Annotated in this window: 56 protein-coding genes and 2 riboswitches (1 of these 58 running past the window's edge); of the genes, 37 read left to right on the top strand and 19 right to left on the bottom strand. The window is 41.1% G+C overall.

Features of this window, described 5'->3' with window-relative positions; translation table 11 throughout:
• Both KMHG_RS15885 and KMHG_RS15880 read left to right on the top strand, forming a co-directional pair.
• Window positions 1-688 carry the 3' portion of a FecCD family ABC transporter permease gene (locus tag KMHG_RS15885; protein ID WP_010291013.1) on the top strand. The gene continues 290 nt to the left of window position 1, outside the view, so 688 of the gene's 978 nt are visible here — the last part of the coding sequence; its start codon lies off the left edge, out of view; it ends in the stop codon at window positions 686-688.
• The gene (locus tag KMHG_RS15880; protein WP_010291012.1) at window positions 685-1,455 is read left to right on the top strand and encodes an ABC transporter ATP-binding protein; all 771 of its coding nucleotides are present in this window, start codon (window positions 685-687) and stop codon (window positions 1,453-1,455) included. The genes KMHG_RS15885 and KMHG_RS15880 overlap by 4 nt, the downstream gene beginning before the upstream one ends.
• Window positions 1,456-1,472: 17 nt before the next feature.
• Here the strand turns inward: KMHG_RS15880 and KMHG_RS15875 are convergent, their stop codons facing one another.
• Both KMHG_RS15875 and KMHG_RS15870 read right to left on the bottom strand, forming a co-directional pair.
• The gene (locus KMHG_RS15875; protein ID WP_010291010.1) at window positions 1,473-1,739 is read right to left on the bottom strand and encodes a hypothetical protein; all 267 of its coding nucleotides are present in this window, start codon (window positions 1,737-1,739) and stop codon (window positions 1,473-1,475) included.
• Window positions 1,740-1,794: 55 nt separating this feature from the next.
• A complete protein-coding gene (locus tag KMHG_RS15870) occupies window positions 1,795-2,691 on the bottom strand; it encodes an EamA family transporter (RefSeq protein ID WP_010291009.1) in 897 nt (298 codons plus the stop codon).
• 90 nt (window positions 2,692-2,781) lie between these two features.
• Here KMHG_RS15870 and KMHG_RS15865 point away from each other — a divergent pair, with 90 nt between their 5' ends.
• Window positions 2,782-3,471 carry a Crp/Fnr family transcriptional regulator gene (locus tag KMHG_RS15865; protein WP_010291008.1) on the top strand — a complete coding sequence of 230 codons (690 nt, stop codon included), beginning with the start codon at window positions 2,782-2,784 and terminating at the stop codon, window positions 3,469-3,471.
• Between the two features lie 31 nt (window positions 3,472-3,502).
• Here KMHG_RS15865 and KMHG_RS15860 read toward each other — a convergent pair whose 3' ends face one another.
• On the bottom strand, window positions 3,503-4,066 hold the full coding sequence (locus KMHG_RS15860; RefSeq protein ID WP_010291007.1) for a GNAT family N-acetyltransferase: 564 nt from the start codon (window positions 4,064-4,066) through the stop codon (window positions 3,503-3,505).
• 179 nt (window positions 4,067-4,245) lie between these two features.
• On the opposite strand from KMHG_RS15860, the gene KMHG_RS15855 reads away from it, so the two are divergent.
• Complete coding sequence (locus tag KMHG_RS15855; RefSeq protein ID WP_010291004.1) at window positions 4,246-5,199, top strand: carbohydrate kinase family protein; 954 nt, start codon at window positions 4,246-4,248, stop codon at window positions 5,197-5,199.
• A gap of 36 nt (window positions 5,200-5,235) precedes the next feature.
• Here the strand turns inward: KMHG_RS15855 and KMHG_RS15850 are convergent, their stop codons facing one another.
• The 3 genes from KMHG_RS15850 to KMHG_RS15840 form a co-directional block, all read right to left on the bottom strand.
• On the bottom strand, window positions 5,236-5,865 hold the full coding sequence (locus KMHG_RS15850; RefSeq protein ID WP_010291002.1) for a hypothetical protein: 630 nt from the start codon (window positions 5,863-5,865) through the stop codon (window positions 5,236-5,238).
• Window positions 5,866-5,879: 14 nt separating this feature from the next.
• A complete protein-coding gene (locus tag KMHG_RS15845) occupies window positions 5,880-7,262 on the bottom strand; it encodes an alkaline phosphatase (protein WP_010291001.1) in 1,383 nt (460 codons plus the stop codon).
• A gap of 336 nt (window positions 7,263-7,598) precedes the next feature.
• The gene (locus KMHG_RS15840; RefSeq protein ID WP_026022149.1) at window positions 7,599-8,279 is read right to left on the bottom strand and encodes a universal stress protein; all 681 of its coding nucleotides are present in this window, start codon (window positions 8,277-8,279) and stop codon (window positions 7,599-7,601) included.
• Window positions 8,280-8,462: 183 nt separating this feature from the next.
• On the opposite strand from KMHG_RS15840, the gene KMHG_RS15835 reads away from it, so the two are divergent.
• The 11 genes from KMHG_RS15835 to KMHG_RS15785 all read left to right on the top strand — a co-directional run bounded on the left by KMHG_RS15835 (window position 8,463) and on the right by KMHG_RS15785 (window position 17,545).
• Complete coding sequence (locus KMHG_RS15835) at window positions 8,463-10,862, top strand: Na+/H+ antiporter subunit A (RefSeq protein WP_010290999.1); 2,400 nt, start codon at window positions 8,463-8,465, stop codon at window positions 10,860-10,862.
• Window positions 10,862-11,302: a Na(+)/H(+) antiporter subunit B gene (locus KMHG_RS15830; RefSeq protein ID WP_026022148.1), complete on the top strand. Its 441-nt coding sequence runs from the start codon at window positions 10,862-10,864 to the stop codon at window positions 11,300-11,302. The genes KMHG_RS15835 and KMHG_RS15830 overlap by 1 nt, the downstream gene beginning before the upstream one ends.
• Entirely contained in the window at window positions 11,290-11,634 is a 345-nt protein-coding gene (locus tag KMHG_RS15825; RefSeq protein ID WP_010290997.1) for a Na(+)/H(+) antiporter subunit C, read from the top strand. Before KMHG_RS15830 ends, KMHG_RS15825 begins: the two co-directional genes overlap by 13 nt.
• On the top strand, window positions 11,627-13,111 hold the full coding sequence (locus KMHG_RS15820) for a Na+/H+ antiporter subunit D (RefSeq protein ID WP_010290996.1): 1,485 nt from the start codon (window positions 11,627-11,629) through the stop codon (window positions 13,109-13,111). Before KMHG_RS15825 ends, KMHG_RS15820 begins: the two co-directional genes overlap by 8 nt.
• Window positions 13,112-13,115: 4 nt before the next feature.
• The gene (locus KMHG_RS15815) at window positions 13,116-13,604 is read left to right on the top strand and encodes a Na+/H+ antiporter subunit E (RefSeq protein WP_010290995.1); all 489 of its coding nucleotides are present in this window, start codon (window positions 13,116-13,118) and stop codon (window positions 13,602-13,604) included.
• Window positions 13,597-13,881 carry a Na(+)/H(+) antiporter subunit F1 gene (locus tag KMHG_RS15810; protein WP_010290994.1) on the top strand — a complete coding sequence of 95 codons (285 nt, stop codon included), beginning with the start codon at window positions 13,597-13,599 and terminating at the stop codon, window positions 13,879-13,881. Before KMHG_RS15815 ends, KMHG_RS15810 begins: the two co-directional genes overlap by 8 nt.
• Entirely contained in the window at window positions 13,859-14,257 is a 399-nt protein-coding gene (locus tag KMHG_RS15805) for a Na+/H+ antiporter subunit G (RefSeq protein ID WP_010290993.1), read from the top strand. The genes KMHG_RS15810 and KMHG_RS15805 overlap by 23 nt, the downstream gene beginning before the upstream one ends.
• A 103-nt stretch (window positions 14,258-14,360) precedes the next feature.
• Entirely contained in the window at window positions 14,361-14,978 is a 618-nt protein-coding gene (locus tag KMHG_RS15800; protein ID WP_010290991.1) for an NAD(P)-dependent oxidoreductase, read from the top strand.
• Window positions 14,979-15,003: 25 nt separating this feature from the next.
• Complete coding sequence (locus KMHG_RS15795) at window positions 15,004-15,675, top strand: ankyrin repeat domain-containing protein (protein WP_010290987.1); 672 nt, start codon at window positions 15,004-15,006, stop codon at window positions 15,673-15,675.
• Between the two features lie 246 nt (window positions 15,676-15,921).
• Complete coding sequence (locus tag KMHG_RS15790) at window positions 15,922-16,122, top strand: cold-shock protein (RefSeq protein ID WP_010290986.1); 201 nt, start codon at window positions 15,922-15,924, stop codon at window positions 16,120-16,122.
• A 166-nt stretch (window positions 16,123-16,288) separates the two neighbouring features.
• A complete protein-coding gene (locus tag KMHG_RS15785) occupies window positions 16,289-17,545 on the top strand; it encodes a hypothetical protein (protein WP_010290983.1) in 1,257 nt (418 codons plus the stop codon).
• 387 nt (window positions 17,546-17,932) lie between these two features.
• Here the strand turns inward: KMHG_RS15785 and KMHG_RS15780 are convergent, their stop codons facing one another.
• Entirely contained in the window at window positions 17,933-19,111 is a 1,179-nt protein-coding gene (locus tag KMHG_RS15780) for an alanyl-tRNA editing protein (RefSeq protein WP_010290982.1), read from the bottom strand.
• A gap of 132 nt (window positions 19,112-19,243) precedes the next feature.
• Here KMHG_RS15780 and KMHG_RS15775 point away from each other — a divergent pair, with 132 nt between their 5' ends.
• From KMHG_RS15775 to KMHG_RS15750, 6 genes are all read left to right on the top strand, one after another.
• On the top strand, window positions 19,244-19,531 hold the full coding sequence (locus KMHG_RS15775) for a DUF6509 family protein (RefSeq protein ID WP_010290981.1): 288 nt from the start codon (window positions 19,244-19,246) through the stop codon (window positions 19,529-19,531).
• 93 nt (window positions 19,532-19,624) lie between these two features.
• A complete protein-coding gene (locus tag KMHG_RS15770; protein ID WP_010290980.1) occupies window positions 19,625-20,773 on the top strand; it encodes a VanZ family protein in 1,149 nt (382 codons plus the stop codon).
• Window positions 20,774-20,901: 128 nt separating this feature from the next.
• The gene (locus tag KMHG_RS15765; protein ID WP_026022147.1) at window positions 20,902-21,669 is read left to right on the top strand and encodes an ABC transporter ATP-binding protein; all 768 of its coding nucleotides are present in this window, start codon (window positions 20,902-20,904) and stop codon (window positions 21,667-21,669) included.
• On the top strand, window positions 21,656-23,542 hold the full coding sequence (locus KMHG_RS15760) for an ABC transporter permease (RefSeq protein WP_010290978.1): 1,887 nt from the start codon (window positions 21,656-21,658) through the stop codon (window positions 23,540-23,542). The genes KMHG_RS15765 and KMHG_RS15760 overlap by 14 nt, the downstream gene beginning before the upstream one ends.
• Window positions 23,543-23,545: 3 nt before the next feature.
• Entirely contained in the window at window positions 23,546-23,902 is a 357-nt protein-coding gene (locus KMHG_RS15755; protein ID WP_010290976.1) for a YxeA family protein, read from the top strand.
• Window positions 23,903-24,016: 114 nt separating this feature from the next.
• Window positions 24,017-24,628, top strand: a complete 612-nt coding sequence (locus KMHG_RS15750) for a DedA family protein (RefSeq protein ID WP_026022146.1) — start codon at window positions 24,017-24,019, stop codon at window positions 24,626-24,628.
• Window positions 24,629-24,665: 37 nt separating this feature from the next.
• Here the strand turns inward: KMHG_RS15750 and KMHG_RS15745 are convergent, their stop codons facing one another.
• The 4 genes from KMHG_RS15745 to KMHG_RS15730 form a co-directional block, all read right to left on the bottom strand.
• On the bottom strand, window positions 24,666-25,991 hold the full coding sequence (locus KMHG_RS15745; RefSeq protein WP_010290974.1) for an ammonium transporter: 1,326 nt from the start codon (window positions 25,989-25,991) through the stop codon (window positions 24,666-24,668).
• A 2-nt stretch (window positions 25,992-25,993) separates the two neighbouring features.
• On the bottom strand, window positions 25,994-26,356 hold the full coding sequence (locus tag KMHG_RS15740; RefSeq protein ID WP_010290973.1) for a P-II family nitrogen regulator: 363 nt from the start codon (window positions 26,354-26,356) through the stop codon (window positions 25,994-25,996).
• Between the two features lie 208 nt (window positions 26,357-26,564).
• Window positions 26,565-27,980, bottom strand: coding sequence for a sensor histidine kinase (locus tag KMHG_RS15735; protein WP_010290972.1), 1,416 nt, complete (start codon window positions 27,978-27,980; stop codon window positions 26,565-26,567).
• A 4-nt stretch (window positions 27,981-27,984) separates the two neighbouring features.
• Window positions 27,985-28,686, bottom strand: coding sequence for a response regulator transcription factor (locus tag KMHG_RS15730; RefSeq protein WP_010290971.1), 702 nt, complete (start codon window positions 28,684-28,686; stop codon window positions 27,985-27,987).
• A gap of 106 nt (window positions 28,687-28,792) precedes the next feature.
• Here KMHG_RS15730 and KMHG_RS15725 point away from each other — a divergent pair, with 106 nt between their 5' ends.
• Complete coding sequence (locus KMHG_RS15725; RefSeq protein ID WP_010290970.1) at window positions 28,793-29,407, top strand: PH domain-containing protein; 615 nt, start codon at window positions 28,793-28,795, stop codon at window positions 29,405-29,407.
• Window positions 29,408-29,444: 37 nt separating this feature from the next.
• On the opposite strand, the gene KMHG_RS15720 is transcribed toward KMHG_RS15725, so the two are convergent.
• The gene (locus KMHG_RS15720; protein ID WP_010290969.1) at window positions 29,445-29,918 is read right to left on the bottom strand and encodes a hypothetical protein; all 474 of its coding nucleotides are present in this window, start codon (window positions 29,916-29,918) and stop codon (window positions 29,445-29,447) included.
• A 234-nt stretch (window positions 29,919-30,152) separates the two neighbouring features.
• Here KMHG_RS15720 and KMHG_RS15715 point away from each other — a divergent pair, with 234 nt between their 5' ends.
• Window positions 30,153-31,988, top strand: a complete 1,836-nt coding sequence (locus KMHG_RS15715; protein ID WP_010290968.1) for a S8 family serine peptidase — start codon at window positions 30,153-30,155, stop codon at window positions 31,986-31,988.
• A gap of 39 nt (window positions 31,989-32,027) precedes the next feature.
• Here KMHG_RS15715 and KMHG_RS15710 read toward each other — a convergent pair whose 3' ends face one another.
• On the bottom strand, window positions 32,028-33,227 hold the full coding sequence (locus KMHG_RS15710; protein WP_010290967.1) for a class I SAM-dependent rRNA methyltransferase: 1,200 nt from the start codon (window positions 33,225-33,227) through the stop codon (window positions 32,028-32,030).
• A gap of 221 nt (window positions 33,228-33,448) precedes the next feature.
• Between KMHG_RS15710 and KMHG_RS18530 the strand changes: the two genes are divergently transcribed.
• Window positions 33,449-34,327: a C40 family peptidase gene (locus tag KMHG_RS18530; RefSeq protein ID WP_010290965.1), complete on the top strand. Its 879-nt coding sequence runs from the start codon at window positions 33,449-33,451 to the stop codon at window positions 34,325-34,327.
• Window positions 34,328-34,471: 144 nt separating this feature from the next.
• On the opposite strand, the gene KMHG_RS15700 is transcribed toward KMHG_RS18530, so the two are convergent.
• Both KMHG_RS15700 and KMHG_RS15695 read right to left on the bottom strand, forming a co-directional pair.
• A complete protein-coding gene (locus tag KMHG_RS15700) occupies window positions 34,472-35,623 on the bottom strand; it encodes an acyl-CoA dehydrogenase family protein (RefSeq protein WP_010290964.1) in 1,152 nt (383 codons plus the stop codon).
• Between the two features lie 96 nt (window positions 35,624-35,719).
• Window positions 35,720-36,046, bottom strand: coding sequence for a heme oxygenase (locus KMHG_RS15695; RefSeq protein WP_010290962.1), 327 nt, complete (start codon window positions 36,044-36,046; stop codon window positions 35,720-35,722).
• Between the two features lie 605 nt (window positions 36,047-36,651).
• On the opposite strand from KMHG_RS15695, the gene KMHG_RS15690 reads away from it, so the two are divergent.
• The 3 genes from KMHG_RS15690 (at window position 36,652) to KMHG_RS19715 (ending at window position 38,331) form a co-directional block, all read left to right on the top strand.
• Entirely contained in the window at window positions 36,652-37,098 is a 447-nt protein-coding gene (locus KMHG_RS15690; RefSeq protein WP_026022144.1) for a helix-turn-helix transcriptional regulator, read from the top strand.
• Between the two features lie 113 nt (window positions 37,099-37,211).
• Window positions 37,212-38,144, top strand: a complete 933-nt coding sequence (locus tag KMHG_RS15685; RefSeq protein WP_010290960.1) for an AEC family transporter — start codon at window positions 37,212-37,214, stop codon at window positions 38,142-38,144.
• Between the two features lie 61 nt (window positions 38,145-38,205).
• Complete coding sequence (locus tag KMHG_RS19715; protein WP_261797386.1) at window positions 38,206-38,331, top strand: hypothetical protein; 126 nt, start codon at window positions 38,206-38,208, stop codon at window positions 38,329-38,331.
• A 113-nt stretch (window positions 38,332-38,444) separates the two neighbouring features.
• On the opposite strand, the gene KMHG_RS15675 is transcribed toward KMHG_RS19715, so the two are convergent.
• Entirely contained in the window at window positions 38,445-39,932 is a 1,488-nt protein-coding gene (locus tag KMHG_RS15675; protein WP_010290959.1) for a catalase, read from the bottom strand.
• 396 nt (window positions 39,933-40,328) lie between these two features.
• Between KMHG_RS15675 and KMHG_RS15670 the strand changes: the two genes are divergently transcribed.
• The 5 genes from KMHG_RS15670 (at window position 40,329) to KMHG_RS15650 (ending at window position 47,905) form a co-directional block, all read left to right on the top strand.
• A complete protein-coding gene (locus tag KMHG_RS15670) occupies window positions 40,329-41,396 on the top strand; it encodes a nitric oxide synthase oxygenase (protein ID WP_010290958.1) in 1,068 nt (355 codons plus the stop codon).
• A gap of 90 nt (window positions 41,397-41,486) precedes the next feature.
• Window positions 41,487-42,299 (top strand): response regulator, encoded by an 813-nt coding sequence (locus tag KMHG_RS15665; protein WP_010290957.1) that lies wholly within the window; start codon window positions 41,487-41,489, stop codon window positions 42,297-42,299.
• A gap of 1 nt (window position 42,300) precedes the next feature.
• Complete coding sequence (locus tag KMHG_RS15660) at window positions 42,301-43,347, top strand: HEAT repeat domain-containing protein (RefSeq protein ID WP_010290956.1); 1,047 nt, start codon at window positions 42,301-42,303, stop codon at window positions 43,345-43,347.
• Window positions 43,331-44,722 carry a glycosyltransferase family 2 protein gene (locus KMHG_RS15655; RefSeq protein ID WP_315969406.1) on the top strand — a complete coding sequence of 464 codons (1,392 nt, stop codon included), beginning with the start codon at window positions 43,331-43,333 and terminating at the stop codon, window positions 44,720-44,722. Before KMHG_RS15660 ends, KMHG_RS15655 begins: the two co-directional genes overlap by 17 nt.
• A 15-nt stretch (window positions 44,723-44,737) precedes the next feature.
• A complete protein-coding gene (locus KMHG_RS15650) occupies window positions 44,738-47,905 on the top strand; it encodes a glycoside hydrolase family 113 protein (protein WP_010290954.1) in 3,168 nt (1,055 codons plus the stop codon).
• A gap of 34 nt (window positions 47,906-47,939) precedes the next feature.
• Here KMHG_RS15650 and KMHG_RS15645 read toward each other — a convergent pair whose 3' ends face one another.
• A complete protein-coding gene (locus KMHG_RS15645; protein ID WP_010290952.1) occupies window positions 47,940-49,142 on the bottom strand; it encodes a CynX/NimT family MFS transporter in 1,203 nt (400 codons plus the stop codon).
• A gap of 182 nt (window positions 49,143-49,324) precedes the next feature.
• A riboswitch (Lysine riboswitch) is annotated at window positions 49,325-49,502 on the top strand.
• 124 nt (window positions 49,503-49,626) lie between these two features.
• Between KMHG_RS15645 and KMHG_RS15640 the strand changes: the two genes are divergently transcribed.
• From KMHG_RS15640 to KMHG_RS15625, 4 genes are all read left to right on the top strand, one after another.
• Complete coding sequence (locus tag KMHG_RS15640) at window positions 49,627-51,084, top strand: amino acid permease (protein ID WP_010290951.1); 1,458 nt, start codon at window positions 49,627-49,629, stop codon at window positions 51,082-51,084.
• Between the two features lie 293 nt (window positions 51,085-51,377).
• A riboswitch (purine riboswitch) is annotated at window positions 51,378-51,479 on the top strand.
• A 128-nt stretch (window positions 51,480-51,607) separates the two neighbouring features.
• Entirely contained in the window at window positions 51,608-52,177 is a 570-nt protein-coding gene (locus KMHG_RS15635; RefSeq protein WP_010290949.1) for a xanthine phosphoribosyltransferase, read from the top strand.
• A 15-nt stretch (window positions 52,178-52,192) separates the two neighbouring features.
• Complete coding sequence (locus KMHG_RS15630; protein ID WP_010290947.1) at window positions 52,193-53,560, top strand: nucleobase:cation symporter-2 family protein; 1,368 nt, start codon at window positions 52,193-52,195, stop codon at window positions 53,558-53,560.
• Between the two features lie 218 nt (window positions 53,561-53,778).
• Window positions 53,779-54,564 carry a glucose 1-dehydrogenase gene (locus tag KMHG_RS15625; RefSeq protein ID WP_010290945.1) on the top strand — a complete coding sequence of 262 codons (786 nt, stop codon included), beginning with the start codon at window positions 53,779-53,781 and terminating at the stop codon, window positions 54,562-54,564.
• Between the two features lie 34 nt (window positions 54,565-54,598).
• Here the strand turns inward: KMHG_RS15625 and KMHG_RS15620 are convergent, their stop codons facing one another.
• On the bottom strand, window positions 54,599-55,189 hold the full coding sequence (locus tag KMHG_RS15620) for an SLOG family protein (RefSeq protein ID WP_010290944.1): 591 nt from the start codon (window positions 55,187-55,189) through the stop codon (window positions 54,599-54,601).
• Window positions 55,190-55,358: 169 nt separating this feature from the next.
• Here KMHG_RS15620 and KMHG_RS15615 point away from each other — a divergent pair, with 169 nt between their 5' ends.
• Entirely contained in the window at window positions 55,359-56,408 is a 1,050-nt protein-coding gene (locus KMHG_RS15615; protein ID WP_010290942.1) for a 2,3-butanediol dehydrogenase, read from the top strand.
• A 13-nt stretch (window positions 56,409-56,421) separates the two neighbouring features.
• Here the strand turns inward: KMHG_RS15615 and KMHG_RS15610 are convergent, their stop codons facing one another.
• Complete coding sequence (locus tag KMHG_RS15610) at window positions 56,422-57,411, bottom strand: hypothetical protein (protein WP_154647383.1); 990 nt, start codon at window positions 57,409-57,411, stop codon at window positions 56,422-56,424.
• Window positions 57,412-57,671 lie beyond the last annotated feature (260 nt).

Here is a 57,671-nt window from a genome sequence, read left to right as displayed (position 1 = left end):
TACGTCGATGTTTATCGTCACGTTCGTACCGACATTATTTTTCTACACGCCGTTATTCGCATTTTTAGGTGGGGCACTCGCTTGTTTCCTCGTATTTATTTTATCGTGGAAATCGGGGCTCGAACCGATGCGTTTAATTCTTGTCGGTATTGCGATTAGCGCTGTTTTTACAGGGTTACGTGAAGCATTCATTATGATTTGCAGCTATATGAATGTAACAATTGATGGTTCGCTTACATCGAATATGACGATGAAGACGTGGAGCGAAGTAGAGATTATGGTGACGTACGGAACGATTGGCCTCGTTTTATCGCTACTACTCATTAAATGGAGTAATTTATTAACGCTTGATGATAAGACAGTCAAAAGTTTAGGGTTTCCACTGACGACTGCGCGCGTGTCCATCGCCGCGGTTGCAGTATTGTTATCAGCGATTGCAACGTCGGTTGCTGGTGTCATTTCATTCGTCGGTTTACTCGTGCCACATATTGCGAGAAGACTCGTCGGTAATGACTATAAATATGTCATTCCGTTTTCAATGTTAGGCGGTGCGTTACTTATTTTAGTAGCGGATACGTTAGGACGTACGCTCGTTGCACCGCAAGAAATTCCATCGTCTACATTGATGGCCATTATCGGTGGTCCATTCTTAATTTTCTTATTGCGAAGAGGTGACGCTAAACGATGAATATTCAAGACGTAACGTTATCGTATGACGGCACACGCAATCATTTAAACGACGTGTCTACGACGATTCCGAAAGGGAAGATTACGACGATTATCGGGCCGAATGGTAGCGGGAAATCGACGCTACTCGGTGTTATTTCGCGTAATTATCGACCGACGACAGGTCACGTAACGCTGGAGGCTAAAGATATTTTTGATTTTAAACCGAAAGCGTTCGCGAAAAAATTGGCCATCGTCTATCAACATAATACGACGCCGGAACAATTGACGGTTGAGAAGCTCGTGGCGTTCGGTCGCGTGCCACATCAACATTTTATGAAACGGGCGAGCGTCGAGGACGAAGAAGCGATTGATTGGGCGCTTAGTGTGACAAACTTATTAGAAAAGCGTGAACGACCGCTGACAGCACTTTCAGGGGGTGAACGTCAGCGTGTGTGGATTGCGATGGCACTAGCGCAACAATCGGATATTTTATGTTTAGACGAGCCGACAACGTATTTAGATATTTATTATCAGCTGGAATTACTCGATCTTGTAAAACAATTAAATGCGACGCACGGTTTAACGATTGTCATGGTATTGCATGATATGAATCAGGCGCTTCGTTATAGCGACAACATCATTATGATGAAATCTGGGGAGATTGTTGCTGAAGGTGCGCCACAAGACGTCGTAACGGTCGAAAGTGTGTACGATGTGTATCAAGTGCAATCGCGTATTTACAATGACGAGCAGTTCGGTATGATGATGATGCCGGTCAAAATTTAAATGAAAAGAGGATTTGCTTATCGCAAATCCTCTTTTTTCGTGCCTAGCACGCGAATAATCGAAATGATACCAAATAAAACGATTGGCACGCCTAAATATAAGATGAAGTTGACGCCGAGATCTAATGAGCCAAGCGCAATAAAAGCTACGCCTGCTAGTAGAAATGATAAATTGATAAAGAACGCACTTTTTTGTGGCACGTCTTGCGCTAAAAATTTACCGACGACCCAATATTCTGTGATGCCAAGCACAATTCCGGCTACGAGCATTAACGCTGTAATCATGATGTCATCTTCCTTTCTTTTGTATACATACCCAAATTAAAAAGCGTAGAATCATCTACGCTAATGGTTTTCTCCGCTGTTCTAAAATTGTCGGTAACGTCATACCGGCTAGTACGATGACAATACCAAGTACTTGAATGAGCGTCAGTTGTTCATGTAAGACGATGACTGATGCTAAAATGGCGACAGGTAATTCCGTTGCACTTAAAATCGAAGCTAAAGCGCCACCGACTTTCGGTACAGCAATCGAGAATAATAAAATCGGTAAAATAATCCCGAAGAAGCCGAGTGCTAAACCGTAGTACAGTAAATCTGTCGTAAACAATGTACCTGTATAAATAATTTCTGGTGATTGGAATACGCTTATAATGACTAATGAGAAAAAGGCCATAATCGTCATGCGTGAGATAGGATTCACACCGTCTACTTGTTTTGAGTTAAATTGCATGAAGCATGCGAAGCTAATCGCTGAAGCGAAACCGTACGCCCAACCGCGCCAATCTAATCCTGCAATATCTGCGTCGATTAAACCAGCAGCTAAAATCGTACCGATAATTAAAATAATCATCGAAAATACTTCTGAACGTTTCGGTTTGCGGCGATGTACCGCACAATCTAACAATACGCCAATCCATGTGAATTGGAATAACATCACGACAGCAACTGAGGCTGGTAAGTAGTGAACGGCTTGACCGTAAACGATACCAGTTGTCCCAGTTAATAAACCACCGATGCATAAAATAAGAAAGCCCTTACCATTTAATTTCGGTAAAGAGCGTTGAGTGCAAATAAATAAAATGGCGGCTAAGAAGAAACCGACCGCGTATTGCGATGTCACAGCTTCAGACGTTGAGAAACCATCGTGCATCGCAACTTTAATAATCGTCGATAAAATACCGTACGAGCTTGAGGCGAGGACAATTAACAGCGGATAAAGTAATAGTTTGTTCATTGTTGTTCTCCTCAAATGATTTTCCTTTTATCATCATAACAATTCTCCTTATAATGAAAAAGGACATATGTCCAGAAAAGAGTGACGTGTATGAAAATCATTCAAAATGATGAACGACTTCAAGAAAAATTAGCGACTTATCATTTCAATCATATTTTCCCTCAGCTAGAACGCGTACCGTTCGTGCTACAACACTATGATGCAGATGAAGCGATTTTAAACGAAGGTGAAAACATTCCGGCGTTGCTTTATTTAGTAGAGGGCAAAATTAAAGCGACAGGAAGCGTTGGCAATGGCCGTTCGTTACTTCTTCGTTTTAGCCACCCACTTGCGGTGATAGGCGATATTGAATTCGTCCGTCATATTCCGGTACAATCTCAAATTACTGCGGTGAGCGATTGTCTATTTATCGCGGTATCGTTCCAATATTTACGAAAATACGAAATGGATAATGCCGCTTTTCTACGACATTTACTGACGCATGTGACGTATAAATTGCAGACGAATACGGCGGCATCTCGCGTGAATTTGCTCGCACCTGTCGATCAACGTTTTGCGAGTTATTTGTTGTCGGTAATGGAAGGCAACCACTTTGCGCTCGATATGCAATCAGCGACGGTAAGTGATTTAGCCGAATTGCTCGGCACGTCGCATCGCCATTTAAATCGCGTTATTAAGCATTTAGCGGAAGCGGGTATTATCGAACGTGATCGACGAAAAATTCGTGTGCTAGATGAAGCAGCGCTCGAACAGCTTTCAGAAGGTGTTCGATATGAATAAAAGGCTACCCCGAGATGGCGTAGCCTTTTTGTTATACGTTTTTGACTAAATGATCGAATTCTTCACCAATGATCATCCACGGTTCCGAATAAACGAAGCCGACACGTTCATATAGCGCGCGAGCACGTTTCTTTTGTTGTTCGACACTTAGCGATACTTTTGAGTAGCCTTTTTGTTTTGCTGCCTCATCAGCATAATGCAAGAGCGCTGTGCCGACGCCGTGTCCACGGTATGCTGGGTCGGTACAAATCGTATCGATGTAAAATTCATCAGGGCGTGCTTCGATTTCAATAACCGGCACCGTCGCACCTTTTGCTCGTAGCCATTTTTCTAAGTTGCCATCGAGCGTAGGGGCTTGGTCACCACCGTAGACGACCATAATGCCTGCAAAGTTATCATCGACTTCTGCAACATATGTATTTAAGTATGAATGGCGATTGTCAGTGCGGGCAAATAACGTCGCAAGTGCCTCTAAAATACGTGTTGGATCGGTTTCTCCTGTTAAATGGTCAGCGATTTCTCCGATGGCATCGACGATTAATGGCGCTGCAAGTACACCATCTTCTGGTTTTGCTTGACGAATATTGACAGTCATAGTAATCCTCTCCTTTATGAATGTAGTATAGCAACTGTCGTCACAAAAATCGAATGAAGGCATCTATGCTGATTTTCACATTTTCACAACAATTCACGTATTTCTTTTTCGAGTTACTTTTAAGTTACGAATCTTCTGTGGTACGATAATAAGACCATTAAATTTAAGGAGTATAGTTAATGACACAGTCCAAGAAAGAATTCGTTTTATTATATGGGGACGCATTTGTTGATTTTATTTCAAATGATCGAACAAACACACAGTTTACGAAGTTTTTAGGGGGAACGACAGTTAATGTCGCAGCGGGTGTGGCACGTATTGGCGCACCAGCCGCATTGATCACACTCACAGGGGATGACGAAGTTTCTGAATTCGTACGTCAAGAAATTACGAAAGAAGGCGTCAACTTAGATTATGCAAAACTCATTCCTGAAAAACGCGTAACGAGTGTCGATGTTCACTTATTGGATGGCAATGAGCGCATGTTCACAAACTACATCGATGAAACGCCGGACTTACAAGTAGAACCACAACACTTAAACGAAGAAGCATTTGAGAAAGCGTCTGTATTTAGTTTTTGCTCAAATACGATGTTCCACCCAACAGCGCTTGAAACGACGAAAAAAGCCGTTGAATTAGCGGTTGAACATGGTGCGTTACTAGCGATGGATGCAAACATTCGTCCATTACGTTGGGAAAGCCCACAACAATGCCACGATACGATTGCACAATTTTTATCAAAAGCGAATTTATTAAAAGTAGCGGATGAAGAGCTGTTATTTTTAATGGAAACGGACACAATTGAAGCAGGTATTCAAAAACTTATCGCGCAATACGACATCGATGTGATTATGGTAACGATGGGCGCAAATGGTGCGTACGTTGTTATGAATGGCGAAACGCGTCACGTACCGTCAATTAAAATTACGTGTGTCGATACGACAGGCGCAGGCGATGCGTTCATGTCAGGTATGCTACGCCAAGTACATTTACATGGCATGCCGAAAACGATGGACGAAGCATTCAATTACGTTTACTTTGCCAATCAATTAGGCGCAATGGCAGCGACAAAATCAGGTGCGATTACAGCGATGCCACATTTAAAAGATATTCAAGATTTAATTAAAGCATAAACAAGCGATGGCATTTTCCCATCGCTTTTTTTATGCTTAAAAATGTAATGTAAATGTTTCATGCGATGCATGTTTTTCATCGTTTTCATCAAATACCGTACTCGTGTTTATTTGCCAAATCGACGCTTCGTTATTGGCAATGTAACCGATGTTTCCTTGTTTGATTTCACCAGGTTGAATCAAACCTGTTAAATGATCTAAATAAATGTCACGCTCGAACGTTTGTGTATCCTTTTGTGCGGTAATTGTAGCGACAGGAGAAAATTTGAGCGCTTCTGTTCCTCGATTTTCAATCGTCACAAATGCTTTCACGATATCAAAAGTTTCGGCTTCTACGAGCGGGTGGAAATAATCAATCATGCTATAGGCAGGTTCTAAATGAATGCGTTTTGTATCATATATCGTTAATCTAATGTTGCCAATATCAATTACTTGTTGATGAAAATTCGCTTTTTTGAGTGTCATAAAACCTTTTTCCGTTTGAATCGTATCACCAGTTTGTAATAGCGTGCGGTCATCAGGTATTTGGGGGTTACCTGGATAGCTTTTCGCGTAATCTTGATTTTCAGGTGTGGCAACATACGAGGCATTTACTTGTGTTGCTTGCTGTTGTTGGCAACCTGCTACTAACAGCGTTCCAGTTAATAAAAATATAACAAATTTCATCTGTGTGCCTCCGGTTATTGCATTGGTTTGTCTTGAATCGGCGTTTTTGATTTGCCGTTTTTTTCTAATAAATTAAAGATGATTTTTGCTTGGTCAGTATTGTCGAGATGACCTGCAAATTGCTCTGATTGTGGACCGTATGCATAGACGTTTACATCTTCACCTGTATGGCCACCTGTCGTCCAACCTGTATTAGAACGTTCGTTTGCAATTTGCTCAATTGCATTATCAATATCCTTTAATTTAGTTTTAGACGCAGCATTTTGAACACGCTCGATTTCTTTTGGTGTTAATTCTAAATCAATGTATTTCTTTAATGTCGTCTCTACGTCTGCGCCAGCCGCAATTTGAGCTGCTAAATAATCGGGGGTTCTTTTAAATGCAGTGAGTACCTCTGGGTTCCAGTTGTAATCGCCATTGGCTGCGACTGAAAAGCCACCTGTTGAGTGATCAGCTGTGGCAATGACTAAGGTATTTTTATCTTTTTTCGCATAATTAATCGCTTTCTGGAAGGCAGCATCGAAATCCTCCATTTCACTCATCGCCGCAACGATGTCGTTATCATGACCGGCCCAATCAATTTGGCTGCCTTCTACCATTAAGAAAAAGCCGTCTTGATCTTTTTTCAATTGTTTTAAAGCCGCTGTCGTCATATCTTTTAGCGATGGTGTGTCACTTGCGCGGTCGATTTTTTTATCTAATCCACCATCTGCAAATAAGCCGAGTAATTGGGGTTTTTTATTTTTTTGAAGAGCGGCTTTCGTTGTTACGTAATGAAAGCCTGCTTTTGAAAATTCCTTTGTTAAATCGCGATCTTGACGAACAAAATTAGATTTACCACCGCCTAGTAGGACATCTATTTTATGTTTTCCTTTTACGAGTTCGTCAAAATAATCGTCTGCAATGGCATCCATATTTTTACGTGATTCATCGTGGGCACCGAATGCTGCTGGGGTAGCATGTGTAATTTCAGACGTTGCTACGAGGCCTGTTGATTTGCCGAGTTCTTTCGCGCGTTCTAATACGGTTTTGACAGCAGTTTTATCGTTATCGACCGCAATGGCACTGTTGTAAGTTTTAATACCTGCAGACATGGCTGTCGCAGCGGAAGCGGAGTCTGTCACATTTTGTGAAGGGTCTTCTGGATACGTCATCTGTTGGCCGACTAAATAGCGATCTAATGTTGTTTGAGAAACGAATTGTTGAAGAGGTTCCTGCTGCATATAACGATATGCGGACGTATAGGAGGTTCCCATACCATCACCGACTAAGAAAATAATATTTTTTGGTGTTGTGGGTTTTGATTTTGCATGTGCTGTATGTGTCGTCGTTAGTACACTCGTTGTTAACACGGCACTTGCAAGAAATGAGGTCATTTTTTTTGCTGGAAATTTCATATAAATTCCTCCTTTAATGGTATAAAATAACTTTATCGAAACATTATGAAGCACGTGTAGGAGCTATATAAAGTATGTGTAAAAAAATGTGATGTTTGTAAAGAATTAAGAGGAAGCACGTTTACTCGCTAGTTTTTTTTCATTAGAAGCAGGAGAAGTCAAATATTTTGCGCGTGCCGAAAATCCATTTTTGGCGGCTTCGCCCGACAAAAATTAGTTGAGGTCGTGCCCGCGGCAAGCGTCTACCCGAAATGAATCACTATTTTTGCATTAAAAAACGCATCATTTTCTATATTAGAAAAATGATGCGTTTTTTATATGTTGGCTAATGAGCTACTAAATCGTTTCAAACTCTGGAAACTTTTTCGCGTCGATGTCATCGATATTACCATCATCAATATTGACCTCATGGAGCGCGCCTTTGTACATAAACTTAAATACACCGTTATCAAAATCGGTGCCGAGTTCTTTAAAGAAAATCCCTTCGCATACGACGTGCTCACGTGATACGAACGACACGTAATAACGATCGCCATCTTTAATTAAATACGCACGTTCCCCGTTCTCAAATTTCGCATCCTCTGCACCGATAACTTCACGCTCTACAGAGACGACGTGTAGATCGACAAATGGTAAAGCTTTCAACAATAAATTAACGAAAGAACCTTTCGTAATTTCTTCCCAACGACTTTGCGCTGTTTGACCGATGACAACTTGGGTAATATTTAATTGTTGGCACACTTCAGCGATGACACGTTGAATCGGTCGTTGTTCATCATCGCGCACAATAAATTCTTCAACTTCTAATTCCTCTGCTAAAGTTGTCCACAGTTTTAAATTTTCAAGTTTTGTGGCGTTAAATTCATCCACAGGTAAGCGATCGACCGTTAAAACGTACAATGGACAATCGAGCATATGCGCAATTTCATGACCTCGACGCATTAATCGTTCACCGTTTGGACCGTAGTACACACATACTAAAATACTTTCATTCATTCTGCCACGTATATATTTCAAAAAAATCCCCACTTTCTTCAAAAGTCGTCATTTATTTAGCCGCGACCACTGTTTTGAAATGAAAAACAGGCGCTATTTGTGTATAATTTTTAGTATAAAAATAACATAAAAAAGATTATTTTTGTATGAATTAGCATGAAAATAAAAAAGAAAGTAGTTGATTGAGAAGGGAGAAACGCGTTTGTGACGATACATATTGCGATTATATTGCCGCTTCTTATGGCGGCGTTCATACCATTTTTACACCACTATATTACGAGGAAATGGATCGGCTGGTTTGTACTTGCTGCGCCCATTACCGCGTTCATCTTACTCGTTCGTTTTATACCACACATTGCCTCCGGTGAAACGATTACCTACACGATCAATTGGATGCCATCCCTCGGCATACAGTTTACGACGTACTTAGATGGTTTAAGTATGTTGTTTAGTTTGTTAATTACCGGCGTCGGGACGCTCGTCGTCTTTTATGCCATTTTCTACTTATCCACAAAAGAAGCACTTCATCATTTTTACTGCTATTTATTATTATTCATGGGCGCGATGCTCGGCGTCGTGTTCTCAGACAACTTAATCGTTTTATATGCGTTTTGGGAGTTGACGAGCGTATCGTCATTTTTACTCATCGCATTTTGGCATCACCGTCGCGCATCACGACATGGCGCGCGTAAGTCGATGCTCATTACGGTCACAGGCGGTATCGCCATGCTCGCAGGCTTTTTAATGCTATACGTCTTAACCGATACATTTAGCATTCGTGAAATTATTGCGCAAGCGTCGACGATTTCAACGGAACCGTTATTTATCGCAGCACTACTTTGCATTTTACTCGGTGCATTTACGAAATCGGCTCAGTTCCCATTCCATATTTGGTTACCACAGGCGATGGAAGCACCAACGCCAGTAAGTGCTTATTTACATTCAGCGACGATGGTGAAAGCCGGCATTTATATCGTCGCGCGTATGACGCCAATTTTTGCGTATCATATGAGCTGGTTTTGGATTGTCACATTTGTCGGGCTTATTACGCTGTTTTGGGGTTCGTTTAACGCCGTCAAACAGACCGATTTAAAAGCATTACTCGCATTTTCAACGGTCAGCCAACTCGGCATGATCATGAGCTTATTCGGCATGGGTTCGATTGCTTATCATATCGACGTGCCGACAGAAGCGATTATTTATGCAGAAGCGTCGTTCGTTGCGCTGTTCCACCTTGTGAACCATTCTACGTTTAAAGGTGCGTTATTTATGATGGTCGGTATTATTGACCACGAAGCGGGGACACGTGACGTTCGAAAACTTGGTGGCTTAATGACGATTATGCCGGCGACGTTTACAATCGCCGTTATCGGTAGTTTATCAATGGCTGGGCTACCACCATTTAACGGCTTCTTAAGTAAAGAAATGTTTTTAACGTCAGCATTAGAAATGACGTCGATTGACACATTATCGCTTTCAACGGTGACGGCTGTGATTCCAATAATCGCTTGGGTGGCGAGTGTGTTTACGTTTATTTATTGTATGATCATTATTTTTAAAACGTTCCTTGGTCAAAAAACCGAATTGTTGGCGGTGCGTAAAATTCATGAAGCGCCAATCGGTATGCTCATTTCGCCGTTCGTCCTTGTCGCATTCGTCATCGGTATTTTCTTCTTCCCGAACGTGCTCGTTAAATACGTGCTCGCACCAGCGATGTTAAGCGTATTTCCAACATTGGCACCGATGGAAGAACTTGCACCGAAAGTGTATGCATGGCACGGCTTTAATACCGAGCTATTGATGACAATCGGCATTATCGTATTCGGTTTACTGCTTTATATGACGCTTTCAACGTGGCGCCGCATTTACGATGCGTTCCCACAAAAGCTAACGTTGAATAGCTTATTTGATCGAGCACTCGTTGAAAGTGTGACGGTCTCATCATTTATTACGAAGCTCTATATGACGCGTTCATTCCGCCATTATATGTTGTATATTTACGTGTTCGTCATCGTCGTCGTCGGAAGCTTTTTCATTTGGCAAGATACGTTCCGCTTTAGCGTTGCGAACAATGCGACCGTTCACATTTACGAAGTACTACTCGTCTTCGTTATGGCGATTGCTGCAATTGCGATGTTATTTGTGAAGTCACGTGTTACAGCGGTCGTATTAAACGGTGTACTCGGCTTCGGTGTATCGATTTTCTTCGTTATTTTCCGCGCACCGGATCTAGCGTTGACGCAATTAATCGTTGAGTCCGTAACGACCGTCTTGTTTTTACTATGCTTTACATATTTACCAGAATGGAAGCGCGAACGTTCAACAGTTCATGTGAAAGTAACGAATGCGATCATTTCAGTGGCGGTCGGCATGCTCGTCGTCGCGGTCGCGTTATCGGTGATTTACTTTAATGAATTTAAAACGATTTCGTCATATTTCGAAAATGCATATGAACTAGCTGGCGGTAAAAATATCGTCAATACGATTTTAGGAGATTTCCGTGCATTCGATACGATGCTAGAAGTGGTCGTGCTGTGCATTGCGGGGCTCGGTGTGTATACGATGATGAAATTTAAAGCAAAAAAAGGAGGCGATCATGAATGATGAGAATTAATGATGTCATTTTACGAACGGTCGCCCGTTTTATCGTCTTTATTATTTTAACGCTTGCAATTTATTTGTTTTTTGCAGGGCACTATTCACCAGGTGGCGGTTTTATCGGTGGGCTCGTTATTGCGAGTGCCTTCGTTTTACTATATGTCACGTACGATATTGAAAAAGTGAAAGCGGGTATTCCGATTGATTTCAAAGTGCTCGCGGCCATCGGTGTATTTTTAGCGGTCGGCACTGGATTTTCATCGGTACTGTTCGGTCATGATTTTTTAACGCAAGTAGCGAAAGATTTTCACATTCCGTTTTTAGGTGAAAAAGAACTCGGTACGGTCATGATTTTTGAATTAGGGGTAGCTTTAACGGTCGTCGGCGTCGTCATGACGATTATTGTGAGTATTGCGGAAGGGACTGAAGATGAATGGAAACGATAATGATTTTGTTAATCGGCGTACTCATTAGTGTCGCGACATATTTTGTGTTGTCGCGTAATGTGACGCGCATCATTTTAGGTACAGCTTTATTGTCCCACGCGGTGCATTTACTCATTTTAACGATCGGTGAAGTGAAAAAAGGAGAGGCACCACTACTCGGAAATCAAACAGCAGACGGGCCTTATACAGATGCATTGCCACAAGCGCTCATTTTAACAGCGATTGTCATTAGTTTTGCGGTGACTGCGTTTGTGCTCGTGCTCGCATTCCGTACGTACAAAACGAATGGTACAGACGACATGGAGCAACTAAGAGGTGATGAACATGAATAACTTAGTCGCAATGCCACTCGTTTTACCCGTGCTCGTCGCGGTAGTATTAATCTTTTTCAGGCATTCGCCAATCGTTCAACGCGTACTCGTCGTTATGACGATGTTTGCATTAATCGCGATCAGTAGTGTGTTGCTACGTGACGTGCATGAAGCAGGGATTCAACGACTCGACTTCGGTGGTTGGGAAGCGCCGTTCGGTATTTTATTCGTCGCCGACCCACTTGCTGTGTTGCTCGTGCTCGTCGCGAATATCGTTACGCTTTGTTGTATCGTTTACGGTTTTCGTTCGTTTACACTAGCGTATGAAAAGATGTTCGTTTATCCATTGATGCTTCTCATGCTTGCAGGGGTGAACGGTTCATTTTTAACAGGCGATATTTTTAATTTATTCGTTTGTTTTGAAGTGATGTTGTTAGCATCTTATGCATTGATTACACTCGGTAGTCAAACGATTCAACTACGAGAATCACTGAAGTACGTCCTCATCAATATCGTCGCATCATGGCTGTTTTTAGTGGCGATTGCCTTTTTATACGGCACACTGGGGACGCTTAATATGGCACATATTGCCGAGCGTGCGCAACAAGTCGGCGCGGACCCACTGATTACGACAGTCGCGCTACTACTACTCGTCGTCTTTGCTTTAAAAGGTGGGCTACTATTATTTTTCTGGCTACCAGGTTCCTACAGCGTACCACCTGTACCGATTGCAGCGATGTTTGGGGCATTGCTGACGAAAGTCGGGGTATATGCGATTCTCCGTACGTTTACGTTAATGTTTACGACGCATGCTGCAGTGACGCATACGCTCATCGGTATGATGGCGATGTTGACGATTGTGCTCGGTTGTATCGGGGCGCTCGCTTATCGTGATTTACGCCAAATTGCAGCGTTCAACGTATTAATCGGTGTCGGCTTCGTATTGCTCGCAGTCGGTGCGAACAATGAAACAGCCTACGCAGGTGCTGTCATTTATACGATGCACGACATGATTGCGAAAGCGTTATTGTTTTTAATTGTCGGTACGATGATTTATGTCACAAATCATACTGCTTATACCGATATGAGTGGACTGATTCGACCGTATCCGATATTTGGGTGGCTATTTTTTATCGTCATGTTGGCGCTCGTCGGGGTACCACCGTTAAGTGGATTCCCAGGGAAAATTTTAATCGGGGAAGGCTTAATTGCATCGGGCAACTACGTCATGCTTGCAGTTGGCTTTGCATCGAGTGTCGTCGTGTTGTACGCACTGTTACGTGTATTTCTACAGTCGATTTTCGGTGAAACGATTATTCCGAAAGAAGAGAAAGTACGATTGCCGAAAACGATGCTCGGTGTCATGGCTGTACTCGGTGCATTGTCGATTGCATTAGGCGCAGGGGCAGAGCTAATGATGCCATACGTATTAGATGCGGCAAATGTGTTAGCCAATCCATCTATTTATATCGAAGCGATTTTACAGCGGGAGGGGTGAGTGAATGGCATTACAATTTTTATTAAATTTATTTATTGCTGTGCTATGGATGTTGTTAAAAGATGAAGAATCGATTCAGTTAACGACGTTTTTCACAGGCTTTTGTATCGGTATCGTCGTGCTATACCTTATGCATCGCTTTTTCGGTACTGCCTTTTACTTACGCCGCCTGATCGCCATTATTAAATTAATTTTACTGTTTTTCAAAGAGCTCGTCTTATCGACATCGCTCGTGTTAAAACAAGTGATGAGTCCCAAAATGGATATTACGCCAGGGATTTTCACGTATAAAACGAATTTAAAGTCGGAAGCAGAAGTCACGGCGCTTGCGCTATTATTGACGCTCACACCTGGCTCGGTCGTCATCGATATTTCACCGAATAATGATATTTTTTATATTCATGCGACCGATATGGGGAAAACGCGTCAGTCGATTTTAAAATCGATGGACTCATTCGAACACGCTATTAAGGAGGTGACGCGCAATGATTGACAACATGCTGTGGATTTCTCTGATCTTTTTCTCGATAACGATTTTAATTTGTCTTTACCGAGCGATTAAAGGGCCGTCGCTACCAGACCGCGTCGTCGCACTCGATATGATCGGCGTGAATTTATTGCCGATGATTGCCATCATTTCGATTTTACAGCGCACGACAGCTTATTTAGAAGTCATTTTAATTTTAGGGATTTTGTCGTTTATTGGCACAATTGCATTTTCAAAATTTATTGAGCGAGGTGTCATCATTGAACGTAAATCTAATCGTTGAAACAATCGCTGTATTTTTCATTTTCTTCGCCAGTATCATGAGTGTCATTAGCGCAATCGGCGTGCTGCGTATGCCAGATGTGTATACGCGTTCTCATGCCGCAACGAAAAGCTCGACACTTGCGGTGTTATTATCACTTATCGGTGCGTTCATTTATTTAATTGCGTCAACGAATTATGTGAGTATCCGTTTATTGCTCGGCATCATTTTCGTATTTTTAACTGCACCGGTTGCTGGTCATTTAATTACACGTGCTGCGTATCGTTCCGGCGTAAAGCTGTCGGAGCAATCTGGAGAAGATGCGCTCTATGATCAAATTTTTGATGAACATGGCAAAAAAAGAACAATAGAACGCCGAAAGGAAGCCGATTCATAAGGCTTCTTTTTCTTTTTGTCGCAATTGAAACCCTCTCCCTAGCTATCTCATGAAAAAATAACATACAATAATAGTACCAATATCAATTCAAGGGGGAATCGGTATGCATATCGCATTATTCGGTGCGACAGGACGTGTCGGAAACGTTTTTTTAACACGTGCACTTGCTGAAGGGCATACGGTAACAGCGCTCGTACGGGACGTTGCAAAGCTAACGCCGGCACCTAATTTAAAAATCGTACAAGGCGATGCAAAACAATATGACGACGTTGCGAAAGTGATGACAGATGCAGACATCGTCGTCTCATCTCTCGGAACCGATCAAACGACAACGTTAACGGAATCGATGGCACATATGATTGACCTGTGCGTGAAACTTAACATTCGCCGAATCGTCTCTATTGGCACGGCAGGTATATTAGACAGCCGATTAGAACCAGGCAAACTTCGCTACGATTCGATTGAATCACGTCGTGCGAAAAAGTTTGCAGCTGAGGAACACGCACGTGTCTATGATATGTTGCGTCAGACGAGCTTAGATTGGACAATCGTATGTCCGACCGCATTACCAATCGGGGAACGAACAGGTACGTATCGTGTAGAAGCTGATTTATTACCTGAAGATGGAATGCGTATATCCGTTTATGACACTGCCGATTTTACGTACACTGTAATGACCGATCACCTATTTAGTGAAAAGCGGGTCGGCATTGCGTATTAACAGATTATAGGATGTGTTCGCTTTTATGAAAAAACATAACAAATTAGCGATGTTAGCCATCTCTGTTGGAGTAGCGCTAGGATATAAAAAGCAAAAAGAAGGCCCTGAACCGACGTGGTTCCGTGCTATTCAAGACCAAGATTTAAAAGCAGTAAAAAAATATATTGCGCGTGGCCAAAACATTCATGCAACGAATCGTCGAGGTCGTACCGCGCTCATGATGGCTACATACAATCATCACGTTGAATTAGCGGCGTTATTAATCGACGCCGGCGCCAACGTCAATCAACAAGACAATATGAAAAACTCGCCGTATTTATATGCGGCAGCTGAAGGATACGTCGACATTTTGACGTTGATGAAAGGGAAAATAGATCCGCATGTAACGAATCGTTACGGGGGCATCGGATTAATTCCTGCGTGTGAACGTGGCTCGGTCGAAACAGTCGAATGGATTTTAAATAATACGGCGAGTAATATCGACCACATTAATCATTTAGGGTGGACAGCGTTACTTGAAGCAATCATTTTAGGCGATGGTTCGGCTAACTACAAGCGCATCGTTGCACTATTACTTGATGCTGGCGCCAACCCGAACATTGCAGACAAAGATGGCGTCACACCGCTAGAACATGCCGAAAAAAGCGGTTATAGTGAAATTTCAAAACTTTTACAACGTCATCATAAAACGCTTTAAAACGCATGCCCGTAACATTTGACTCTAAAAAATGGCAAAAAATTCTGACCGATTTAGAAGTTTTTATTCGACAATAAAGGGTATACGTTATATAATAGAGTCAATAAAGAAATCGGTTCATCGTAATTAAGGCATTCACTCACTAGAAGGGAATTGTTTAAGGCGATTCCACTTTTCAGTGAGTGAATTTTTTTTACCAATTGAAAGAGATCTCTATTATTATTATTTTTTAGGAGGTCATTACACATGACACAAGGTACAGTTAAATGGTTTAACGCAGAAAAAGGCTTCGGCTTCATCGCAGTAGAAGGCGGCGACGATGTATTCGTACACTTCTCAGCAATCCAATCTGAAGGTTTCAAAACTTTAGAAGAAGGCCAAAAAGTTGAATTCAACATCGAAGAAGGCAACCGTGGTCCACAAGCAGCAAACGTAGAAAAAATCTAATTGCTGATAAAGAAGTTGGGATTTCCCAACTTCTTTTTTTATGCAAAAAATTCGTCATACGTCAGACCGTTTCAAAAAGGATGATAATCTTCTATAATAGGATATAAGCAATTTTCAAAATATTGAAACGTATCGACATGCATGATGAGGGGAGCGTTTTAGCGATATGACGATTTCTAATGGTGGTAAGCGTACAGACCATATCGAAGGAGATGTAGACATTTCAAATTTAAGCGAATTAAAACAAGCATACATCGAAAAAGCGAAGGAACGTTTGCCACGTTATTATTCACCAGATAAACAAGTGAAACTACAACATATGACACATGAAGAAATTTATCAACAAGGGTTGCCACGTGAAATTTTATGGAAAATGGTCGAGTACAATTTAAGTGCGAAAAATGGCATTTCAACGAAACGTATGTGTACGATTGTCGAGCATATCGATTATTTAGCATCACAATACGTCACATACCATGCACGTATTCATCGCGACTTTGATGAACATGAACGAGAAGAACAGCTCGAACAGTTGCGTACGATTTTTAACCGCAGCTTTGAGCGTATGACATCTGTATTTGTCGATGGTATTGGGGATTTCTTCGCACGAAATGAATTGCCGAACGAAGGGCCGTTATTGTTTGAATCTATTCAAGAGCTGTATCGCCGTAAAATTTATCAATACGCAGAGTACGTTCGTCTTCACGACGATTACGCACAAATCGTTGGGACGGAACACGAATGGTTGCTGCGGGATTCTTATTTTATGGGGGATATTTTACGCCTCGTAACCGTTCAACATGGTACGACGCTACCAGACCGTTTATATAGCGAAGATGAATTAATTGCTGTTGCCGCATTTTATCAATCGGCACGTAAATGGCTCATTATGCAAAAATCGACGGCTGTAAGTGAAGAACAGCTCGGCATCGAACTCGGTATTTTCGCGATGAAAACGCAAGTGCTCATTGAACACCCGAAAATTACAGCAGGGTTACGTGAAAAATTCCGCATCGCCTATCATTCATTTTATGAGTATAAAGTGAATGATTTAGACAAACGTCAACGCGAAGAATTTCAAAATCCGTATGCGACGGATAAACGTTTGTATGGACCGATTGATCGTGAAGCGGTAAGCTTGTGGACAAATAAGTTACATAAGTTGGCGATCGCACATGCGATTGAACCGATTTTTACGAATGTCGTACACGAAGCATTTGAAGTGTTTGATGAAAAAGTACGTCAAGGTAGCCACTTAGAACGTTATCAAGATTCGAACGAATGGTATCGCTTTAATCAGAAGAGCCCGACGATTGGTGCAGAGGCAGATGCGTTTACGTTACAGTTGCGTATCGCTGATTGGAACAAGTTCCTCGGAATTATTAAAGCAGAAGATTTTTGGTTTTTCGACTTAAAATACTAGTTTTTTGACGAAAATACGTTTTGATTAAAAAAGAGCAGGGTAAATAATAAGTAATCCTTAATAGAAAATGCGAAATTAGACCACATCGTTGGCTTATTCATTTTTTCTGAATAAGCGAATAACACTTACACCTATATGCTTTCTGTTGAGGAACGTATACGACAGCTAGAATCACCTATAGTCTAGTGTTGTCAAATAGACGTTAGCTCTTCCTTTTCCGATCAACCATCGGGCGTGTCCATAATGAAAGCAAGAGTGGACGTCTATACATAACCACTTGTACTCAAGTGGTATGTAATCTCCCTTTTCATATTCTTTTTTGACTCATCGCTACTGGTGAGTTTTTTTTTTGCGAAAAAAACGTATCGCGCATTCGCGCGATACGTATTATTGTTGACCTTCAATCGTTGCAATGAGTTGTTGTGCAGAAACACTAGCTTCTCCGCCACCTTGCGCGAAGTCGGGCTTACCACCACCGCGACCGTTAATCGTTGGCAGTACAGCTTTTAATAAGTCGTTTGCCTGGAACGTTAACGTACTTTCTTTCCCTTTAGCAATGACGACTTGTAGTTTGTCATCGATATGCGATACGAGCGCTAACGCTTGATGTGGCGCTTGTTGTACGACGGTACGTGCTACTTTTTGTAGCTGTTGCATTGAATAGCCTTCAAATGAAGCTGTAACGAATGGTGTTGTGGCTGTTGATAGTTTATGAATGTCGATCGCTAACAACGCCTCACGCGCCGCTGCGAGTTGTTTTTCGAGTTGTTTATTCGTTGTGAGTAACGCGTCGATACCGATGGCGATATCCGATTCTGGACGGCTTAGCAATGCCGCTGCTTGTTGCATAATACGTTTGCGCTCGCCTATATTTTGACGGACACGCTCGCCACACATAAAGTGGACGCGTGTTTTTTGCTTCATGCGTTCCGTATACATAATTTTAATCATCGCGACTTCGCCTGTTGCACGTGGGTGTGTACCGCCACAACCATTGTAGTCAAAGTCAGGAATGATCACGAGACGTACGTCATCTGTAAATTTTAGTTGTTTACGAAGCGGGTACGTGGCTGCTTGTTCAGCAGTTACCCAAATCGTTTCGATTGGAAGATTCAAACGCACGATTTCGTTGGCGCGATCTTCGGCACGTTTAAGTTCGTCAGCAGTTACTTGTTCTGTTTCAAGGTCGATTGTGACCGTATCGCTACCTAAATGGAATGATACGGTTTCGTAGCCGAATTGCTCGACGAATGCGGCTGTTAGAATATGTTGGCCGGCGTGTTGTTGCATGTAGTCAAAGCGTACGTGCCAATCTACTTCACCGTTAACGTCAGTAGTTGTTATCGGGCTTTCTGTGTAGTGACGAATATCGCCGTCTACTTTTTGAACATCGACGACGCGTACGCCGTTTAAAGTTCCGACATCGTTCGGCTGACCGCCACCTTCTGGGTAAAACGCTGTGTTATTTAAAATGACGTATGTACCACGGTCATCGGTGCCTGTTTGAACGACCTCTGCTGTAAACTGTGTCATGTAGGCGTCTTTGTAATACAATAAATCGTGCATAAAAATCCTCCTTACAATATGTTTTTCTCTATTGTACCGAACATCTCGTGAAAAAAAGTGGTCAAAACTTTACTAATTAAAAATTTTCGTTATGATAAAGAAGTGAACTAGTATTAAAGGAGCGAAAAACGAATGAACATTCTCGCATATACAATGGAAGAAATTTTAGACCCTACAAACATTTTAGAAGGCCAACGTTTTGAGTTTTTACTTGATATCGAAGTAGACGAAGACGACGAGCTATATGTTGAGGGCGGTATTGAATTACGTGTCATCGTTGCGAAAAACGAGACAATTAAAATTGCAGACTACTTCTTTATTCAAAAAGCAGATCAAGCAGTATTAGAATTTGCGTTAGAAGAAGACGAAGAAGCAGAAGTGTTAGCGTTCGTAACAGAACACGTAACAGCTGGAGAATAGTAAACAGCGATTTTCGCGTTTCACAATAAGATGAGCTGTGGCTTTTTGTCACAGCTTTTCATTTTTGAAAAAAGCTACATAGGGGGGGACAGTATGTCGGCATATATGGAGCCGCTATATTCGGCGTCAATCGTATTCATTTTGCTCGGAATCGTTTTATGGATTCCGTGGATGATTTATATGTACCGTAAACATGGTTATTTTTCTTTATCACAAACATTGATTTCGTTCTCATTTATTTTTTATATGATTGCCGCACTATTTTTAGTATTGCTCCCATTACCAGATACGCGCAATACGTGTGCGATGCAAAATCCAAATACACAGCACTATTCATTAACGCCATTCCGCTTTATCACAGATACGTTAAGTGGTGGCTGGTTCAATGCGAAAAGTCCGGCGTCGTACGTCTTAATCTTTAGACAACCGGCCTTTTACCAAGCATTTTTCAACTTCTTACTGTTACTGCCATTAGGTGTGTATTTACGTTATTTTTTAACGCACAAAAAAAGCTGGTGGAAAGCAGGCCTTATCGCGCTTGCAACGACGCTGTTTTTTGAAATCACACAAATTACGGGCATTTACGGCATTTACAACTGTGCATACCGTATTTTCGATGTCGATGATTTAATGTTAAATGCATCAGGTGCGGTGCTTGGTTTCTTCTTAGCACCAGCATTTTTAGCGATGTTCCCTTCAAAAGAAAACATCAATGCGCGTGCAAAAGTGTTAATCGACCGCGACGAAGTGAAATCAATGAGCGTCCTACTTGCGATTGCCATTGATATTTTTATCATCGATATTATTCGCCAAGTCATTTTATATTTCACAAATCAAAATGAAGTGACTTCATTTATCGTATTCTCGCTACTCGCATTTATTTGGTTGTGCATCATTCCGATTATTTGGAACGGTCGCACAGTCGGTACGTGGATTATGCGCTTCCGCTACGATAGTAAATTGTCGAGAAAAACGACGATTTCACGCTTAGTGAAACGCTTTGCCGCTTTTTATATGGCGTACTTTATGCTAGCGGTCGTCGGCGTGTTAAACAACGTCGAAGTGACGATGGCATCACCGTATTATAAAGCGTCTGTGTTCTTAGCAGTCGGGTCATCTATTTTAACAGCGATTTTAATGGTCGTGTTATTTATCCACATTATGCTCGTCGTGTTCGGTAAAGGTAAACGTCGTTTCTTCTTTGATGAATCGGCTGACTTATACACAACACGCAAAAAATAAAAAAATTTTCCCTGCTTCGCATACGAGGCAGGGTTTTTTCATAATTTAAGGTTGTTGTAAGGTTCGCACAATGAAGGCGTAAGATGCGGTCGTTATAGTAAAGATAACAACAAATCGAAAGAGGGATGATCATGACGTTACTAAGCGTTTCACATATTCAAAAAAAATACGGTAAAGGTCAAAATGAAGTAACGGCATTACGAGACGTGTCATTCAACATTGAGCCTGGCGAATTTGTCGGCATTATGGGACCGAGTGGCGCCGGAAAATCAACGTTACTCAACTTGCTTGCAACGATCGATACGCCGACATCTGGTGAAATTACGATGAACGATTTAAATTTACACACGATGAAAGAAGCGGAATTAGCCGATTTTCGTCGAGATTATCTCGGATTTATTTTCCAAGACTATAACTTACTCGATTCATTAACGGTGAAAGAAAATATTTTATTACCGCTTGCGATTAACAAAGTCGATGCGCGTGAAATTGAAAATCGCGTACAAGACATCGCGAACGTGTTCGGTATCGCACCATTGTTGCACAAATACCCTGTCCAACTATCAGGTGGGCAAAAGCAACGTACTGCTGCGGCACGTGCACTCGTGACAGCGCCAGCGATGATTTTAGCAGACGAACCGACAGGCGCACTCGATTCTAAATCGGCAACCGATTTACTCGAAAGCTTACAAAACTTAAATGAAACGAAGCGCGCAACGATTATGATGGTGACGCACGATGCATTCGCCGCAAGTTTTTGTGAACGTATTTTATTCATTCAAGACGGTACATTATCGCAAGAAATTCATAAGGGCGATCAAACGCGTAAACAGTTTTTCCAAACGATTTTAAACACTGTTGCAACGTTCGGAGGTGGCGCACATGACGTTATTTAGCATCGCGAAAAAGAATGTGATGCGCAACTTCTCGCAATACTTCCTCTATATCGCATCGATGATATTTAGCATCGTCATTTACTTTACGTTCGTTACGTTAAAGTATAGCGATACGGTCGACAAACAAATTGAGTCGTCACAAAAAATCGGCTCACTTATGACAGGCGCATCGGTCATCTTAATTTTCTTCGTCGCCATTTTCATTTTTTATTGCAACGCATTTTTTATGAAAAAACGTAAAAAAGAAGTCGCGCTTTATGCATTACTCGGCGTTCGCAAACGTCAAATCGGCTTTATGCTATTTTTCGAAAACTTACTACTCGGCTGTATTTCATTAATCGCAGGTATTATGATTGGTTTCCTCGCTTCAAAAGGATTGCTGTCGATTTTAATTCATTTAATGGGCTACAACGTATCGGCGCCGTTTACATTTTCAATCGAAGCTGTGATCAATACGGCCGTCGTCTTTTTTATGATTTTCCTTGTGACATCACTACAAGGGTATCGTGTCATTTACAAATTTAAATTAATTGAATTATTCCACGCTGCCGCGCAAGGTGAAAAAGTGTTGAAACCGAATCCAGTTGTCGCTGCAATCGGTATAATGCTTATTGCAACCGGCTACTTTTTAGCGCTACAAGATTTATTTACGAGTGATATTTGGCGCCAAATCGGCTATTTCGTCACACCAATCATCATTTTATTTGCGGTCATTATCGGTACGTACTTATTGTTCCATAGTTTAACGGGTACTGTATTAAAATTGATGAAAACATCATCACAATGGTTGTGGAAAGGATTGCGCGTCTTTACGATTTCACAACTGTTGCACCGCGTCCGCGCACAAGCAAAAACGTTAACGGTCATCGCAATTTTAAGTACGACGACGATTACTGCTGGTGGTGCCGTATATGGTCTTTACTACAATACGACGTCTAGCGTAAAACAGTATGACCCGAATACGTATATGTATGAATCGAACGAGAAGCTCGACCGTAAAGTGAACAAAATCGTTGGCGATGCACAATTTAACCGCGTCGTTCCAGTTATGACGACAACGTTCAACAACGATAACATAGAATTAGAATATACAGTAATGAAACAATCTGAATACAATCGCTTAGCGAAAGTACATCATCGTGATGCGATTCATATGAAAGGGAACAATAGCATTATTTTAGATGCAAGTTATGACGAACGTTTTTCACCGACGTATAAAGGCATGAAACTCGCGTTTGAAAACCAAACGATTCACGTACAAGGCTATCGACCATACAACGTGTTAAACGTCCAAATGGCGTATACAACACTCGTCGTATCTGATGAATTGTATGACAAAATGCAAACATCGAAAAAAGTAACACCGTCTCAATATCGTGTCATCGTTGACCAAGATGCAACGAAACGAGACGCTAAACGAATCGCTGCACTAATGGAAGACGGTGCATTAAGCAGCCAGCAATTAGATATTCAATCGAATATTGAAGGCGTTGGCGTACTGCTCTTTATCGGTAGCTTTTTAGGGCTCGTTTTCTTAGCAGCAACAGGTAGCATTATTTACTTTAAAATTTTAACGGAAATTGAAGAAGACAAAATGAAATATGTCATGATGCACAAACTTGGCGTGAGCATGAAAAAAATGCGTCAAACGATTGCACATCAGCATTTCATCGTATTTTTCGTGCCACTCGCTGTCGCACTTATCCATAGTATCGTCGCGTTAAAAGCGTTCTCGGGCTTGCTCATGATGGATTTAACAGTGCCAGTATGTATTTGGATGGCCGTTTACACGATCGTCTACGCACTCTTCTACGTATTAACCGTCGTATCATCAACAAAAATGATTAAACAAACGATTCAAACGGAGGGATAAAGCATGAAAAAATTTTTACTAACAATCGCCATTTTATTCGTCGTCTGTGCGGGTGGGCTCTATGCGCTCATGTCGATTGATTTCAACCGCATGAACGCGGACCACTATTACGTGCAAATTAACGAGCAACCGAAAGAAGAAAAAATGAAATTATCAAACGGGGAAGTAGACACACGCTATGCATACACATTAGACGCTTACGATGAAGACGGTCGTAAAGAAGTGTATGAATTCTCAGCGGATAAAGCACTTCGCGAAAATGCATATTTAAAACTGTACGTGAAAGAAAAAGGCGTTTCTTCATACGATGAAGTGAAGTTGAAAGACATTCCTGAAAAAGCGCAATTGAAACTGAAATAGTGCACGATGAAGCCGATCGAATTGTCGGCTTTTTTGTTTTGTGTAACCTGAGCAATGTGTATAGCGTCCATGTTAGTATGAAGAAAACGATAATGAATAGATTGGAGAAAAAAGGTGATAGAAAATCTCATTTTGTCGATGATTGAACTGTTCAAAGGAATGGGCTACTTCGGCGTCTTACTCGCGTTATGTTTCGAATTCGTACCAGCAGAAATCGTCTTACCACTCGCCGGTTTTTGGGTATCAAATGGTGAATTCAACTACATCGGCATGGTACTTGCCGGTACAATCGGTGGTACACTTGGCCCGCTAACACTTTATGCGCTCGGTCGTTACGGTGGCCGTCCACTCGTTTTAAAGTACGGTAAATATTTTTTAATTAACGAAAAGCAAGTGAACGCAGCAGATGCATTTTTCGATAAATACGGTGCAGGCGTCGCATTTTTTGCGCGCTTTTTACCGATCGTGCGTACGGCGATTTCCGTACCGTGTGGCATGACGAAAATGAACGTCTGGAAATTTTCGATTTATACGTTTTGTGCGATGTTACCGATTACCGCATTATACGTTTATTTAGGCATGAAACTCGGGGAAAACTGGGAAGAAGCGAGCGCATTGTTTTCACAATATATGACGCCGATTATCGTTGTCATTTTAATTGGCATCGCGGCGTATGCAGGTGTGAAATTGTACAATAAAAAACGCGCAAGCGCTGTGGATAAGTAAACGAAAAAGAAGCTACCCGTTGTGGATAGCTTCTTTTTTATTTAGATGGAAGCGGTGTTTTCGGCACTGCCTTTGTCGTTCGTGGTGGTGCGACCGTAATGCCCGTCGTTTGTTCAAAGTCGTATAAGTTCGTTGAAAAATCATTTAAAAGTTCTAAGTCATTGTAAGCAGGAATGCCATGATACGTCATATCGAGCCCTTCCTCTTCTTCGCGTGCTGTGGCGCGTAGTCCGACGGTATGTGCACAAATTTCCGCAATCGCTGTGCCGCTTAATAGTCCCCAAATGACGACGACAACAGCGCCTAACAATTGAACGAATAATAAGTGCAGATGTCCGGTTGTGAACAAGCCGGCTGTACGGTCGAATAATCCGACAGCAATCGTTCCAAAAACACCGTTAAATGCGTGTACAGCGACAGCACCAACTGGATCATCTACTTTCATACGGTCGATGAAACGCATCGCGTAAATGACGATAATACCGCTACAAAGGCCGATAATAATTGCACTCCATTGTGATACGTATGCACAGCTTGCTGTAATAGCAACGAGACCTGCGAGCACGCCGTTAATCGTCATGCTCGGATCGGCATTACCGAATTTTTTCATCGCCAGTAGCATTGCCGCAGCCCCACCGCTTGCACCCGCAAGTAATGTGTTAAGCGCAATCGAAGCAAGTGACGTGTTCGATGCATCGAGCGTACTGCCAGCGTTGAAAGCAAACCAACCGAACCATAAAATAAATGCACCAGCTGATGCGAGTGGAATATTGCTCGGTGCAAAGACCGTCGTACTACCGTCTGCATGGTAACGTCCTTTTCGAGCGCCGAGTTTCTTTGCTATTGCCAAAGCGATACAACCGCCGAGTGCGTGAATGGCCGCAGACCCCGCAAAATCTTTCATGCCGAGCTGCGCAAGCCAACCGTGTTCGTTCCAGACCCAGTGACCACTCATCGGATAAGCAATCATGCAAATAAGCGCAACCGTCACGATATATGCTTTAAACGTCATACGCTCTGCCACCGCGCCTGAAACGATCGACACGCTCGCTACCGCAAAGCCCATTTGAAATAACACGAACGCTGCGCTCGGTAACGAAATCGATAAATCGATATGTTGTGGATTGCCGAACAAACTAATGCCGAAAAGGCCGACGACGTCTTTGCCGTACATTAAGCCAAAACCGATAATCCAAAATGCTAAAATGCCAATCGTTAAATCGACGAATATTTTCATCGTGACGTTGACCGCATTTTTCGTGCGAATGAAACCAGCTTCTAATAAACAAAAGCCACCTTCCATAAAGAGCACCATCGCAGCGGCAATCACGACCCAAATCGTATTTAAAAAAATAAGTTCCATCGCTACTCACTCCTTTGGTCCGCTAAATCGTCGATGCTGACATCTGTTGCGCCTGTTTTAATGTTGTATCCTTCGAGAACAGGGTAGACGTAAATTTTACCGTCGCCATCTTCACCTGTTTGTGCCGACGTAATAATCGTTTGAACAGTTTGTTGCACCATATAATCTGACAGCACAATTTCTAATTTTACTTTCGGATGAAGCGTTACTTTATAATTTTCGCCGCGGTAAACACCTTGTACTTCTTTTTGTCTACCACGTCCGACTGCTTGTGACACTGTAAATCCTGTAACGCCAATTTGTTTTAAGCCTTCTAGTGTATCGGTTAATTTTTCTGGTCGAATAATCGCTTCAATTTTTTTCATGCTGCTCACCTTATTTTTTGAATTTTCTATTTACTTAATATAGTCCACATTTTGACAATCTCCAATCTCAATAGTCGATGAAAATGATCGAAAAATAACATTCGATGGAGGAATATCGCATAAAAGAGCTAAAAAATGGTATTTGAAGTGAGTTTACTAAAAGAAAAATAAAAAAACCACTTTCGCGCACGCGCAAAAGTGGTTGTCGTTAAGGTAAAGCAATGATAATCGTCGTGCCAACATTTACAGTGCTACGTAAATGAACGCGTCCATCATGTGCTTCGATAATATCGCGGGCAATGGCCGTACCGAGACCTGTACCACGCGTATTTGTCGTATTCGTACCGCGGTAGTAACGCTCAAAAATATTTTCGAGCTCGTCCGCTTTAATACCGTGTCCATTGTCTTGAATAACGATGCATACACGGGCTGTGGATAACTTTTCTTCTTCAGCGATATCGATGTGCTGTGGATAACGTGTGTCAACCGTTACAGTCACTGAGACGTCGTCATCGTTATGAATAAAAGCGTTGTAAATAAAGTTTAATAGCGCTCGTTTCATTAATTTTTGATCGAGTGTGACATCGAGTGCTTCCATCGTAGCAACGAACGTCACGTCACGTTCGCCGTACAATTCATCGTTTAATACGTCGATGACGATTTCACGTGTGAAATGAACGACATTTGTCGACGCTAATTGTAGTGGCAGTGCGTTGTTACGCAGTTTCATCGTTAAATTTAAATCATCGAGTAGCTCCCGCATATATTTTGATTTTGACTCGATAATCGTGCTATATTCGGCTGCCTCTTCTACGGAATCCGCGTACTGCATAAGCTCGGCGTATCCTTGAATCGAGGCGAGTGGTGTTTTCATATCGTGTGAAATGTTGCTAATCCATTCATCGCGCATTTTCTCGTGTTGTTTTTGTGCCTCTTCGTACGCTTCTAACGTTCGTGCGAGCGCGTTCATATTGACGAACACTTCCTTATACACACCTTTTCGAATCGGCATCGCGTTAAACTGACGTGAGCGTAACTTATGAATACCGTCGATTAAATAGTGCAGTGGTTTCGTCAAAATATGGCCGAAGAAAATGCCGATAATGAGCGCAATTAAAATATCAGCGAGTAAGAAAATTAATAGGTAGCGTCCGATTTTCAGCGCTATCGTTTCCATATCTGCTGTAAAAACGTAGCGGTCGTAGTTCGAGTTGTTCATACCAATTAAATAGCTATAGCTATCTTTATCACCGAAAAAAATTGTCGTGTTCGGCAATTCTTGATATTTGTAATATTGAATGAGCAACGTCGGTGTATATTTCGTTGGCAACGCTTTTGGCGTTTTATAATGGTAAATTTCACGCCCGTTTTGATCGAGCACTTGTAAAAAGCTATCGTGGTCATCAAGTGCTTGTTTCGACTTAGCTGACAACTTGACGGTTTCGTTTTCAATGATTAAACGGTCGGCGAAGCGTCGCGTGAAATCTTCTGGTACGTCGTTCGTCGTTGCTTGTTTCGATTCGTGTAACAACATGGCGATGGCAATCGCCGTATTGACGATTAAGACGATAATGACGATCGCAATCGTTGACGTTAAAAATCGACCGGTAATTTTCCAACGCACGCAATCAACCCTTTCCGATTAATTTATAACCGAGTCCTTTGACGGTGATGATATGGGTAGGTTTTGAAGGATCGTCTTCAATTTTTTCACGCAGGCGACGAATATGTACCATCATCGTGTTGTCTGAACCGAAAAATGCCTCGCCCCATACGCGTTCAAACAACGTTTCTTTACTTAAAATTTGATTTGGGTGTTGCATAAACATCGCCATAAGGCCGGTTTCTTTCGCTGTTAATTCAATAGGTACATCATGTTTGCGCAGCGCTGTTCCAGCAGTATCCATCGTAAATGGACCGACATGTAACTCGTTTTGTTTTTTTGCCGGTGCTGCTTCGTAACCGAGTCTGCGCAAATGCGCTTTGACGCGGTACGCCACTTCTTTCGGGCTAAACGGTTTTGTAATGTAGTCGTCGCCACCGATTGCGAGACCGAGTAATTTATCGACTTCTTCATCTTTTGCAGACATAAATAAAATCGGCACGTTCGATTGTTCGCGAATTTTTTTACATAAATCGTAGCCTTCACCGTCAGGTAGCATAATGTCGAGTAAAATAATCGACGGCGTATGCGCAACGAACTGTGCATAACCTTCTGCAACACTTCCTGCGGTGACAGTGCTCGTAATGCCTTCTTTATGTAAAACGCGTTCAAGTAACGTCGCAATGTCTTTTTCATCATCGACGATCAATACAGTACGTTCATTCATATAAATCCCACCTTTTTGTATTCAGTATAGAGAATGTGTTCGAAAAAATGAAACCTTTTCCTATCAAATACAGTAAGTACTAATAATTAGAAAAAGGGGTGTTGATATGTTTAAAAAAATGGCGTCAGATGCATTCGGTTTATCAGATATCGGGATTGTTGTGCCACCGGAAGATTTCGATAAAACAGAATCAGATGATTTTATTAAACATGAGAAAAACGAAAAAATTTATTTCTTAATTAAGACGAAATCAGACGAATATTGCTTCACAAATTTAGCACTCGTTCACGTTGATGGTACGAGCGCGATGAGTAAAAAACGTACGCTTCGTCGCTACGATTATGAAACGACAGTATTTTCAGATGTGACGCTAGAGACAGCAGGCACGATTGATTTAGATGTTGAAATTAAATTTACCGTCGCGGGCATTCCAACGTCGATCGACATTCATAAAAAATTCGATACAGAAATTAAAGACTTATACAAAGCACTTCACGAAATTTCAACGATTATGCATAACAACGATATTAAAATGGAGTATGCACAACAAAGTTTAAATTTAGCAGCGACTGCAGTAGGACGCAGCGGTAGTGAAGCGATTACACCTGCACAATCATTTGAGCAAATTACACGCTTTGCGAATAGCTGGTTAAACGAACATAAAAAAGATTATAAACGTGCTGATTACGGCGACGTTTACGAACTGTATATTAATCGCTAATAAAAAAAGGGAAATCGCGTCGGACGCGGTTTCCCTTTTACTGTGCAGCTGGCGTTTTTTTCTCGTAGCTAAACACAGCGATAATACAATATAGTAGCGCGAATAAAATCCATACACCTGGCGTCTCAATCGATACGCGATTGAAGCAAGGTAGTAAAAATTTATTGAATAAAAACATCGCAACGAACATTTGAATGACGATGCTCAATAAATCGACGAACGTCGTTAATTGAATTTTAAAGGCGGCGAGTAAAAATAATGTCATGAAATCAATGGTGAATATTAAAATACATAATAGTAACGTAAACCCACCGAAATAGAACACATCGTGCCAAAATGATTCGAATAAGTCGATATGCGCGTAATCAAATTTAGCTAAGATGTTATAAAGCCCGAACATAATAAATAATGGTATAAACACACCTGCGCCAATCCCTAGCGCAATAATACAGCAAAAGACGAGAAGCGCTGACCAGCCGCTGAGGCGAATTTTAAAGTTTTTATTTTTCAATGTAAAATCCCTTCTCTATGTAAATATGACACATTCAGTTGAAGTGATGAAACGATTATCGTTTATTATAGACTAGTCTATCATACAATGCACATTTAGAAATCGGAACTATGTTTTTTCAAAAGTACGAAACGAAATCCCAATCGTTAGTAGTTTTTCGCGTACAATGGACCATTCAATAAGCGGGCCATTATACGTTATAGTAGAATGAATGAATATGAAATGGTGGGAACTATGAAATTATATCAATGGAGTGTCGCGTGTATCACAATCGTGATATGTTGTATCGTGACACTGCACGCTTCAGCGAAACAGCAGGCAATCATCATGTATAAAGATGAACAAGGATTAGCGATTATTGAACAACAACATATACACATATCAGCACATTATGAGCAGTTGAAAGTCGTCGTCGGCACGTTTGACAACGAGACGCTTACGCAATTAGCAAAAAACGTACATATTAAAGACGTTGAAACTGAAAATATTGCATTACAACCGCTTGATACACCGACGATGACAACGGTTCAGTCATTAAATGTACCGTGGCACGTTGCGATGATGCATCAACCGGAAAAAACGTACTTAGGAGACGGTGTCAAAATTGGGATGCTTGATACCGGTGTGTTAAACGAAGATGGGCTCGAATCGATTGAACGACTATCGCTCGTCGATGCTCCAGCAGATCAAGATGTTAATATGCATGGCACGATGGTTGCAACTGTACTGGCATCAACAAATGAAGCATCGCCAGGACTCGTTCCGAATAGTCACGTCTATAGCATTAAAATTTTCGATAAACAAAATACGTCGGACGTATCGACATTTTTAGAAGGCATTAATACGGCGTTAGAAAAGGACGTCGACATTTTAAATCTATCTCTAGGTACGTCAAAAGATTTTCCACTCTTACACGAAGCGGTGAAAACCGCTTATAAAAAAGGCGTATTAGTCGTAGCAGCCGCTGGAAATAACGGTGGCAAAAAGGCGATTACGTACCCAGCGGCTTACGATGAAGTAATTGCCGTCGGAGCGATTAATGCGAAAAATAAACGCGCATCATTTTCAAATACTGGAGAGGCACTAGAATTTGTCGCACCAGGGGAGAAAATAAGCGGTTTAGATGGCAAATTTTATAGTGGCACATCGTTCGCTTCGCCACACGTAACAGCGCTATTGAGTTCATTAAAACAACAATATCCATCGTGGTCAGCAGTGAAACTACGTGACTATGCGCGTAATTATGCGACAGACTTAGGTGAAGCAGGACGTGACCAACAGTTTGGCTACGGCGCCATTAGTTATACGTTACAAGCGCCTACAACGGTGAGTAAGTTGAAAAAGAAAGCAGTATCGACTTCAACGATTCAATTCCAATATCAAATGCCGAAAGCTGCGACCGTACCTGTTGAAAAATACGACATTTACGTTAACGACAAACGCGTTGCGACGACGAAAGCGAAAACGTATAAGTTAAGTAAGTTAAAAGCGAATACGACGTATAAAATTGCGGTTCGTGCAATAAGTACGGCAGGGAAGAAAGGTAAGTTCAAAACGATTCGTGTGAAAACGGCGAAAAAAAGCGCTTCTGCGCAATACGTTGATGACCATTCGAAGACGGTCACAGCGCTTTTAGACAGATTGATGACGATTGATATCCGAAATGATTATGCGACGCTCTACAGTATTAGTGACGCGTTAAATGCGCAAAGCCGTCAACAACTTCATACAGCGGCGAAAAAACGTACAGCGGTCGTCTTATCGAAACATACGCCGAAAACGACGTTCGTGAAGACGACGAATTTAACGCGTATGAAAGCGAAGAAATATAGTGACCTGACATTTAAAAAAGGCATTCGCCCAGTCGCATCGTCTAGTTATCAATTAAAACGAAGCGGTCAAAAAGTAAAAGGTTATAAAGTGAAAAAAGTAAACGGTAAAACGTTACGTTTAAAACTGCCGAAAGATGCAAAATCTGGTCGTTACGCTTTCGTATTAAAACGCGATCGTGTGAAAACGACGGCTAATAAAACGTTGGAAAAACATATGATTATGTATTTTGACGTATAAAAAAAGAGCTGTGCAATTCGCACAGCTCTTTTTGTGTGATTAAGATAACTTTTGAATGAATACAACTTTTAAGTAGTTGAACTCTGCAAATTCACGTGTAGAACGGAAGTCGCGTGGTAAACCGAATTGTTCAACGATTTTGTATTTCGTTTTCGTATCTTTAAATGCTTTATCGATAAACGTTTTGAATTTTTTCATACCGAAGCTTGCATTGTTTGTAGACGCTACGATAATACCGTTTTTCTCCGTAATTGCAATCGCATCTGCTAGTAATTTCGGATAATCTTTCGCTGTAGAGAACGTCATTTTTTTCGTACGTGCGAAGCTTGGTGGATCTAATACGACAAGGTCAAATTTAAGTTCGTGACGTGCCGCATATTTGAAGTAGTGGAAGACGTCCATTACTTTAATATCTTGTGCTTCGAAGTCGATACCGTTAATTGCAAATTGTTCAATCGTTTTCGCAAGGCTACGAGACGCAAGGTCTACACTCGTCGTTTTGTCAGCGCCACCTAGCGCAGCTGCTACAGAGAATGCACCAGTGTAAGAGAATGTGTTTAACATATTCGTACCTGCTGCGTATTTGTCGCGAATTGTACGACGAACGTCGCGTTGATCTAAGAAAATACCCGTCATCGCACCGTCGTTTAAATCGATTGCGTAGTTCATGCCATTTTCTTTAATAATAAGTGGGAAATCACCAGGTGTACCTTCTACGAAATCATCTTGATCGATATACATACCTTTCGTATCAAAACGTTTTTTCTCATATAATGCTTTGAAGTCTGTTACTTCTTTTAATGCATTAATAACGAATTCGCGGAATGAGTAGATGCCGTTGCTGTACCAGCTCATCATGTAATAGCCATCAAAGTAATCGATTGTTAAACCGCCGATGCCGTCGCCTTCACCGTTAAATACACGGAAAGCAGTCGTATCATCATCGTTGTAGAAATCTTGGCGTAAGCCAATTGCTTTGCTAATTTTTTTCGTGAAGAATGCTTGGTCAATATCTTCATGTTGACGAGTCGTTAAAATCCAACCAATCCCTTTATTTTGGTGGCCGTGGTAACCGCGACCGATAAAACGATTGTGAATATCGATTAATTCGATGAAGTCGCCTTCTTCTAAGCTATGTTGTTGCTCTTCTGAAATCGCTTTTTTTAATACAAGGGGATAGCCCTTCTTTAAATCTGCCGCGTATTCAGGGTCAACGCGTAATGTAATAGTTTCTCGCATTCAAGTCATCCTTAATATAAAAGTTTTTTTTATTATCTCATGTTTCAATTAATAAAGCGATGTTACAGAATATATAGTTATGTCATATTTCTTCATAAAGATGTAATCGTCCTGTCGTTGAGTGAGGAGTCATTATCACCTAGAATTGTTTTTAGAGATAACAAAAAAAGAATAATTTTAAATAAAAAACATAAAAAAATACAATTTTAAGGGAGAACATTTTGAAAAAAACATTACTAACGACAATGACAGTAGCAACAGCATTAGGGACACTCTCGAGCATCGACTTACAAGCAAGTGCCACAACAAAAGTTTCAGGTACATACGTGACGACTGCTACGAAAAGCCTTTATAACAAAGCAGGCGGCACGAAAGTTGGACGAATGGGAAAACATACGAAAATTAAATTATTCGCAAAAGACGTGAAAAAAGGTAGTACATATTACAAAATTTCACACGACGGCGGACAAAAACATTGGATCGTCAGCGGGAAATTTAAACAATTAACAGTTTCAAGTGCATACGATTATAAGAAAACATTCACAACGACAGCTGCGAAAAACTATTACAATCTAGCGGGCGGGCACAACAAAGTCCTCGGTAAACTCGCAAAAGGGAAAAAAGTGACAGCGATTAAAGGACGTACTGTAAACGGTAAGACATGGGTGAAAATTAGCGGTTACGGTTGGACACCGAAATCGAATTTAAAAAATTACGTATCACAAACGTCATCAGGTTCATTTGACAAATTAACGAGCTACGGGTCGAAGTTTTTAGGCGTACCGTACGTTTGGGGCGGTTCAACACCGTCTGGGTTTGATTGTTCAGGATTCGTGAGCTACGTTTACAAAAACGTATTAGGCAAAACATTGCCACGTACGTCTGCGGCACAATATAGCGCAGCGAAGAAAATTTCGAAATCAAGCTTGAAAAAAGGTGACCTCGTATTCTTTAATACGTCAGGTGGCGGCGTATCGCACGTAGCGATGTATGCAGGAAATGATAAATTACTACACGCAGCAGGACAACAAGTGAAATATTCTAATTTATACGATGGTTATTGGAATAAACGTATCGTCGGTTATGGTACATTCCGCTAATGAAAAAAGAGGCTGGGACATAAGTGTAAAAACAACATCTCAAATGAGCATAAGAAAAACCGGAATCGCGCTCTGGCGCGGTTCCGGTTTTTTGTTGCGAACGCTAAAAAAGGAAAATGAAATGTTTCGTCCCAGCCTCTTTTTTTATGCTTCCGCTAACGCGGCTTTTGCTAATTTTGAAATCGTCATATCGTCCATTGGCGGATTAGATAGTCCTGCGCGGACGTCGCGGTAATAACGATTTAGTGGAGAATCCGCTTTTAAACTTTGAGCGCCGACGATACGCATCGCAAGGTCAACAATGTCTAGCGCATTGTTAACGACGATATGTTTCGCCGCACCGAGTTCAAGCGTCATGTCATCACGCGTTTCAGGCTTTTCAAATTTTGCGGCGACGTCATATAAGAAGTGACGTGACGTTTTTAATTTCAATTCGATTTGACCAATTTTGTCTTGAATATGTGGTAGCTCCCCAATTGGGTGTGGCAAGCTGTTCGGTTGATATGTGCGGGCAAATTGCAGTGCATAATCACGTGCTGCTTGGGCAATACCTAAATAAACAGCAGGGATATGTAGCATCCAACCGTTCGCTTTCGTACGCGGTGCCGCTAACCATTCGACGAATGCTTCTTCTGGTAGTTCCACATCGAATAATACGTCGTGACTCGCTGTACCACGCATGCCGAGCATATCCCACGTTTCTTCAATTGAAACGCCAGCCGTTGCGTGAGGAATGATGAAGTAACCGATCGCTTGCTTGTCTTCAATCCAAGCCGATGTAATATAATGCGTCGTCGCATAAGAAAGGGAAGCGAAACTTTTACGACCTTTCACATGCCATTTACCGTCTAAAAAGACCGCTTGTGTGCCGGGACGTCCGCCACGTGTTGGACTACCAGTAATCGCTTCACTTAATAACCGATTCGTCAGCGCACGTTCATCGGTTATTTTTGTTGCGAACGTCTGTAACGTGTCTTCATCCCAAAATTTTTGGTCGTATAAGTCGCCGACGATACCTAAATGCCAGCCGATTGACAATGCTGTTGCGGCATCGAAGCTTGCAAGGGTTTCTTGGCATAACAACATATCGTAAATGCCGAAACCTTTACCCCCGTAAGCTTTCGGTAACGTTAATGTGTTGTAACCAATGTCGAGTAAGTCTTCAAAGTTGTCTGCTGGGAAACCGTTCGTACGGTCGGCTTCTGCACCACGTGTTTGAATGACTTCTTTCAATGTATGTAGTTGTGCGATCATATTGCGTTGTTCAGTCGATTGAATAAATGGTGTTAATGTCAAAATGATTGCCTCCCTCTTTGTGTATACGTTTATGATACCGTTAACAGAAATAAAAAAACACCTTTCTGTTTTCAGAAAGGTGTTTTTTTAAAATCATTAAGCTTCAGTTGAAGAAACGATTTCAGAAATAACGATTTCACTACCAAGCATTGGAGATTCTTTTGGCGCTTCGCCTTCTTTAGCTTCTGGACGTTTGTGTGCTGCTTTGAATGCATCGCTTTCACGCCAAGCTTTAAAGCCTTCTAAGTTTTCCCAGAACATGTTAACGCTCATTTCGTCGTACTCTTCGAAATCACGTGCGATTGCTACTTCAGTTTTGATGAAGCCATCGAATTCTTTTAAACGAGTATCAGCAGTAAATGCTGGTGCCATACGTTCTGCAAAGCCTTTTTTAACTTTAATACGATTTGATACGATAAACATAAAATATCCACTCCTTAGTATATTATCACTAAGAGCGTATATGATTTTGTTGATTTATGCAATAGATAGATAACGCTATATCTATGATCAAAAAACGCATTTCTTATTGGGGAAGAAATGCGTTCTTTCATATATTAAGGAGAGTTCTATATCGATTAGCTATATGTATGCTATCTTGGGGAATAGCACTTTGCTAAACAATGATAGAACGAGCGCGAAAAAAAGCGCTGGATAAGAATATAGGGGGACTAGTTCCTAATATTCTAATCTGCCATTATTATAAAACAGGTAAACATTTCCATCAATAAAAAATCAGCATTTTTAATACGAACATTTTATATATATATGCAATGTTTACGTTAATAGAAGCCGTTTACCATATATGGACAAAGCTCGTCAAGAACGTAAGGAAATAGGCTATAAGAATCGGCGTACTTGTGATAATTTAAAGTTTCATAGTTTGAAATAGCTATAACTTTAATTTACTAATTAGTTTAAAAATGGTAACAAAATCGACAATTTTTTAAGTGTTTTTTATGAGCAAATCGATTTTCTTTATTCATTTTCTTGAAAAATGTGTAACATGAGAGGAAGAGGTGGAAATGATGAATCGCGAAGAAATTATTCAAATTGTTTCAGAAAAAATCAAGCTAGTTCGTACAGAAAACAGTTATACGCAAGATCAGATGGCAGAATTAGTTGGAATTTCAAAGAAAACGCTCGTTCAAATTGAAAAACAACGAATCACTTGTGGTTGGAATGTGGCTGTAACAGTATGTGCATTATTTAGAGACAGCACGATTTTGCAAAATGTAATGGGTGGAGACCCATTAGAAGTAATTGAACTGACTGCGCATGATTGCATTACACGACCTGCTAAGCCGACGCAAAACACGAATGTCTGGTGGAAAACGCTTGAAGAAAATGCGGCGTATTGCTTACAACAAAATGTATTAAGCAACCATTATCGCATCGTCGATAAAGAAGGTTTTCATGTGTTCAGTAGCTTTGACGAGCCGCTAACACGTGCACATTATGAAAAAATTCAATAACGTACGTGCATGTCTCCAAATGAAAATATTTGCTCACCAATCGAAGTCGTTCGTTCACGATTTCGATTTTTTTTTAATGAAAAAAAGGGCATAATAACAATTGAGGTGACACGATGCACTATTTAAGTATGATTTTTTTCCAAGTAGTCGCGCCCATTTTAGTATTACTCGTACTCGGTGGCGCGCTACAAAAACGATTTCAATTCAATGTAAAAGCTTTATCAAGTCTTGTGACGTTTTGTTTAATGCCTGCCGCGGTGTTTTTAAATATTTATGAAACGTCTATTCAAGCTGCTGTGCTCGGCAAAATTATCGTTTATTTATTCGCGTTTAGTTTAACGCTCATGTTAATTAGTAACTTACTCGTCAAAGTGTTGCGCTTAAAAGGGGCACCTGCTGCAGTGTTTAAAAACAGTATCGTGCTCATTAATTCAGGCAACTACGGCTTGCCGGTAAGCCAAATGGTGTTTGCGACGCAGCCAATCGGGACAGCAATCCAAATTATTACGATCGTCTTTCAAAATTTAACGACGTATACGTACGGTTTGTACAATTTAATTGCGACGTCTAAATCAGGATTTGCAATTATTCGAGATATCGTCAAATTGCCCATTGTACATGCGCTCGTACTCGGAATTATTTTAAACGTTTTGGACGTTCCACTACCGATGTTTATTGATATTCCGTTGACGCATTTAGCAGAAGCCTTTATCGCCATTGCATTGCTAACGCTCGGTGCGCAATTGTCCAAAATTAAGCTGAAAACGTTACTGAATAAAATGCTCTATTTAAGCTGTATTGGCCGACTTCTTTTAGGGCCACTCGTTGCGATGTTGTTCATTTACGTATTCCGCTTTGATGGCGTCGTTGCACAGTCGTTACTAATGGCAAGTGCTTTTCCAACGTCGCGCAATAGTGCATCTCTTGCATTAGAGTATGATGTGGAGCCAGATTTAGCAGCACAAACAGTACTCGTTACAACGATTGTTAGCTGTATTACGGTAACGATGGTCATTTACGTATCACGTATTTTGTATCCTGTTTAATAGTTGTCGAAACGATGCCGATATCATACAATGATGCTAATGACTGAAAGGGGATTGTTCGATGAAGAAAAAGTTATTGCTCGTCTTGGCAGCATGTTCGTTCGTGCTAGCGGCTTGTGGTCCGAACGATCATGAATCGAATGATGACCGAGATCAAAATTATTATGCACTGAACGAAAAAGGTTAATGAAGAAGGTGATACGTAGAGTGCGTATCACCTTTTTAGTATGCAAAAAAACGCTAAGGGGCTGAGCCGTTAGCATTTTTTATATTGGATATGATTTGTCGGATAACAGTTTTTTAGAAGTATTGGATTTCACGGTTTACATCAATATTTTTGATGTCCATGCCAAGTGCTTTTGCAACACCTTCACCGTAAGCAGGATCAGCTTTGTAGCAGTGGATAATGTGGCGTTCTTTAATGAAGTCTTCAACGCCGTTCATTTCTGCAGCTGTGTTGTTGAATAATAATTGTTTTTGTTCGTCGCTCATTAAATTGAATAACTTACCTGGTTGCTCGAAGTAGTTATCATCATCTTCACGGAAGTCATAAATATCTGCAGGACCATCAAGTTGAAGCGCTGGATCTTTATATTGTGGTTGACCCTGTAATTCACCGTAGCTGTTTGGATAGTAAGTAATCGCAGAACCACGGTTGCCGTCTGCACGACCTTGACCGTCACGGTGGTAAACCATGAATGGACATTTCGGTGCGTTGACTGGAATTTGGTGATGGTTCACACCTAAACGGTAACGTGTTGCATCTTGGTAAGCGAATAGACGTGCTTGTAACATTCGGTCAGGTGAGAATGAAATACCTGGCACGACGTTAGAAGGTGCGAATGCAGCTTGCTCAACGTCTGCGAAGTAGTTTTCAGGGTTACGGTTTAACTCGAACTCACCAACTTCGATCAATGGGTACTCAGATTTGTACCAAACTTTAGTTAAATCGAATGGGTTGTCTTTGTGATTGCGTGCTTGCTCTTCTGTCATGACTTGAATGTACATTTTCCATTTCGGGAAATCGCCTCTTTCAATTGCTTCGAATAAGTCACGTTGTGAAGATTCACGGTCTTTACCGATAATTTCTGCAGCTTCTTCGTTCGTTAAGTTTTCGATACCTTGTTGTGTACGGAAGTGGAATTTCACGTAAACGCGTTCGCCCGCTTCGTTGATCATTGAGTACGTGTGTGAACCGAAACCGTGCATGTGGCGGTAGCCATTTGGAATACCACGGTCAGACATCACGATTGTTACTTGGTGTAATGCTTCAGGTAGCATTGTCCAGAAATCCCAGTTTGAATTAGCGTTATGCATATTCGTTTTAGGGTCACGTTTAACGACGTGGTTTAAGTCTGGGAAGTGTAATGGATCGCGGAAGAAGAATACAGGTGTGTTGTTACCAACCATATCCCAGTTACCTTCTTCAGTATAGAATTTTAATGCGAAACCACGGATATCACGTTCAGCATCAGCTGCACCGCGTTCACCAGCTACAGTAGAGAAGCGAGCAAACATTTCTGTTTTCTTGCCGACTTCTGAGAAAATTTTTGCTTTTGTATATTGTGTAATATCATGCGTTACAGTAAACGTACCGAACGCGCCAGAGCCTTTTGCATGCATACGACGCTCAGGAATAACTTCACGATTAAAGTTTGCTAATTTTTCGATTAAAAATACATCTTGTAAAAGAATAGGACCACGGCGACCCGCTGTTTGAGAGTTATCGTGTGATACGACTGGCGCACCAGTAATTGTCGTTAATTTTTCTTTATTATTATTCGTCATTCATATTGCCTCCCATGTAATATAATCATCTCTTCAATTACTATAACAGAATTAGATTAGAATTAAAAGTAAATAATAACAATTCTAATTAAGAAATAATGATTATTTAGTGACAAAACTTCCATCGGAACATTTTGTCATTAAATTGCTACAACTAATTATACATACCCTTCTTTATTCGAAATTAACAGCGAATCTGCATATTTTTTAACGTTCAATTATTTCTCAATAAATAAAGAAACAATATATTAATTGATAATTTTTTGATTGTTTCTATACAAATGAAGTTCGCAAATATCCATGTTCGTACATGCATATGAAATACATATTTTTTCTTTTACATAAATGAGCGACAATGATTGTAAATCAATAGAGGTGAAAAAGGAGACGGGAAACATGTTTGAACAAGCACGGCAGTTTTTAACGCAATATAGCACCGAAAATCATTTGCCAGCAGATTATGTCGCATCACGTTTGGCACAATTTGAGCAAACAGGAATAATCGATTATACATATGAAGAAATCGATTACGGCGCTAAATTAGCCTGGCGTAATAGTAATAAATGTATCGGGCGTCTTTTTTGGAAGTCGCTCAAAACGTTCGACCAACGACATTTGACGACGGCGCAGCAAGTATACGAAGCATTGCTGGCACATATCGATTACGCTACGAACGGTGGTAAAGTGCGGTCGACCATTTCTGTTTTTGCACCGAACGTTCGCATTTGGAATCATCAACTCATTCGGTATGCAGGGTATGAAACGGCAGACGGTATTGTCGGTGATCCAGCGTCAGTAGTGTTTACAAAACAATGTATCGCACTCGGGTGGGAAGGTAAAGGTGGCCGTTTTGACGTGTTGCCACTCGTCATTCAAATAAACGATGAAGCACCTGTATGGTTCTCGATTCCGTCTTCACATATTTTAGAAGTCGACATCGTGCATCCGACATTCGATTGGTTTCAAACGCTCGGCTTAAAATGGTACGCTGTGCCGATGATTTCGGACATGCGCGTCAATATCGGTGGTATCGATTTCGTGTCGGTACCGTTCAACGGCTGGTATATGGGAACAGAAATTGGTGCGCGCAATTTAGCAGATCAAGATCGTTACAATATGTTACCGATAATCGCTAAAAAAATGGGCTTAGATACGTCAACGAATGCGTCGCTATGGAAAGATTATGCATTAGTAGAGCTAAATCGTGCAGTGCTATACGCCTACAAACGGCAAGGAGTGTCTATTGTCGACCATCATACCGCAGCGGAGCAATTTTCATTGTTTCAACGCCAGGAACAGCGAGAAAATCGCGAAGTAACAGGGAATTGGGTGTGGCTCGTACCTCCATTGTCACCTGCAACGACACATATCTATCATCGGCCCCTTCAGAATACAAAACGCGAGCCCTACTATAAGTATCAGGAAACAGCTTATTCAACCAATAATGGTGGTGAAAAGTTATAACACACAAATAGTTCCAATTCATCACTTTAATATAAGAAAAATAGGGTACATAAAGGTGTAGTCTTTAGGAATTAGGAGTGATAACCCAACATGGATCAGCAAATTTTACAATCGGCTGATATGGAAAAGTTTTTTTCGTTCATAAAAATGCAAATTAACCGCGGTAAAATGCGTGCGACATTTATTGCGATGAAGCCATTAGCATCAACAGACAAAATGGCTATTGAGCAAATGTTATTAGAAACGTCGCGTGCAGATAACGTTTATTTTCGATTAACGAACGACGTTGTCGGCGTATTTTTATATGAAACGACTGAAAAAGAAGCCCATTATTATGTCAAGAGATTGAAACAAGCGTACCCGACGCTTACATGGTGTGCGGGTATTTGTGAAATGAATAACATCGACGACGAGACAGACACCGTAGCAGATGAAATTGTCCGCCTCGTTGAAAATCCAGAACCGCCTTATGTACGTACGTCAGACCGCTACAAAAAACGCCCACGCATTACGCAAAAAATTAGTATCGTCGAAGCAAATGAAGTGGCGCGTAATATGTTAAAGACGGCGATTCAAGCAATCGAAGTGGAAAACACCGATATTTTGCTTGAAACGTTTGAAGACGGCGAAGCGTTTATGTCATCTGATTGGCATAAATCGTATCATCCGCATATCGTCATTTTAAATATGCAGCTACCGCGTAAAAACGGTTTGCAAGTGACGAGCGAGCTACGTGCATTGCCGAACGATCGGAAATTTACGATTTTCTTAATTTCTCGATTGCTTGCAGCGGAAGATCAAATGACAGCGTATGAAGTCGGCGTCGATGCTTATATCGTTCGTCCGTTCCATTTAGCTGTACTTTGTTCGCAAATTAAACAAAAACTGAAAAGGAGAGGGTAATATGAGTCAGTCAATCGTTTGGCTTTCATATGGCGTTCTCTTTCTGTTTTTATTTTTAGTTATATTAGCGGTTTATATGATGTTCGATGCACACCGCTATCAGCAAAAGTTACAGCGCATCGATCACTATATGAAGCAATATAACGACGACTGCTACGCGTATTTTATTGCAGGAGATGACACGAGGCCATTAACGTTCCAACACGATGAAAAGTGCCAAGCCATTACCTACACCCTCGAAAGTTATGTCGCATACGTGCAAGATGCGGCAATTTTCACGCGCATTCAACGATATGCCGAAGCGCAATATGCATCGACGTACCGTAAACTACTTCGCAGCTATAGCACACCGAAACGATTGAACGTGCTTTATCGCATTTTCAGTTTCCAAATGAAGTCGCTTTTACCTGATGTGAAAACATTGCTGTCAAAACGGATTAGTCAACGCGAGCGTGTCGAGGCGTTGAAAATCGTCGCGAAGCTTGATGAAACATCGATTGAAACGTTTTATATGCAGCACCGTGCACGTTTACATGACGGTGAGATTGAAGTGATTGTGTCATGTTTAAGTGATGACATGATTTATCAAATCGTCGATCAAATGCACGAAGATACACGTTGGTTACGCGCAGCGCTCAAAGTGATGAATCGTCGCCAATTACAGGACGGTTCGACAGCGGTACACGCCTTGTTGCAACATGAAGACCGCCAAGTGCGCTTAGCAGCGGTGCGCATTTTATCAACGATTGGCACGACTGAGCCGCTTCGCACATTTGAATCGCTCTTTACATCTGAGGATCCGATTGAGCGCCGATTATTTTCAAAAATGGCGGTGCATTATCCAATCGAAGTGACATACGATTATATGTATGCGTTAGCGCAAGATAAAGTGTTCGACGTTCGTGCAGAAGCAATCAAATCATTAACGAATTACGCCAATCATCAATCGATTTTCAGACGTATGTTAGCGTCATTAGACGACCTTTATACGACAGAAATGATTCAAGCGTATATGAGTGGGGAGTTAGTCAATGATGCAGTACATTAATGAGTTTTTCCAAGCGACGATTTTAATTTATATGATTATCGTCATCGGCGCCTATGTCGTTATGTTAGTGTTTGCGCTGATTGAGTTAAATAACGATAAGAAGTTATCGCGTGAAAGCGTTGACGAGACGTTGCAAAACATCGACTATATGCATCCGGTATCGATTTTAGTACCGGCATATAACGAAAGTGTCAACATCGTCAACACCGTACAGTCGCTACTAAGTAGCCGCTATCCAGAGTACGAAATTATTATGATTAACGACGGTTCGAAAGACGATACGTTAGCAGTTGCCATCGAGTCGTTCAAAATGAAAAAAGTGCATAAAGTGTATCGGAAAAGTTTGCCGTCGAAAGATGTGCGCGGCATTTACGTATCGACCATTAATCCACGTATTTTACTCGTCGACAAAGAAAATGGCGGGAAGGCAGATTCGTTAAACTGTGGCATTAACATTTCGAACTACGACTATTTCTGTTCCATCGATGGGGACTGTATTCTTGGGGAAAATTCGATTGCGCAAGTAATGGCGCCAATCGTTGAAGATCCTGACGTTATTGCAGCAGGTGGTAACGTGAAAATCGCGAATGGTTCCGATATTCAAATGGGCACGCTCATGAAATACGGTTTATCGAATCGACCACTTGTCATGATGCAAGTGATCGAATATTTTCGTGCGTTTTTAATGGGGCGTATTACGTTTAGCCGTTTTAATATGGTGTTTATTATTTCAGGTGCCTTCAGTATTTTCTCGAAAAAAGAAGTGATAGAAGTTGGTGGGTACTTACGAGATACGATCGGTGAAGATATGGAGCTCGTCGTCCGTTTACACCGCTTAATCCGTAAGAAACAAAAACAGAAAAAAATTAAATTTTTGCCACACCCTATTTGTTGGACGGAGGCACCAGAGTCATTCAGTCAATTAAAACGTCAGCGTAGTCGTTGGCATCAAGGCTTAATCGAAAGTTTATGGCGCAATAAAGCAATCTTTTTAAACCCTCGCTATGGCAGCATCGCCTACATTACGTTCCCTTACTTTTTATTCATTGAATGTTTAGGCCCAATCATTGAGTTCGGTGGCTATATTTATTTACTGTATGCCTTTTTCACAGGGGGCATTTATTTAGAGTTCGCCGTATTACTGTTGCTGCTATTTGTTATTAATGGCGCACTGTTCTCGATGTTCTCGGTCATTATGGAAGCATGGATTATGAAACGTTACTTGTCACCGAAAGATATTTTGCGTTTGTTCGTACTCGCGATGACGGAAATCTTTTGGTACAAGCCGCTGACATTATGGTTCCGCCTCGTTGGGTTATGGAACTACATGCGCGGTAAAAGTAGCTGGGGCGAAATGAAACGAAAAGGGTTATAAGGAGAGGGAGTTGGCATGAAAAAATTATTATTCATCGTCGCTTTTGTGTTAGTCGTCATCGCCATCGTGCTCGGTGGTTGGCAATTAAAAAAGCCAACATCGTTAAATGTGACAATCGTTGATAAAACGGTTCCGACCGATGACTATGCAGAGCATGCTGGGTTAACGTGGTTGCTCGGTGCACGAAAGTATGTAAAAGAAGATGATACGAAATATACGCTACAAGATTACGTCGGCTATCACCCTGAGAAAAAACAGCCGATTGAAAAATTGCCGACGAATTATGATGACACTGATGTCATTTATTTAGCCGATACGTATGGCGTTTATGAAGAAAATGAGGCCGGCGATAAACCGAAAAAAATCGACGGTGGGTTAACGATTGAAGAATGGAATGCGATGTTTAAACGATTAGATCGGGATCGACCTGTCACGCTCATTACGGAGTTTAATACGTTAGCGATTCCGACAGATGATAAAGTACGCGCACATATGAGTAGCGTGCTTGGCATTCAACCGTCGGGGTGGATTGGCCGATACTTTACCGATTTATCGTTCGACAATCCAGATGTGCCACAATGGTTGAAAAATCAATATAAAGATAAAAAATGGCCATATAGCGGTAAAGGCTATTTAATCGTTAATGAGCAACAAGAAAAATCGTTCGTGCTGGATGAAAAAGATGTTGATGGCACGCTTACGTTATCATTTACTAATGCAGGGAAAGAACAGTTCGGTTTAACAGATTCTGTGCCGTATCGTAAATGGTTTGAAATTGTCGAAGAAGAATCGTCAAAAAATGTTTTAGCATATTACGATTGGGACGTTCAAAGTAGCGGGAAAAAGAAACTCCGTAAATACGGTGTGCCTGAGAAGTTCGTCGCGATTCATAAAATGACGATGAACCAAGCGACCGCTTATTACTTTGGTGGCGACTTTAATGTCAGTCCATCGTTGCCAAACTACTACCAAGGGCTCGGCATTCCGACGATGCATAAATGGATTAGCCACTTTAGTAAAGAGAACGGCTTTTATTGGGATACGTATACGCCTGTAATGAACAACATTTTAGCTGAGGCAAAAGCGAATCAGAAAAAAGTCGTCGCAAAAAAAGAAAAGCCAAAAGACGTCCAATATCCATCGCGTATTGAAGGAACGGATATGCAAGTGAAAGTCGATGGTAAATGGCAAACGATGAAAATTCAAGGTGTGAACTTAGGGATGGGGAAACCAGGTTACTTCCCTGGACAAGCGGCGATTACCGAAGATGAATATTTCGAGTGGTTTGACGATATTGGAAAACTTGGCTCGAATACAATTCGTGTTTATACCGTACAACCGCCGGGCTTTTATAACGCGTTGAAACGGTATAATGAGCAAGCAGACCATCCACTATACGTGTTGCACGGTACGTGGATTGAAGAAGAACGCATCGTCGAAAAAGGCAATGTGTATGACAAAAAAGCGACTGAGGCATTCCAACAAGAAATTCGTCACATCGTCGATATTATTCATGGGAATGAAATGATTCCGTATAAAGCGGGACATGCGACAGGTGCTTATACGACCGACGTTTCAGAGTATGTCATCGGTTGGATTATCGGCATTGAATGGGACCCAGAAATGGTCGTATCGACGAATAAGAAAAACAAAAAAGTAGGCGACTATAACGGGACGTACGTTTATTCAAAAGACGCATCACCGTTCGAACATTGGATTGCTGAACAGCTTGATTACACCGCAACTTATGAAAAAGAACAATACAATTGGATTCGTCCGTTAAGCTTTACAAACTGGGTAACGACCGATTTATTAGATCACCCGGAAGAACCGGATCCGAAAGAAGACCTCGTATCGATTGACCCGAATAAAATTCATTTAAAAGGCGACTACAAAAAGACGTCGCAATTTGCGAGTTATCACGTTTATCCGTACTATCCAGAGTCGCTCAACTATCAATATAACGATTACGTCGACTTCCGTGGAGAGAAAAATAACTACGCGGCGTATTTAAAAGATTTACATGCGGCGCACGATATGCCGATTTTAATCGCGGAATTTGGTATTCCAGCGTCACGTGGTAAAACACATGAAAACGTCAACGGTTGGAACCAAGGGCATATGTCGGAAAAAGCGCAAGGTGAAACGCTCGCGCGATTGTACGAGGACATTTTACACGAAGATTTGATGGGTGGCCTCGTCTTTACGTGGCAAGATGAATGGTTTAAACGAACGTGGAATACGATGGACTTAGACAATCCAGACCGTCGTCCGTACTGGTCAAATGCGCAAACGAGTGAGCAACAGTTTGGCCTCGTAAGCTTTGATACACTCAAAATAAAAGTAGATGGCGACGATAGCGATTGGAAGCAGTCTAAAACGATTTACAAAACGAAAAAAGGCCCGATTCGTTCATTAATGATGGATCATGATGAACGTTACGTGTACTACAAAATTCAAATGGCGACCGATGCGAAAGGTTACCCGATGTTGATGCTCGATACGAAGCAGTCGGCGGGGAACACGACGGTCAACGACTACGACTTAAAAACGACGAATGCGTTAGAGTTTATCGCACCGCTTCAGTCGAAAGATAATGCGCGTATGCTCGTCGATACACAATACGATATTTACGCGCTGTATTACGAGAAATACGATCGTGAAAATATTCATTACGATGCGCAACAAAATAGCGGCAATTTCACGCCGATTCATTACGTATTAAGTAACACGTTAAAAATCCCGACGACGAAACAAGTCATTCCGTTCCACGGATATGAGACAGGGAAGTTTTTAGAAGGGAATGCGAATCCGGAGAGCCGTTATTACAATTCACTCGTTGATTTCAATATGAATGAAAAAGAACATTTTATTGAACTGCGTGTACCGTGGATGCTTATGAGCTTTGCAGACCCAAGTTTAAAAGAAGTGGTTGGCGCAATCGGACCGAATGATTATGAAGCGCGTGAAAAAGTAGAAGGTATTCAAGTAGGTGTTGCGTTCATTAACGAAAGCGGGGAAGTTCAAACGACGTTACCGGCCAAACAAGGAAACGTTGTTGGGAAGTTTAAACAGTATACGTGGGACAATTGGGAAATTCCACAACATCAATACCGTTTAAAACAATCGTACGACATCGTTCAAAAAGTGTTTATGAAAAATGATGCAGCGTTTATTGAGTAAATAAAAGGCAGTCCTCCGTCGAGGACTGCCTTTTTTAATCGTTCGTGACGAAGCGATTTTTCGCGCCTGTATAAGCACAAATGAATAATAAAACGGTGACGACAATATATAAATAATTCGCGGCATGATAATGACCAAACACGTCGTATAAATAACTGTACAGCACCGGACCAACTGCGGCAAGTAAGTAGCCGATAGATTGGCCGAAACCGGAAAGTTCTGCCGCTTCGTAAGCATTGCGGGCACGCACTGAGAAAAACATCATACAAATGCCGAACGACGCGCCTCCTGCAAGTCCGAGTAATATCATCCATAGCCACGTAAATTGCGTGAAGTCGAGTAATAGACCACAAAATCCGATAACGTATAGCGCGCTAAACATGACGACGAGTGGACGTTGGTCTTTTGCCTTATCTGCTAAAATCGGGATTAAAAATGTCATCGGTAGTTGCGCGAGTTGCATCATCGAAAACATCGCGCCGGCTGCATTCGCGCTCATTCCTTGGTCAACGAGCATCGATGGTACCCATGCAGCAGTCGTATAAAACAATAGCGATTGGAAACCCATCGCAAACGTCAGCGCCCACGTCAGCGGGTAGCGCCAAATCGCTTTTTTCGGACGTTCACCTTGTACGTGCGTTGCCGTCGTATGGAAGGTCGTTTTCGTTTGCGGTAGCCAAATGATTAGCGCAACGATAATAAAGACGAGCCAAATACCGAGCGCACCTTGCCAACCGAGTGTTGTCATCGCAATTGGGTAGCTCACACCTGCTGCGAGACTAGCGGTAATGTTCATCGCGACCGTGAAAATTGCTGTTAGTAAACCGATTTGAAACGGAAAACGTAATTTAATCAAGCTCGGCATTAAGACGTTACTAAAAGCAATCCCGACACCGATTAAAACGGTGCCGATATATAATGGCATGCTCGTACCGACCGAGCGTAATAACACGCCGATACCTAAAATGAAAAGTGCGATAAATAATGTGCGTTCGATGCCGAAGCGACGTGACACTTTCGGTACGATTGGCGATACGATAGCAAACGCGAGCAGGGGAATCGTCGTGATAAAACCTACAACGACATTTGAAATGTGTAAATCCTTGCGTAAAAGTTCAATAATCGGTCCGACAGATGTAATCGGAGAACGCATCGTAAACGAAATACAAACGATGCCGAGCACGAAAATCCACGTTGCTTTCGTCCATTTCCGGGACGTCTCTGTTGTATGATTCATAAATATCCTCCAAATTTATATTTCTGTCATTAAGGGTATCATTTTCCAAATCGCTTTGTCTCGATAAAATTACAGAAAATTACATCAATTATATCGGAAATTAAGTCTTGAAGTAGATATGTATTTATATTAGAATTAAACATGTATAAAAAAGAATATTGCAATGCCTCATCCAGCAAAAAAGGTGAGGTAGAGGTCGCGAACGCTATAAGTAAACTATCCGAAATGAAAAAGCATTACTGACGATAGTTGAAAGGAACGTTTGCCGAAGTATTTCAAATGCTTTTTCGTTTGAATGCTGGGGCTGTCGCTTAATAGGTGCAGAACTGTCACGTGAAAACGTGTTGAGCTATCTTTAATCTAAGTTTGGTGGGACATCATACATATATACCCATTTTAGACGACTAGCTCTAGAATGGGTTTTTCTATGAAGAAAAACCACCGTTAGACCTTGATATGCAATAGGGAAAAGAGGAAAAAGTTTATGAGCAATAAAACAGAAGAGCTCGAACTTAGTCGTGGATTGAAATCTCGCCACATTACGATGATCTCGCTTGGCGGTACGATCGGTACAGGTTTACTACTTGCAAGTGGTAACTCAATCGCGCAAGCAGGTCCGGGTGGTGCACTGTTAGCTTACGGGCTAATCGGTATTATGGTTTACTTCTTAATGACAGGTCTCGGGGAAATGTCCGCGTACATGCCGGTCTCATCAATGAGTACGTACGCAACAAAATTTATCGACCCATCACTTGGATTCGCACTCGGTTGGAACTATTGGTATAACTGGGCTGTAACGATCGCCGCAGAAGTCGCAGCGGTTGCTATCGTTATGAAATACTGGTTCCCAGATACACCTTCATATATTTGGAGTGCCGCATTTTTAATTATCATTTTCTTATTGAATTATTTATCCGTAAATACGTTCGGTGAAAGTGAATATTGGTTTGCATTTATTAAAGTCGCAACGATTATCATCTTCTTAATTACGTCGTTCTTAATGATCTTCGGCATTATCGGTGGTAATGCACCAGTCGGCTTCACGAACTTCTTCGAAGGAGATGGTCCATTCCATGGCGGTTTCTTAGCGATGTTCGGTATTTTCTTAGCGGCAGGATTCTCGTTCCAAGGGACAGAATTACTTGGTGCGACAGCAGGTGAAGCAAAAGATCCGGAAAAAACAATTCCAAAAGCTGTTAAATCAATTTTCTGGCGTATTTTACTGTTTTACATTTTAGCGTTATTCGCAATCGGTTTATTAATTCCTTATACAGATTCACGTTTAATTAACGATAATGACAGCGTAGCCGTTAGCCCATTCACATTAGTATTTGAAAATGCGGGTATCGGTTTTGCGGCAACGTTAATGAATGCGGTCGTATTAACAGCGATTTTATCGGCAGGTAACTCAGGTTTATACGCATCATCTCGTACGCTTTGGCAATTAGCAAAAGACGGTCTAGCACCGAAAATTTTCTTAAAATTAAACAAAGGTGGCGTACCGGTTGCAGCATTAGTTGTAACAGTATTAGTCGCTTGTCTATCATTCTTATCATCAAAATTTGGTGGTGGGGAAGTATACATTTGGTTATTAAACGCATCAGGTATGTGTGGGTTCATCGCATGGCTCGGTATGGCAGCAAGTCATTACCGCTTCCGTAAAGCGTTTATCGCACAAGGCCACGATGTGAGTGAGCTACCATACAAGTCAGGATTTTATCCATTTGGTCCAATTTTCGCGTTCGTATTATGTTTCATCGTCGTTGTTGGTCAAGGGAAAGACGCGGTACTTGGTAATTCAATCGATTGGATGGGCATTTTAGTATCATTCATCGGTGTGCCGATCTTCTTATTACTATGGTTCGGTTACAAAATCGTCCACAAAACGAAAGTGATTAAATTAGAAGATGTCGATTTAGAAACAAATCGTCGTCAAGATTAATGAAAAGCACGGTGCTTCGGCATCGTGTTTTTTTGTTAATTTAAGGCATATCGTCACCGGTGTCACGCGTCAATAAATGACGTAAAGTGAACTATTTTTCATATCGCTAAACTTTACATTTTTGACGAAAAAGAGAAAATCGTTCGTAAAATGATTGAAAAATCTGACATGAACGAATGAATGTTAAGAAATAGGTTTATTTTCTTAATATTTTAAAAATAAAGAAATCTTAAACTTATATTGATTTTGTATGTAACAATGATATACTTTGTACATTATTTCTTTTAACAATAAACAATTTAGAACAACTTACTCATATAATCGTGGGGATATGGCCCACAAGTTTCTACCGATTCGCCGTTAACGAATCGACTATGAGAGGCAATCTACTAAAATGGGATACCATTTTTTTAATTCGACTTATTACTCGGAGTTTATTGCCCTACTCGTAGCACACGATAGGGTAATGGACTGCGAGTTTTTTTGTTAATAAAAACATGAGAATCGAAAGGGGCCTTTCATTTTGAAAGCACTAGAACAAGCAATTTTAGAACACGGTAAAGTTTTACCAGGAGACGTATTAAAAGTTGATTCATTCTTAAATCACCAAATCGACCCACAATTAATGCAAGCGATGGGGCAAGAATTTGCTGACTTATATAAAGATGCAGGTTTAACAAAAATTTTAACACTTGAAGCTTCAGGTATCGCGCCAGCAGTAATGGCCGGCTTAATTTTAGGCGTACCAGTCGTTTTCGGTCGTAAACGTAAATCTGTCACATTGCAAGACAACATTTACACAGCGGATGTTTATTCATTCACTAAAAAAGTAACGAATACCATTTCAGTCTCTAAAGACTTTTTAAATGAAGAAGATACAGTATTAATCATCGATGATTTCTTAGCTAACGGAGAAGCTGCGAAGGGCTTACTGAGCGTTGCCAACCAAGCAGGGGCGAAGGTTGCCGGCATCGGAATCGTAATTGAAAAAGGATTCCAACCAGGTGGTAAAGCACTTCGTGAACAAGGATATCGCGTCGATTCATTAGCAATCGTTTCTTCATTGGATAATGGCACAGTAACCTTTGCTTAGGAGGCAAACAATACAATGAACAAGGCAAAACTTGCGACACTCGGGATTCAACATTTATTAGCAATGTATGCGGGCGCGATTTTAGTACCGATTATTATCGGTGGCGCGCTCGGCTTTAACGCTGCACAAATGACGTATTTAGTATCAATCGATATTATGATGTGCGGGATCGCGACATTACTTCAAGTCATGCGCGGAAAAGCATTCGGTATCGGTTTACCAATCGTTTTAGGATGTACATTTACAGCCGTTACACCGATTATTACAATCGGTACCGGTCATGGTTTAGGTGCGATTTATGGTTCTATTATTGCATCAGGTTTGATTATTATTTTAATCTCAGGATTCTTCGGACATCTTGTAAAATTTTTCCCACCAATCGTGACAGGTTCTGTCGTAACGATTATCGGTTTAACGCTTATTCCAGTAGCTTTTAATAACGCTGCTGGTGGTGACGCGACGAGCAAAGATTACGCGTCAGCAGAAAATGTGATTTTAGCATTTGCAACGATGTTAATTATCATACTCGTATACCGTTTCTCTACAGGTTTTGTACGCTCAATTGCCATTTTAATCGGCTTAGTTGCCGGTTCAGTCATTGGCGGATTTATGGGTAAAGTAGATTTTACAAATGTCGCAAATGCGTCATGGTTACACGTCGTGAAGCCGTTCTACTTTGCAACACCAACATTCGAAATCGTACCAATTGTCACAATGACACTTGTAGCACTTGTTTCATTAGTAGAATCAACAGGTTCTTACTTTGCACTTAGCAATATGACAAATACACCGATTGATCAAAAAGCATTAGCACGCGGTTACCGTTCAGAAGGTTTAGCGTCAATTATCGGTGGTATTTTTAACTCATTCCCATACACAGCGTTTTCTCAAAACGTTGGTTTAATGCAAATGACGGGTGTGAAAAAACGCTCTGTTATCGTCATTACAGGTTTCATGCTTGTAGCGCTCGGTTTCTTACCGAAAATTGCCGCATTAACGACAGTCATTCCAACATCTGTACTTGGCGGCGCAATGATCGTCATGTTCGGTACAGTGATGTCACAAGGTGTGAAAATGTTAGCGGTCGCAATTGGCCATAACGAAGGCAATGCGATGATCGTCGCTTGTTCATTAGGAATGGGCCTAGGGGTTACCGTATTACCAGAAATCTTTAAAGTGTTACCAGAAAGCGTTCAATTACTGACAAGTAACGGTATCGTCGCTGGTAGCTTAACAGCAATTGTTTTAAATATCGTATTCAATATGATTCCTTGGAAACGTGAAGCGATGTCTACAGAAGCACAAGCAGAATTAGACGCGATCAATCCACGCAAACAAGCCGTTGAATTTTCTCAAAAAGAGTTAACAGAAAAACAAGCATAAACGTGAAAAAAGCGATGTTCCGCGATGAACGTCGCTTTTTTTATGCACATTTCGCTGATATGTATAAACCTATAGTTAAAATGCTACAAAATTTATATGAAAAATATTTTCTTTTGCCAATATTATCCTTTACAATAAATGTATGTTCAAATCGTTTCAAATCGGGAATACAGAAATAGAAAAAGAAAATTATTTTCACAAAGTGGAGGGAATTTAATATGTATGAAGATTTAAAAGGTAAAGTAGTGGCGATTACAGGGGGATCAACTGGTTTAGGACGTGCAATGGCAATTCGTTTCGCAAAAGAGGGCGCAAAAGTTGCAGTCAATTACTATAAAGACCGTGAAGAAGCAGAAGATGTGAAAAAAGAAATTGAAGCGCTCGGTTCTGAAGCAATCATCTTCCAAGGGGACGTTCAAAAAGAAGAAGATGTGATCAATTTCATTCAAACAACGGTAAAAGAGCTAGGAACATTAAACGTTATGATTAACAATGCGGGAATTGAAAATCCTGTGCCATCACATGAGATGCCACTTGACGACTGGAACCGCGTCATCGGTACGAACTTAACAGGGGCATTTTTAGGTAGCCGTGAAGCGATTAAATATTTCGTTGAAAATGATATTAAAGGGAATGTCATTAACATGTCTTCCGTACATGAAATGATTCCTTGGCCATTATTCGTTCATTACGCAGCTTCTAAAGGCGGTATTAAATTAATGACGGAAACGTTGGCATTAGAATATGCACCAAAAGGCATTCGCGTTAACAATATCGGTCCTGGGGCGATTGATACGCCGATTAACGCTGAAAAATTTGCAGACCCAGCACAACGCGCCGACGTTGAAAGCATGATTCCGATGGGCTGGATTGGTGAGCCAGAAGACGTTGCCAACTGTGCTGCATTTTTAGCTTCAGAACAAGCTCGTTACGTGACAGGTATTACGTTATTCGTTGACGGTGCGATGACGAAGTACTCAGACTTCCAAGCAGGTCGCGGTTAATATGAAAAAAAGAGTCGCAGCAGCGGCTCTTTTTTTATTCACTAAATCCAATATCTTGTTCTGCCCAAAGACGTTCTTGAATTTCTTCACCGACGACTTGTAAATCGTAGGCGTCAATCGTCATTAACGTATACGTCGGATCATGCTTGTCGATATACGTTTCGACGAGGCTTTTCACATATTTTGGTGAACCTTCTTGGTCTTCATCGTAAACGATTAAATAGCCGTCTGAATGTAAGACGAAAAACTTATTTTTCTCGACGAACTGCCACGGCGCCTCGTACGGACGATTTGTAATGGCAGTCGTAAAATCGGCGCGTGCCATCATATCTTGATAATGCATTTTTTTTTGGTCGTTCCAATTTTTTTCTTGGTCCAGAAATGGCGTCATGATCGCATATTTTAAATCAGGATACGTTTGTTGTAGCTCCCAGACGACTTCTACTGTCCATGTTTCGATGCCAAGTTGCCCGCTAACGAGTACCCACTCTAGCCCTTCTTCGATGCAAGTCGTTAAACGATTTTTCAACGCCTCTTTAATAACGGGAAGCCCTGGATGATTGTCATTAAAAATCCCAAGTTCATGTGCTTTATAACCCGTTACTGCTAATCGTTTGATTGTCAATATGATCACCTCTCGTTATGTTTTAGCATATCATATGTAGCAATTTGCACGCTGTTTACAAGATTGTCATTTTTACAACTTGAAAATACATTTTTTTGAAAAAATGTTTGTCATATGATAATTGATGCGTAACAATGGAGGTGTATCACATACCTAGGGGGTTTTGTATATGAAAGCAGCAGTTTGGCATGGCCAAAAAGATATTCGTATCGAGGATAAACAGTTAAAGCCACTAAAAGACAATGAAGTGACAGTACGCGTCGCATGGGCGGGTATTTGTGGCTCAGATTTACATGAATATCAAGAAGGACCTGTATTTGTACCAGTTGATGGAGCTGATGCATTAACAGGAGAAATTGCACCTATTATTATGGGGCATGAATTTGCCGGCATCGTTGAAAAAGTCGGTAAAGACGTGACAACGGTCAAAGTAGGGGATCGCGTTGCAGTGAACCCGACATTAACATATGGCAACAAACCAGAAGATTTAGATTGCTACGATGGATTTAGCTTTATCGGTCTTCACGGTGATGGTGGTTTCACATCATTTGCCAACGCACCAGCATCAAACGTTTATAAGCTACCAGATACATTGACGTTACAAGACGGTGCGTTAGTAGAACCGACAGCGGTCGCAATGCAAGCGGTCAAAGAAGGTAATCTACTATTCGGTGATAATGTTGCAATTTTTGGCGCTGGTCCAATCGGCGTTTTAACGTTACTTGCAGCGAAGGCAGCCGGTGCAAGCAATATTGTCGTTTTTGATTTATCACAAGAACGTTTACAAATGGCGAAAGACCTCGGCGCGACAGCTGTATTTAATTCAGCAGAAGTAGATCCAGTAGAAGCGATGAAACGTTACGCGCCAGAAGGGGCTGATGTAACATTTGAAGTAGCAGGTGTACAACAAACGTTGAAATCTTCTATAGAAGTAACGCGCCCACGTGGAACAGTCGTGATCGTATCGATCTTTGCGCATGCAGTTGAGTGGAATCCGATGCAATTAACGAATACCGGTGTCAAATTGACATCATCGATTGCCTATACGCCAACATCATTCCGTCAAACGATTGATTTAATGGGTACAGGTCAACTAAAACCACAAGGCATCATTACCGATCAAATTGAATTAGATGATATCGTTGAAAAGGGCTTTGAAGCGTTAACAAATGATAAGTCACAAGCGAAAATCTTAGTGAAACTAAGCGGCGATATGTAATATAGAAGAAAGGCTAGCAAATGATGCTAGCCTTTTTTATTTCTGCTGTGGTAAATAAAAATGGTTTATCACTGCATGTACCGTAATAGTGATAATAGATCGTGCTTTCAAATAGTCGCGCCATTACTTCATCAATCGACAATAAATATTGCCGATAGTCATCGGTAATCGTACGATCTTGTATAATGGCTCTTAAAGTCGTATCATGTTGCAGTTGTTCATATATATATTGGCGTTTCTTCTTATAGAAAGGAATTTGCTGTTGCTGTTTATCATAAAGATGGCCATATTCATGAAATAGCGCTAATTGCATCGCCGTATCGCGGTCATATTTATAATAAAGACCAATCGTTTGTGACGCTTGATCATAGTAACCGTTCGTCCCTTTTTTTCCTAGATGTAAATGAAGTTTAGGAATAACACGATAATTGCGGAGTACGTCGTTTAAAATACGACAACCTATCGCCAGTTGTGCTATAAAATGCTGTGCTTTTTCTTTTGGCATATAGTCGACTATGATTTCCTCGACGTACGGTAGCAATAGCGCATAATCATCATCCGTTAAAATCGTTGTCATATCGTGTTGTTTTGTAGGGGATAATTGCAACTGTTTGTGCTGTTGCACATAACGTTCAAGTTGTGAAGAAAATCGCGCATCGTATTGACCAGCTGCATTGCGTACGACACTAGAAGAGCGACCGATTTTATAGCATAGCTGATTGTAGCTATACATCAGCAATTGATGACCGCGCGTCGGTTCGAGCGTGAACAATTCAAATGTTGTGTTTTGATTCACGAGTAAAAGCTGTGCGTGTTGAAATGTTGTTACGCAACAATATGCAATCCACTCATAAAAATGTGGGAAAAATCCTTGCACAATCGTCTGTTTATCATCTATTCTAATAACAACCGTACATAACGCTAGTGATATAGGCGCTGTATTCGGTATTGTTATATAGTGATTTTGAATAGAAAAGGGATGGTCTTTTATGTTGAAGATCAATGTAAACACCTCTCAAAAACATGTATTAAAATGAGTATAAAACGAAAAAGATATAAATTGAAAACTTTTTTTGAAAAAACTATTGCATTGTTTGTTATTCGAGTATATAATAAGTCTTGTCTTTAAGAGACAAACAAAAACATTGACAACTTAAATGTTGAAGTGTTATTATTAAATAGTTGTTCACCGAAAAACTTCTTTAGAAAATTTTTAAAAAAGTGTTGACAACTAAAAAATATGATGATATAATAAGTGAGTCG

This window comes from Kurthia massiliensis, from assembly GCF_000285555.1.
GTDB classification, from domain to species: Bacteria; Bacillota; Bacilli; order Bacillales_A; family Planococcaceae; genus Kurthia; species Kurthia massiliensis.
This window is presented reverse-complemented; position numbering and strand designations above follow the sequence as displayed.

What these genes read in the sequence shown, in the direction of transcription:
- KMHG_RS15880 (WP_010291012.1), top strand. Translation starts at nt 685, where the DNA reads ATGAATATTCAAGACGTAACGTTATCGTATGACGGCACACGCAATCAT.
- KMHG_RS15875 (WP_010291010.1), bottom strand. Translation starts at nt 1,739, where the DNA reads ATGATTACAGCGTTAATGCTCGTAGCCGGAATTGTGCTTGGCATCACA.
- KMHG_RS15870 (WP_010291009.1), bottom strand. Translation starts at nt 2,691, where the DNA reads ATGAACAAACTATTACTTTATCCGCTGTTAATTGTCCTCGCCTCAAGC.
- KMHG_RS15865 (WP_010291008.1), top strand. Translation starts at nt 2,782, where the DNA reads ATGAAAATCATTCAAAATGATGAACGACTTCAAGAAAAATTAGCGACT.
- KMHG_RS15860 (WP_010291007.1), bottom strand. Translation starts at nt 4,066, where the DNA reads ATGACTGTCAATATTCGTCAAGCAAAACCAGAAGATGGTGTACTTGCA.
- KMHG_RS15855 (WP_010291004.1), top strand. Translation starts at nt 4,246, where the DNA reads ATGACACAGTCCAAGAAAGAATTCGTTTTATTATATGGGGACGCATTT.
- KMHG_RS15850 (WP_010291002.1), bottom strand. Translation starts at nt 5,865, where the DNA reads ATGAAATTTGTTATATTTTTATTAACTGGAACGCTGTTAGTAGCAGGT.
- KMHG_RS15845 (WP_010291001.1), bottom strand. Translation starts at nt 7,262, where the DNA reads ATGAAATTTCCAGCAAAAAAAATGACCTCATTTCTTGCAAGTGCCGTG.
- KMHG_RS15830 (WP_026022148.1), top strand. Translation starts at nt 10,862, where the DNA reads ATGAGAATTAATGATGTCATTTTACGAACGGTCGCCCGTTTTATCGTC.
- KMHG_RS15825 (WP_010290997.1), top strand. Translation starts at nt 11,290, where the DNA reads ATGGAAACGATAATGATTTTGTTAATCGGCGTACTCATTAGTGTCGCG.
- KMHG_RS15820 (WP_010290996.1), top strand. Translation starts at nt 11,627, where the DNA reads ATGAATAACTTAGTCGCAATGCCACTCGTTTTACCCGTGCTCGTCGCG.
- KMHG_RS15815 (WP_010290995.1), top strand. Translation starts at nt 13,116, where the DNA reads ATGGCATTACAATTTTTATTAAATTTATTTATTGCTGTGCTATGGATG.
- KMHG_RS15810 (WP_010290994.1), top strand. Translation starts at nt 13,597, where the DNA reads ATGATTGACAACATGCTGTGGATTTCTCTGATCTTTTTCTCGATAACG.
- KMHG_RS15800 (WP_010290991.1), top strand. Translation starts at nt 14,361, where the DNA reads ATGCATATCGCATTATTCGGTGCGACAGGACGTGTCGGAAACGTTTTT.
- KMHG_RS15795 (WP_010290987.1), top strand. Translation starts at nt 15,004, where the DNA reads ATGAAAAAACATAACAAATTAGCGATGTTAGCCATCTCTGTTGGAGTA.
- KMHG_RS15790 (WP_010290986.1), top strand. Translation starts at nt 15,922, where the DNA reads ATGACACAAGGTACAGTTAAATGGTTTAACGCAGAAAAAGGCTTCGGC.
- KMHG_RS15785 (WP_010290983.1), top strand. Translation starts at nt 16,289, where the DNA reads ATGACGATTTCTAATGGTGGTAAGCGTACAGACCATATCGAAGGAGAT.
- KMHG_RS15780 (WP_010290982.1), bottom strand. Translation starts at nt 19,111, where the DNA reads ATGCACGATTTATTGTATTACAAAGACGCCTACATGACACAGTTTACA.
- KMHG_RS15775 (WP_010290981.1), top strand. Translation starts at nt 19,244, where the DNA reads ATGAACATTCTCGCATATACAATGGAAGAAATTTTAGACCCTACAAAC.
- KMHG_RS15770 (WP_010290980.1), top strand. Translation starts at nt 19,625, where the DNA reads ATGTCGGCATATATGGAGCCGCTATATTCGGCGTCAATCGTATTCATT.
- KMHG_RS15760 (WP_010290978.1), top strand. Translation starts at nt 21,656, where the DNA reads ATGACGTTATTTAGCATCGCGAAAAAGAATGTGATGCGCAACTTCTCG.
- KMHG_RS15755 (WP_010290976.1), top strand. Translation starts at nt 23,546, where the DNA reads ATGAAAAAATTTTTACTAACAATCGCCATTTTATTCGTCGTCTGTGCG.
- KMHG_RS15745 (WP_010290974.1), bottom strand. Translation starts at nt 25,991, where the DNA reads ATGGAACTTATTTTTTTAAATACGATTTGGGTCGTGATTGCCGCTGCG.
- KMHG_RS15740 (WP_010290973.1), bottom strand. Translation starts at nt 26,356, where the DNA reads ATGAAAAAAATTGAAGCGATTATTCGACCAGAAAAATTAACCGATACA.
- KMHG_RS15730 (WP_010290971.1), bottom strand. Translation starts at nt 28,686, where the DNA reads ATGAATGAACGTACTGTATTGATCGTCGATGATGAAAAAGACATTGCG.
- KMHG_RS15725 (WP_010290970.1), top strand. Translation starts at nt 28,793, where the DNA reads ATGTTTAAAAAAATGGCGTCAGATGCATTCGGTTTATCAGATATCGGG.
- KMHG_RS15715 (WP_010290968.1), top strand. Translation starts at nt 30,153, where the DNA reads ATGAAATTATATCAATGGAGTGTCGCGTGTATCACAATCGTGATATGT.
- KMHG_RS15710 (WP_010290967.1), bottom strand. Translation starts at nt 33,227, where the DNA reads ATGCGAGAAACTATTACATTACGCGTTGACCCTGAATACGCGGCAGAT.
- KMHG_RS15695 (WP_010290962.1), bottom strand. Translation starts at nt 36,046, where the DNA reads ATGTTTATCGTATCAAATCGTATTAAAGTTAAAAAAGGCTTTGCAGAA.
- KMHG_RS15690 (WP_026022144.1), top strand. Translation starts at nt 36,652, where the DNA reads ATGAATCGCGAAGAAATTATTCAAATTGTTTCAGAAAAAATCAAGCTA.
- KMHG_RS15685 (WP_010290960.1), top strand. Translation starts at nt 37,212, where the DNA reads ATGCACTATTTAAGTATGATTTTTTTCCAAGTAGTCGCGCCCATTTTA.
- KMHG_RS19715 (WP_261797386.1), top strand. Translation starts at nt 38,206, where the DNA reads ATGAAGAAAAAGTTATTGCTCGTCTTGGCAGCATGTTCGTTCGTGCTA.
- KMHG_RS15675 (WP_010290959.1), bottom strand. Translation starts at nt 39,932, where the DNA reads ATGACGAATAATAATAAAGAAAAATTAACGACAATTACTGGTGCGCCA.
- KMHG_RS15670 (WP_010290958.1), top strand. Translation starts at nt 40,329, where the DNA reads ATGTTTGAACAAGCACGGCAGTTTTTAACGCAATATAGCACCGAAAAT.
- KMHG_RS15665 (WP_010290957.1), top strand. Translation starts at nt 41,487, where the DNA reads ATGGATCAGCAAATTTTACAATCGGCTGATATGGAAAAGTTTTTTTCG.
- KMHG_RS15660 (WP_010290956.1), top strand. Translation starts at nt 42,301, where the DNA reads ATGAGTCAGTCAATCGTTTGGCTTTCATATGGCGTTCTCTTTCTGTTT.
- KMHG_RS15655 (WP_315969406.1), top strand. Translation starts at nt 43,331, where the DNA reads ATGATGCAGTACATTAATGAGTTTTTCCAAGCGACGATTTTAATTTAT.
- KMHG_RS15650 (WP_010290954.1), top strand. Translation starts at nt 44,738, where the DNA reads ATGAAAAAATTATTATTCATCGTCGCTTTTGTGTTAGTCGTCATCGCC.
- KMHG_RS15645 (WP_010290952.1), bottom strand. Translation starts at nt 49,142, where the DNA reads ATGAATCATACAACAGAGACGTCCCGGAAATGGACGAAAGCAACGTGG.
- KMHG_RS15640 (WP_010290951.1), top strand. Translation starts at nt 49,627, where the DNA reads ATGAGCAATAAAACAGAAGAGCTCGAACTTAGTCGTGGATTGAAATCT.
- KMHG_RS15630 (WP_010290947.1), top strand. Translation starts at nt 52,193, where the DNA reads ATGAACAAGGCAAAACTTGCGACACTCGGGATTCAACATTTATTAGCA.
- KMHG_RS15625 (WP_010290945.1), top strand. Translation starts at nt 53,779, where the DNA reads ATGTATGAAGATTTAAAAGGTAAAGTAGTGGCGATTACAGGGGGATCA.
- KMHG_RS15615 (WP_010290942.1), top strand. Translation starts at nt 55,359, where the DNA reads ATGAAAGCAGCAGTTTGGCATGGCCAAAAAGATATTCGTATCGAGGAT.